The sequence below is a fragment of the Nitrososphaerota archaeon genome (assembly GCA_029785825.1).
Lineage (GTDB): Archaea > Thermoproteota > Nitrososphaeria > Nitrososphaerales > Gagatemarchaeaceae > UBA183.
The window spans coordinates 906,917-964,587 of sequence record JAFLYY010000001.1; the positions used below are offsets into that span (position 1 = coordinate 906,917).

The 57,671-nt window shown below is 60.2% G+C and carries 59 protein-coding genes (2 of these 59 running past the window's edge); 30 read left to right on the forward strand and 29 right to left on the reverse strand.

Going from position 1 to position 57,671, the window contains the following annotated elements; genetic code table 11:
- The 7 genes from JRN21_04925 to cobB all read right to left on the reverse strand — a co-directional run.
- Window positions 1-613 carry the 5' end (the start) of an oligosaccharide flippase family protein gene (locus tag JRN21_04925; GenBank protein ID MDG6988652.1) on the reverse strand. The gene continues 902 nt to the left of window position 1, outside the view, so only the first 613 of its 1,515 coding nucleotides appear in the window; its start codon is at window positions 611-613; its stop codon lies beyond the left edge, outside the window.
- A gap of 182 nt (window positions 614-795) precedes the next feature.
- Complete coding sequence (locus tag JRN21_04930; protein MDG6988653.1) at window positions 796-1,578, reverse strand: hypothetical protein; 783 nt, start codon at window positions 1,576-1,578, stop codon at window positions 796-798.
- A gap of 306 nt (window positions 1,579-1,884) precedes the next feature.
- A complete protein-coding gene (locus JRN21_04935; protein MDG6988654.1) occupies window positions 1,885-2,406 on the reverse strand; it encodes a PIN domain-containing protein in 522 nt (173 codons plus the stop codon).
- On the reverse strand, window positions 2,390-2,614 hold the full coding sequence (locus JRN21_04940) for an AbrB family transcriptional regulator (GenBank protein ID MDG6988655.1): 225 nt from the start codon (window positions 2,612-2,614) through the stop codon (window positions 2,390-2,392). Before JRN21_04940 ends, JRN21_04935 begins: the two co-directional genes overlap by 17 nt.
- A gap of 687 nt (window positions 2,615-3,301) precedes the next feature.
- Window positions 3,302-3,583 carry a TRAM domain-containing protein gene (locus JRN21_04945; GenBank protein ID MDG6988656.1) on the reverse strand — a complete coding sequence of 94 codons (282 nt, stop codon included), beginning with the start codon at window positions 3,581-3,583 and terminating at the stop codon, window positions 3,302-3,304.
- A gap of 332 nt (window positions 3,584-3,915) precedes the next feature.
- A complete protein-coding gene (locus JRN21_04950) occupies window positions 3,916-4,371 on the reverse strand; it encodes a DsrE/DsrF/DrsH-like family protein (protein MDG6988657.1) in 456 nt (151 codons plus the stop codon).
- Window positions 4,372-4,509: 138 nt separating this feature from the next.
- The gene (gene cobB, locus JRN21_04955) at window positions 4,510-5,883 is read right to left on the reverse strand and encodes a hydrogenobyrinic acid a,c-diamide synthase (glutamine-hydrolyzing) (GenBank protein MDG6988658.1); all 1,374 of its coding nucleotides are present in this window, start codon (window positions 5,881-5,883) and stop codon (window positions 4,510-4,512) included.
- A 251-nt stretch (window positions 5,884-6,134) separates the two neighbouring features.
- On the opposite strand from cobB, the gene JRN21_04960 reads away from it, so the two are divergent.
- The 10 genes from JRN21_04960 to JRN21_05005 all read left to right on the forward strand — a co-directional run bounded on the left by JRN21_04960 (window position 6,135) and on the right by JRN21_05005 (window position 14,907).
- On the forward strand, window positions 6,135-6,458 hold the full coding sequence (locus JRN21_04960; protein ID MDG6988659.1) for a DsrE family protein: 324 nt from the start codon (window positions 6,135-6,137) through the stop codon (window positions 6,456-6,458).
- 147 nt (window positions 6,459-6,605) lie between these two features.
- A complete protein-coding gene (locus JRN21_04965) occupies window positions 6,606-7,277 on the forward strand; it encodes a bifunctional precorrin-2 dehydrogenase/sirohydrochlorin ferrochelatase (GenBank protein ID MDG6988660.1) in 672 nt (223 codons plus the stop codon).
- The gene (gene cobA / locus JRN21_04970) at window positions 7,274-8,110 is read left to right on the forward strand and encodes a uroporphyrinogen-III C-methyltransferase (GenBank protein MDG6988661.1); all 837 of its coding nucleotides are present in this window, start codon (window positions 7,274-7,276) and stop codon (window positions 8,108-8,110) included. Before JRN21_04965 ends, cobA begins: the two co-directional genes overlap by 4 nt.
- 60 nt (window positions 8,111-8,170) lie before the next feature.
- Window positions 8,171-8,509, forward strand: coding sequence for a TusE/DsrC/DsvC family sulfur relay protein (locus JRN21_04975; protein MDG6988662.1), 339 nt, complete (start codon window positions 8,171-8,173; stop codon window positions 8,507-8,509).
- A gap of 131 nt (window positions 8,510-8,640) precedes the next feature.
- Window positions 8,641-9,882: a sulfite reductase, dissimilatory-type subunit alpha gene (locus JRN21_04980; GenBank protein ID MDG6988663.1), complete on the forward strand. Its 1,242-nt coding sequence runs from the start codon at window positions 8,641-8,643 to the stop codon at window positions 9,880-9,882.
- Between the two features lie 37 nt (window positions 9,883-9,919).
- Window positions 9,920-11,041 carry a dissimilatory-type sulfite reductase subunit beta gene (locus JRN21_04985; GenBank protein ID MDG6988664.1) on the forward strand — a complete coding sequence of 374 codons (1,122 nt, stop codon included), beginning with the start codon at window positions 9,920-9,922 and terminating at the stop codon, window positions 11,039-11,041.
- A 4-nt stretch (window positions 11,042-11,045) separates the two neighbouring features.
- Window positions 11,046-11,945 carry a respiratory nitrate reductase subunit gamma gene (locus tag JRN21_04990; protein ID MDG6988665.1) on the forward strand — a complete coding sequence of 300 codons (900 nt, stop codon included), beginning with the start codon at window positions 11,046-11,048 and terminating at the stop codon, window positions 11,943-11,945.
- Window positions 11,923-13,980 carry an arsenate reductase (azurin) small subunit gene (locus JRN21_04995; protein MDG6988666.1) on the forward strand — a complete coding sequence of 686 codons (2,058 nt, stop codon included), beginning with the start codon at window positions 11,923-11,925 and terminating at the stop codon, window positions 13,978-13,980. Before JRN21_04990 ends, JRN21_04995 begins: the two co-directional genes overlap by 23 nt.
- A 166-nt stretch (window positions 13,981-14,146) precedes the next feature.
- Entirely contained in the window at window positions 14,147-14,398 is a 252-nt protein-coding gene (locus JRN21_05000; protein MDG6988667.1) for a sulfurtransferase TusA family protein, read from the forward strand.
- A 14-nt stretch (window positions 14,399-14,412) separates the two neighbouring features.
- Window positions 14,413-14,907 (forward strand): DsrE/DsrF/DrsH-like family protein, encoded by a 495-nt coding sequence (locus JRN21_05005; protein ID MDG6988668.1) that lies wholly within the window; start codon window positions 14,413-14,415, stop codon window positions 14,905-14,907.
- A gap of 42 nt (window positions 14,908-14,949) precedes the next feature.
- On the opposite strand, the gene JRN21_05010 is transcribed toward JRN21_05005, so the two are convergent.
- Window positions 14,950-15,273, reverse strand: a complete 324-nt coding sequence (locus JRN21_05010) for a winged helix-turn-helix transcriptional regulator (protein MDG6988669.1) — start codon at window positions 15,271-15,273, stop codon at window positions 14,950-14,952.
- Between the two features lie 140 nt (window positions 15,274-15,413).
- Between JRN21_05010 and JRN21_05015 the strand changes: the two genes are divergently transcribed.
- Genes JRN21_05015 through sat form a run of 4 tightly spaced genes read left to right on the forward strand, consistent with a single transcriptional unit; the run spans window position 15,414 to window position 19,607 of the window.
- Window positions 15,414-16,154, forward strand: a complete 741-nt coding sequence (locus JRN21_05015) for a hypothetical protein (protein ID MDG6988670.1) — start codon at window positions 15,414-15,416, stop codon at window positions 16,152-16,154.
- Window positions 16,154-16,606 carry an adenylyl-sulfate reductase subunit beta gene (gene aprB / locus JRN21_05020; GenBank protein MDG6988671.1) on the forward strand — a complete coding sequence of 151 codons (453 nt, stop codon included), beginning with the start codon at window positions 16,154-16,156 and terminating at the stop codon, window positions 16,604-16,606. Before JRN21_05015 ends, aprB begins: the two co-directional genes overlap by 1 nt.
- Window positions 16,603-18,435 (forward strand): adenylyl-sulfate reductase subunit alpha, encoded by a 1,833-nt coding sequence (locus JRN21_05025; protein MDG6988672.1) that lies wholly within the window; start codon window positions 16,603-16,605, stop codon window positions 18,433-18,435. The genes aprB and JRN21_05025 overlap by 4 nt, the downstream gene beginning before the upstream one ends.
- Before the next feature lie 8 nt (window positions 18,436-18,443).
- Complete coding sequence (sat, locus tag JRN21_05030) at window positions 18,444-19,607, forward strand: sulfate adenylyltransferase (GenBank protein MDG6988673.1); 1,164 nt, start codon at window positions 18,444-18,446, stop codon at window positions 19,605-19,607.
- Window positions 19,608-19,902: 295 nt separating this feature from the next.
- Here sat and JRN21_05035 read toward each other — a convergent pair whose 3' ends face one another.
- The 3 genes from JRN21_05035 to JRN21_05045 all read right to left on the reverse strand — a co-directional run bounded on the left by JRN21_05035 (window position 19,903) and on the right by JRN21_05045 (window position 21,769).
- Entirely contained in the window at window positions 19,903-20,235 is a 333-nt protein-coding gene (locus JRN21_05035) for a DUF1801 domain-containing protein (protein ID MDG6988674.1), read from the reverse strand.
- Window positions 20,236-20,294: 59 nt separating this feature from the next.
- Entirely contained in the window at window positions 20,295-20,723 is a 429-nt protein-coding gene (locus JRN21_05040) for a DUF1801 domain-containing protein (protein MDG6988675.1), read from the reverse strand.
- 116 nt (window positions 20,724-20,839) lie between these two features.
- Complete coding sequence (locus JRN21_05045; GenBank protein MDG6988676.1) at window positions 20,840-21,769, reverse strand: NAD(P)/FAD-dependent oxidoreductase; 930 nt, start codon at window positions 21,767-21,769, stop codon at window positions 20,840-20,842.
- Between the two features lie 135 nt (window positions 21,770-21,904).
- Between JRN21_05045 and JRN21_05050 the strand changes: the two genes are divergently transcribed.
- From JRN21_05050 to JRN21_05090, 9 genes are all read left to right on the forward strand, one after another.
- A complete protein-coding gene (locus tag JRN21_05050; GenBank protein MDG6988677.1) occupies window positions 21,905-22,390 on the forward strand; it encodes a hypothetical protein in 486 nt (161 codons plus the stop codon).
- The gene (locus tag JRN21_05055) at window positions 22,383-22,865 is read left to right on the forward strand and encodes a DUF1616 domain-containing protein (GenBank protein ID MDG6988678.1); all 483 of its coding nucleotides are present in this window, start codon (window positions 22,383-22,385) and stop codon (window positions 22,863-22,865) included. The genes JRN21_05050 and JRN21_05055 overlap by 8 nt, the downstream gene beginning before the upstream one ends.
- A 4-nt stretch (window positions 22,866-22,869) precedes the next feature.
- The gene (locus JRN21_05060) at window positions 22,870-23,445 is read left to right on the forward strand and encodes a DUF1616 domain-containing protein (GenBank protein ID MDG6988679.1); all 576 of its coding nucleotides are present in this window, start codon (window positions 22,870-22,872) and stop codon (window positions 23,443-23,445) included.
- A gap of 67 nt (window positions 23,446-23,512) precedes the next feature.
- On the forward strand, window positions 23,513-24,235 hold the full coding sequence (locus tag JRN21_05065) for a hypothetical protein (GenBank protein MDG6988680.1): 723 nt from the start codon (window positions 23,513-23,515) through the stop codon (window positions 24,233-24,235).
- Window positions 24,236-24,490 carry a hypothetical protein gene (locus JRN21_05070; protein MDG6988681.1) on the forward strand — a complete coding sequence of 85 codons (255 nt, stop codon included), beginning with the start codon at window positions 24,236-24,238 and terminating at the stop codon, window positions 24,488-24,490.
- A 32-nt stretch (window positions 24,491-24,522) separates the two neighbouring features.
- Window positions 24,523-26,394, forward strand: a complete 1,872-nt coding sequence (locus tag JRN21_05075) for a hypothetical protein (GenBank protein ID MDG6988682.1) — start codon at window positions 24,523-24,525, stop codon at window positions 26,392-26,394.
- A complete protein-coding gene (locus JRN21_05080) occupies window positions 26,391-27,314 on the forward strand; it encodes a hypothetical protein (protein ID MDG6988683.1) in 924 nt (307 codons plus the stop codon). Before JRN21_05075 ends, JRN21_05080 begins: the two co-directional genes overlap by 4 nt.
- Before the next feature lie 86 nt (window positions 27,315-27,400).
- On the forward strand, window positions 27,401-28,255 hold the full coding sequence (locus JRN21_05085) for a MoxR family ATPase (protein MDG6988684.1): 855 nt from the start codon (window positions 27,401-27,403) through the stop codon (window positions 28,253-28,255).
- Window positions 28,256-28,287: 32 nt separating this feature from the next.
- Window positions 28,288-29,613, forward strand: coding sequence for a DUF58 domain-containing protein (locus JRN21_05090; GenBank protein ID MDG6988685.1), 1,326 nt, complete (start codon window positions 28,288-28,290; stop codon window positions 29,611-29,613).
- 138 nt (window positions 29,614-29,751) lie between these two features.
- On the opposite strand, the gene JRN21_05095 is transcribed toward JRN21_05090, so the two are convergent.
- The 5 genes from JRN21_05095 to JRN21_05115 all read right to left on the reverse strand — a co-directional run bounded on the left by JRN21_05095 (window position 29,752) and on the right by JRN21_05115 (window position 34,849).
- Window positions 29,752-32,055: a hypothetical protein gene (locus tag JRN21_05095; protein ID MDG6988686.1), complete on the reverse strand. Its 2,304-nt coding sequence runs from the start codon at window positions 32,053-32,055 to the stop codon at window positions 29,752-29,754.
- A 244-nt stretch (window positions 32,056-32,299) separates the two neighbouring features.
- Window positions 32,300-32,827: a hypothetical protein gene (locus JRN21_05100; protein ID MDG6988687.1), complete on the reverse strand. Its 528-nt coding sequence runs from the start codon at window positions 32,825-32,827 to the stop codon at window positions 32,300-32,302.
- Window positions 32,820-33,374 carry a signal peptidase I gene (locus JRN21_05105; GenBank protein MDG6988688.1) on the reverse strand — a complete coding sequence of 185 codons (555 nt, stop codon included), beginning with the start codon at window positions 33,372-33,374 and terminating at the stop codon, window positions 32,820-32,822. Before JRN21_05105 ends, JRN21_05100 begins: the two co-directional genes overlap by 8 nt.
- A 105-nt stretch (window positions 33,375-33,479) precedes the next feature.
- Window positions 33,480-34,076 carry a hypothetical protein gene (locus JRN21_05110; protein MDG6988689.1) on the reverse strand — a complete coding sequence of 199 codons (597 nt, stop codon included), beginning with the start codon at window positions 34,074-34,076 and terminating at the stop codon, window positions 33,480-33,482.
- A 149-nt stretch (window positions 34,077-34,225) separates the two neighbouring features.
- The gene (locus tag JRN21_05115) at window positions 34,226-34,849 is read right to left on the reverse strand and encodes a hypothetical protein (GenBank protein ID MDG6988690.1); all 624 of its coding nucleotides are present in this window, start codon (window positions 34,847-34,849) and stop codon (window positions 34,226-34,228) included.
- Between the two features lie 502 nt (window positions 34,850-35,351).
- Here JRN21_05115 and JRN21_05120 point away from each other — a divergent pair.
- The 5 genes from JRN21_05120 to JRN21_05140 all read left to right on the forward strand — a co-directional run bounded on the left by JRN21_05120 (window position 35,352) and on the right by JRN21_05140 (window position 39,395).
- Window positions 35,352-35,567 carry an adenylyl-sulfate kinase gene (locus JRN21_05120; GenBank protein ID MDG6988691.1) on the forward strand — a complete coding sequence of 72 codons (216 nt, stop codon included), beginning with the start codon at window positions 35,352-35,354 and terminating at the stop codon, window positions 35,565-35,567.
- Complete coding sequence (locus tag JRN21_05125; GenBank protein ID MDG6988692.1) at window positions 35,525-35,776, forward strand: adenylyl-sulfate kinase; 252 nt, start codon at window positions 35,525-35,527, stop codon at window positions 35,774-35,776. The genes JRN21_05120 and JRN21_05125 overlap by 43 nt, the downstream gene beginning before the upstream one ends.
- On the forward strand, window positions 35,773-36,963 hold the full coding sequence (locus JRN21_05130; GenBank protein ID MDG6988693.1) for an NAD-dependent epimerase/dehydratase family protein: 1,191 nt from the start codon (window positions 35,773-35,775) through the stop codon (window positions 36,961-36,963). The genes JRN21_05125 and JRN21_05130 overlap by 4 nt, the downstream gene beginning before the upstream one ends.
- 387 nt (window positions 36,964-37,350) lie before the next feature.
- Window positions 37,351-38,190 (forward strand): class I SAM-dependent methyltransferase, encoded by an 840-nt coding sequence (locus JRN21_05135; GenBank protein ID MDG6988694.1) that lies wholly within the window; start codon window positions 37,351-37,353, stop codon window positions 38,188-38,190.
- A gap of 338 nt (window positions 38,191-38,528) precedes the next feature.
- On the forward strand, window positions 38,529-39,395 hold the full coding sequence (locus JRN21_05140; protein MDG6988695.1) for an IS5 family transposase: 867 nt from the start codon (window positions 38,529-38,531) through the stop codon (window positions 39,393-39,395).
- Window positions 39,396-39,475: 80 nt separating this feature from the next.
- Here the strand turns inward: JRN21_05140 and JRN21_05145 are convergent, their stop codons facing one another.
- The 11 genes from JRN21_05145 to JRN21_05195 all read right to left on the reverse strand — a co-directional run bounded on the left by JRN21_05145 (window position 39,476) and on the right by JRN21_05195 (window position 53,142).
- Complete coding sequence (locus JRN21_05145; protein MDG6988696.1) at window positions 39,476-40,528, reverse strand: glycosyltransferase; 1,053 nt, start codon at window positions 40,526-40,528, stop codon at window positions 39,476-39,478.
- A gap of 198 nt (window positions 40,529-40,726) precedes the next feature.
- A complete protein-coding gene (wecB, locus tag JRN21_05150) occupies window positions 40,727-41,878 on the reverse strand; it encodes a UDP-N-acetylglucosamine 2-epimerase (non-hydrolyzing) (protein MDG6988697.1) in 1,152 nt (383 codons plus the stop codon).
- 179 nt (window positions 41,879-42,057) lie between these two features.
- Window positions 42,058-42,654: a hypothetical protein gene (locus JRN21_05155; GenBank protein MDG6988698.1), complete on the reverse strand. Its 597-nt coding sequence runs from the start codon at window positions 42,652-42,654 to the stop codon at window positions 42,058-42,060.
- Window positions 42,655-43,413: 759 nt separating this feature from the next.
- A complete protein-coding gene (locus JRN21_05160; protein MDG6988699.1) occupies window positions 43,414-45,195 on the reverse strand; it encodes a DUF2206 domain-containing protein in 1,782 nt (593 codons plus the stop codon).
- 217 nt (window positions 45,196-45,412) lie between these two features.
- The gene (locus tag JRN21_05165) at window positions 45,413-46,360 is read right to left on the reverse strand and encodes a glycosyltransferase (GenBank protein MDG6988700.1); all 948 of its coding nucleotides are present in this window, start codon (window positions 46,358-46,360) and stop codon (window positions 45,413-45,415) included.
- Between the two features lie 375 nt (window positions 46,361-46,735).
- Complete coding sequence (locus tag JRN21_05170) at window positions 46,736-47,725, reverse strand: aldo/keto reductase (protein ID MDG6988701.1); 990 nt, start codon at window positions 47,723-47,725, stop codon at window positions 46,736-46,738.
- 50 nt (window positions 47,726-47,775) lie between these two features.
- Window positions 47,776-49,005, reverse strand: a complete 1,230-nt coding sequence (locus JRN21_05175; GenBank protein MDG6988702.1) for a glycosyltransferase family 4 protein — start codon at window positions 49,003-49,005, stop codon at window positions 47,776-47,778.
- A gap of 70 nt (window positions 49,006-49,075) precedes the next feature.
- Complete coding sequence (locus JRN21_05180; GenBank protein MDG6988703.1) at window positions 49,076-50,065, reverse strand: NAD-dependent epimerase/dehydratase family protein; 990 nt, start codon at window positions 50,063-50,065, stop codon at window positions 49,076-49,078.
- 11 nt (window positions 50,066-50,076) lie between these two features.
- Entirely contained in the window at window positions 50,077-50,991 is a 915-nt protein-coding gene (locus JRN21_05185; GenBank protein ID MDG6988704.1) for an NAD(P)-dependent oxidoreductase, read from the reverse strand.
- Between the two features lie 8 nt (window positions 50,992-50,999).
- Window positions 51,000-52,082 carry a UDP-N-acetylglucosamine 2-epimerase (non-hydrolyzing) gene (wecB, locus tag JRN21_05190; protein MDG6988705.1) on the reverse strand — a complete coding sequence of 361 codons (1,083 nt, stop codon included), beginning with the start codon at window positions 52,080-52,082 and terminating at the stop codon, window positions 51,000-51,002.
- A gap of 70 nt (window positions 52,083-52,152) precedes the next feature.
- The gene (locus JRN21_05195; GenBank protein MDG6988706.1) at window positions 52,153-53,142 is read right to left on the reverse strand and encodes a glycosyltransferase family 2 protein; all 990 of its coding nucleotides are present in this window, start codon (window positions 53,140-53,142) and stop codon (window positions 52,153-52,155) included.
- 133 nt (window positions 53,143-53,275) lie between these two features.
- Between JRN21_05195 and JRN21_05200 the strand changes: the two genes are divergently transcribed.
- Window positions 53,276-54,172 (forward strand): IS5 family transposase, encoded by an 897-nt coding sequence (locus JRN21_05200; protein MDG6988707.1) that lies wholly within the window; start codon window positions 53,276-53,278, stop codon window positions 54,170-54,172.
- A 189-nt stretch (window positions 54,173-54,361) separates the two neighbouring features.
- On the opposite strand, the gene JRN21_05205 is transcribed toward JRN21_05200, so the two are convergent.
- Window positions 54,362-55,918 carry an oligosaccharide flippase family protein gene (locus JRN21_05205; GenBank protein ID MDG6988708.1) on the reverse strand — a complete coding sequence of 519 codons (1,557 nt, stop codon included), beginning with the start codon at window positions 55,916-55,918 and terminating at the stop codon, window positions 54,362-54,364.
- A 767-nt stretch (window positions 55,919-56,685) separates the two neighbouring features.
- On the opposite strand from JRN21_05205, the gene JRN21_05210 reads away from it, so the two are divergent.
- Entirely contained in the window at window positions 56,686-57,039 is a 354-nt protein-coding gene (locus JRN21_05210; GenBank protein ID MDG6988709.1) for a hypothetical protein, read from the forward strand.
- A gap of 277 nt (window positions 57,040-57,316) precedes the next feature.
- Here the strand turns inward: JRN21_05210 and JRN21_05215 are convergent, their stop codons facing one another.
- Window positions 57,317-57,671 carry the end of a hypothetical protein gene (locus tag JRN21_05215; GenBank protein MDG6988710.1) on the reverse strand. It continues 7,961 nt past the right edge of the window, so the window shows 355 of its 8,316 coding nt (coding positions 7,962-8,316); its start codon lies beyond the right edge, outside the window — the gene reads right to left on this strand; the stop codon is at window positions 57,317-57,319.

Consider the following 57,671-nt stretch of genomic DNA (forward strand, 5'->3'; position numbering starts at 1 on the left):
CCACGGAGCCGATTATCGCGTAGTAGAGGGCCCACGAAGCGATGGCGACCGCCAGGCTGCGGAAGGCGACGAGCCCCACGACGGCGACCCCGACCCCGGCGAACCTGGCGATCACGGTCAGCCTGGCCATGAGCGAGTACCTCCGCAGCGCCTGGAGGACCCCCAGGAGGACCGACGAGACGGAGGCCGAGAAGAGCCAGAGGGCGCCGAGGTCGAAGAGCCACGCGGACGAGGGCCCCTTCAGAAAGTAGTCGGAGAGGGAGGGGGCGAGCAGGGCGAGGCCGGCGGAGGTTGCGGCGGTGAAGAGGAGGGTCAGCAGGACGGACGCCTTGGCCGCCCCCCACCCCTCGCTCCCCTCGGCCGACGACCTGGGGGCGAGGAACTTCACGAGGGACGCCGCCAGGCCGAACCCTCCGACCACCGAGGCGAGCCCGACCGACACCGAGACCGCCGAGTAGGCCCCGTATTCGTGGGATGGGAGGAACCTGAGGAGGGAGGCGAGGAGGACGAAGCCGAAGAGGGAGGTGAGCACCCCCTGGGCCGCGAGGGAGCCGATCCCCCTGACTATGTTCTTGGTCCTGTCTCCGCCGTCAGTTCTCTCGGGTTGAGCCATGTCGCCCGGCTGGTTTCAGGAGCATCTGCAACCGGCCGCGATATAAGCTGCGGGACGCTCGCGGGGCCCCCTGCGGCGCCAGGCGCACGTCGCTTTGGGAGGGGGCGCCACCCAGGGCCAGAGGGACCCGTCGACGGTCCCGACCGCCTGCCCTGCCTCCGCGCGCATCGACCCCTCCAGGGTCAGCCGGCGACAGAAAACTCGCAGGCAGGGTCGCCGCGGGATATGCACTTCACCTCAGACACCCTCATGTCGTCCGTGTCGAACACGGTCGAGAAGAGCCCGGACAGGTGCCCTCTGACGAAGTTGCACCCCGACTTCACCTCGTCTGGCTTGACGAGCCCCTCGAAGTTGTCCCAGACCTTCACGGACGCCTTCTTCTCCTTCCTGTCGAAGGCCATGACCTCGATCCTCCCCCACCCCGCGGCGGAATAGATGTAGGAGATCTCCTGGAGGTCCTCGGCGCTGTCGACCCTGTAGTTGGAGAGGAGTTCGGTCCACGACGGCCTGCCGTGGTTGTAACCCATCTGATAGAGGACGACGTCCGCCCCCGACGAGAGGATGGACCTTATCCCCTGCTCCATCACGGTGAAGAAGTGCGTCCGGAAGAGTATCGCCCTGTCCCCCGAGCTCCACCTCAGGGGGAAACTGAGAGACTCCACCAGCATCCCTTTGTGCGCCTCCTTCACCTCGACCTCCTTCGCGAAGGGGGACTTGCCCAGGACATCCGCCAGCTCCTTCGCGGAGTGGCGCCCATCGTTCGCGAGAACATAGAAGCTGCACCGGCCGTACCTCCCTTCCCCGGCCGAGCTGATGAACCCGGACTGGATGCTCAGCTTCGCCTTCTCCAGCCTCGACGCAACATCGGCGATAGACCCGACCCTGTTCTCGAGCATGAGGGCCACCAGGAACAGCTTCTTCCCATTCTCTCCATGGTAGACCAGGACGTCCTTCCCTTTGGACACGCTGACCGGCTAACGCATCTTCGGGTATAAATATCTAGTCATGGGAATTCGAACCCCGGGAGCCCCGCGAAAGCGCGAGCCTGCCACAGAGCCGCATCGGGGCTACTTTCCGGTGGCAGGGTTGGCCGCAGCTGCACGCAGCCCAGGAACAAGAGCCCTGATGCCAGCGCGCCCCGATACCGTCGGCCTTGGGGCCGGACTGAGGGACCGTTCCCAGGTCTACGCTCTCGCTCCCCTGATGCGCCCCGTCAAGACCTCAGGAGGCAGACCGCCCTGCGTCGGGTCAGAGAGAGACCGCCGAACCCGTCAGGCCCGCCCCGGGTCCGCCTCGCCTGACCTTTCCGAGACCCCCCTCGCACCGTCCCCGGCCCGGCCCCGTCGCCACTTGGCGAGGTCGGACGCCCGGACGCCGAGCCTCGAGGCGTTCTTTACGATGTAGCCGTCGCTCGTGAGGAGGACCAGGTCCAGGCTCTTCGCGGTGGCGACGTGGAAGGAGTCGAAGTAGCTCAGCCTCCCCCTCCCTCCGAACTCCATGTACAGGGCGACCGCCTCGGCGGCGGCCTGGGCGCTCATCGGGACCGAGACGTGGGGGATGGACATCATGTCGCTCAGAAACTCCCGTATCCCCTCGAGGGGAAACTCGTCTGACCTCAAGGCGAGTATCGCGTCGTCGTACACTTCGGACGACGTCCTGAGGGAGAGCGTCCCTGCCTCGGCGTCCTTGACGACATCTTCCGCCTGCCTTTCCAGCGCGCCTCCTCGCAGGTAATAGAAGAAGAGGTCCGTGTCTACGAGAAGCGCCCTCGGGGCGCTACCTCTTCCAGACAAGGGCCTCGCTCTTCTCCTCCAGCGCCTCCCAGTCCGACTTGATCAGGTGCCTGTACTTGCCTCTGAGCTCCGCCAGGGTGGCCAGAGGCTCCAGCTCCACGACGTCCCCTCGCGTGCTGACCTTGAAGCGCCTACCCCTTATCTTGCGCCTTATCTCCGCGGGGATCAGCACCCTTCCCTTGTCGTCGAACTCCACTATCGCGCTCATGTCCCACTCTCCCACTAGTGGGAGATATTTAAGCTACGGGCATCTGGAAGCATCTCCTGTGGTCGGGCTCCGGTGCAGGTGAGCCGACAGCGCTCTAGAAAGCGGCGTGACAATGGGACGCAGGAGGTCCTGTCCAGGGCAAGACGGGCAGGCCCGGACGCCGACAGGGACAGCCGGCAAGGTCGTCATGGCGATGTCCGCCTGTACCGGAGCACTCCGCCCCCTCTGGGGCCGGTGCCTGGATGGCGTCCAGGGACTGCCGGCTCAGGCTTTCCCGATTGCCGCGTCCCTGCCGGGGGCTCTTCCACTCTCGCATCGGGCATGCCTCCCCTCCTTGGCCGAGCTGACGGACCCTGACCGGATGCTCCGCGCCCTTGGACACGAAAGACGATGTCTGATAGATCGGAACGGCTCTCGCCCCGGTCGCGGGGTCGGGGACTCCTGACCGGCGTGGAGGGCGGTCGTGTTCGGTCCCGGCTTTGGCATGGAGAAGACCCGTCATCCACACCACGCAATGTGCGCTGACACGACCGTCCCTACGAGCGCCGACGGCGGGGGCCGACCCGCGGCATCTGCGGCATTTCCATGTCAGTCGTCAAGGGTGTGGAGCAGCAAAAGGGGGAAGTGGTCGACCCTGAAGATCGACCAACAACAGCTCGGCGGCCTAGGCCGCTAGTCAGCGGACGTTCAACTGGACTCGGAGGCTGGCGCCGCTGAACCCTCTACGACCTGCCCAGACGCGAATCGTTCGGAGACCTGTGTCACCTTTATCCTGACATTCTGGCCGACCTTCGTGCCAGGGACAAAGACGATGAACCCCTCGACCTTGGCGATGCCCTCTCCTCGCCTGCTGGTGTCGGAGATGCTTACGTTGTACTCCTTCCCGACCTCGACCGGCTTCTTGAAGGACCCAGAACCTCTTCCGAACCCTCCCCTATTGCCGTATCCTCCTCGTTGACCGAAACTCAATAGAAATCACCTGTCCCACCGTTATTCCGCCCGATAGGCCGGCGTCCGTTGGCGCCCTATTAAAAGGGGCGAAACGGCCACATCACTGGGCCGGGCTGCCTTCGGTCATTCCCTGCCCTTCAGAGCCAACAGCTCGGCCGTGATCAGCCGCCTGACGTCCTCGCCCCCGCGACCGTCTCGTCTCCCGCGTCCGATGTCAGGGTTCACGCGGGCTCGAAGCTTAAGGAACCCGAGGGACTCTGGCGGTTCTGCAAGCGCGACGGACCGTCGGCCCATGCGCCGGTCTATGCTCAGCGCTCGGCGGGAAGGCGGAAGCTCGTACTCTCAGCGGCCTAGATGAAGAGGGTGAGAGCGTTGGGATCTCTGGCGAGTTCGAGGAAGCCGGACGCACCGATCACGTCGTCGCACACGTCCACGAGTGCGTTCTTTTCCATCCCGTAGAGGTTCATGGTCGGCGAGCATGCGTGGATGTGCACCCCGGCTTCACTGGCTCCCTTCAGCATGTCGTAGAGGCTCGGCATCCCCCCCTTCGCCAGGAGCCCTTTCAGCTCCTCGGCGGAGAGGCCCAGGTCGACCGACGGCTTGATGCTCTCCGCGGCTCCTTTGGTCAGGAGCTTCATTCCGCCGAAGGTGAAGTAGATGTCGACGGGCATGTCTTGCGCGGCGGCCGTCGTGGCCAAGATGAGTGCCGGGTAGAGGCTGTCGGCTGTCCCCTTGCTCACCACCATCACGAGTTTCTGTTTTCCTCGCAGTGACTTTTCAGTCTGCGTCCCACTAGTCTGTGACAATGGGCAGCGGCACGTATTCGGATATCTGCATATTTAAAGTGCGCCAGGCCTCAGACCAGACGCCGAGCGCCGTCGGTTTCGATCCGAGCCTGGAGCAGGGAGATGCGCCGCGGGACCTGTGCTGTCGGTCTCCTCGAATCAGCCTCGCGTGCCACGGAGGAAATGGTCGACCATCGCCCCGACGAAGTCGTAGGTGACAGGGTGCAGGTGCATGTAGTGCGCGTACGCGTTCCCGACGCATATCCCGTCCCGCCCCCCCACGATCCCGGTCCCCTTCTCGTAGGACAGCGCGAGCTCGTATTCCTTCCCCAGGGTGATCCGCGAGTAGTGGAACTCGTGCCCCCGGAGCGTGGTCCCCGCCGCGGCTATGGGGGTGTCTTTCAGTACTTTCGCGACCGCGTACCCGTGGGCCATGGGGCGCCCTGTGACCGTCGTGACCCCCTGGATCGCGCCGACCATGTCATACTCCTGGTTGTCGTAGGCCAGCGACTCGGTCAGGTACATCAGGCCCCCGCACTCGGCGTAGACGTGCCCTCCGGCCTCGACGAATCTCTTGACGTCGGACCTGAGCGCCTTGTTGGCCTCCAGCTCGCGGGCATATATCTCTGGGAAGCCGCCGCCGATGAAGAGCAGGTCCACATCCGGCAGGCTCTGGTCATTCTCCGGGTCCACGAAGGCCACGGAGCCCAGGGCGCCGAGCCTCTCGATGGTTTCTGGATAGTAGAATGTGAAGGACTTCCCCGTGAGCACCCCTGCCTTCACCGGCGTCGCTGTCCTGGGCGGTTCCCCCAACGAAGGGACCTGCAGCGCCCCTGACGCCTCCTTGGCGATGCCTGTCAGCTTGTCCACGTCCAGGGCTGAGACGACTTCCGGCCTTAGCACCCCGGTCAGCCGCGTCCCGTTGAATTCAGCCGCGTGAGTCAGGCCCAGATGCCTGTACGCCATGGCTTCCCGTATCCTGTCGTCCCTGAGTATGTGCCCGACCACGGTCAGACCCTCGGCCTCGACGGCCCGCGTGAGCTTCTCCACCTGCCGTTCGACCAAGTTCGTCAGGATCGCGCCTGCGACGTTCACCCCCGGGTCGAAGAGCTTGAGCCCTCTCACCAAGGCCCCCGCGGTCCGGTTGATCCGTTCCCCGTCGACTACGAGGACGACGGGCGCGCCGAGAAGCTTTGCGACCTGGGCGGTGCTCCCCAGTTCCGACGAGCCGTCCACGCTGTCGTAGAGCCCGTGGTCGCCCTCGATGAGGGCGATGTCGCTGCCAAGCGAGCATTTGCAGAACCTGCTGACCACGTCGTCTCCCATGAGAAAGTAGTCCAGGTTTCTGCTGGGAGACCCGGACACCGACCGATGGTAGCTCGGGTCGGTGAAGTCCGGCCCGACCTTGAAGACAGAGACCTTGAGCCCCTTCTTTGAGAGCGCGTAGATGAGGGCCATGACCGCGAGCGTCTTGCCCGACTTGCCCTTCCACGAGGAGATCACGACCCGTGGAGGCGCTACGTCTGCTTCCATGTAGTCACCAGCTTCCCCTCGAAGTCTGGGCCCTCCGCCTGATAAAGTGAGCCTGGGACAGGAAGGCGTCCGCAGGAGTTCCGGATGCGACGGGGCCGTCCGCAACCCCCAGTCACGACCTCGCGTCCGGACCGTCGGCGCCTGTCGTCCAGTAGGGAGCAGTCTTATCTAACCGGCGTAGCGCGGCAGGAGAAGACGTGGCTTCGACAGGGGAGGAGAAGAAGGCGAGAAGGGTGGCCTTTCTGGCCACGATGGCACCGGCAGACACGCCGCGGCTGGAGACGATGCTCGGTTATGCGACGGCCGCCGCTGCGATGGAATACGAGACGCTGATATTCTTCGCATTGGATTCTGCCCTGGTCGCGAAGAAGCAGATCTTTGAGAAGATGGACCAGAAGGTGAAGGACAGGATAAGGGAGTCCGTCAGCCTCGGCATAAAGCTCGACGTCTGTTCCGCCTCGGCCAATACGTTCGGGATAAAGAGCGAGGACCTGATAGAGGGGGTCCAGATCTCGGGGATCGCGTCGTTCTATTCGTATGCCCAAGACGCGGACATCGTGCTCAGCTGGAGCTGAAGCTCGGCAGCAGGCAGGCTCCGTCCATCAACAGCTGGAACGGCTGACGCCGGTTCGGGGAGCAGACATCGGTCCCGTCATCCTGAAATCTCGGCCTTCCTGCCCCTTCCGGATTGAGCTCGCCGGCTCCGGACGAGTGAATCGAGAATGCTGCTGGACCTGACCGTCGGCGGGAGCAACGTGGTCGTGGTCGGCGGGCAGAGCCTGTCAGAGCTGAGGGTCAGGTCGCTCGTCGCACAGGGGATAAGGGTCCACGTCGTCGCCCCCCGATTTGCGCCGGAGCTCAGGTCGTTTGACCCGCTGCTGGTCCGGTTGGTCAGAGCGGGACCGTCGGACTATCTCAGAGCCATCAGGCGGCTCAGGCCCCTGATAGTCATGTCGACTCTGCGCAGCCATAGAGTCAACCTGCGGATCGTCAGGCTCGCCCATTCCATCGGGTCCCTGGTGAACGTCGTCGACACTCCTGCGCTGTGCGACTTCACGATGCCTGCGGTGGGGAACGTCGGCGCGATAAGAGTAGCAGTGGCGACGGGAGGGCTGAGTCCCGCGATGGCGCGGCTCGTGAGGGACCGCATCCTGAGGGCCGTAAGGCCGGAAGACGCCCTCCAGGTCGAGCTGCAGGGACGAGTCAGAAAGGCGATGCTCGAGCGGGTCCCGAGCGCGGCGGAGCGGAGGGAGCTCGTGTACAGGATCGTCAGCGACAAGGGGATATCCCGCCTCCTGCGCGGAGACAAGCTCGACCTGGCGCTGGCCAGGGCCCTTCGGCTGGTCGAGGCCGCTGCTGCGACCGAAAGACCCGGGGGGAGCGGTGGACCGTGAAAGCCAAGGTCTGCGTGGTAGGAGCCGGCCCCGGCGACCCGGGGCTCCTTACGCTGAGGGCGCTGGAGGTCATCAGAAGGGCGGACGTCGTCCTCTATGACCGCCTGGTCGGCAAGGAGGTGCTCGGCCTCATACCGAAGCGCGCGAGGAAGGTGTTCGTAGGAAGGTCTCCGACAGGCAAGCCCGTGGTGCCGCAGTCGACCATAGACGAGATCCTGGTGACCGAAGCCAGACGGGGGAAGAACGTGGTGCGCCTGAAGGGGGGCGACCCGTTCATCTTCGGCCGGGGGGGCGAGGACATCGAGGCGCTGAGGAAGGAAGGGGTGGAGTTCGAGGTGGTCCCGGGCCTGACCTCCGCGGCGGCGGCGCCAGCTTACGCAGGCATACCCCTCACCGACAGAAGATACTCCTCTTCGGTGGCGATCATCACCGGACACGAGGCCGAATCGAAGGGGGTCCCCGGCGTCAGGCTCGGGAAGATAGCGTCGGGGGTGGACACGCTCGTCATCCTCATGGGCGTCTCCACCCTGTCCCGGACGGCGAAGAGCCTGATCCGGGGCGGCCTGGACCGAGACACCCCTCTCGCCGCGGTGGAGTGGGGGACGACCCCGCGCCAGGTCACCACCCTCATGACGGTCGGGGAAGCCGCAGACGGAGAAGCGAAGGGGAGGCTCAGGCCTCCGAGCGTCATCGTCGTCGGAAGGACGGCCGAGTTCGCGGGCAGGCTCGGCTGGTTCCCCCAGGGAAGGGTCCGTCTCTCCCGCAGGTTCAAGGCTGCCTGGGGCGCAGAGACGGGCAGGCCGGGGGTCAAGAAGCTCGGGCCGCGCCCGTGAGCGACCGCCACAATACTTATCTCGCGACGCTCTCTGTCTCAGGGACGGAGCGACAGGCAATTGGGAGACGTGACTTATCCGGGAGAATACGAGGTCAACGGCAAGAAGATTTCGCTGGATGAAGACGGTTTCATCCAGAACCCGGAGCTGTGGGACGAGGCGGTCGCCGACTGGGTCGCCAAGAACCTTGCGGGCGTCCAGACGATGACTGAAGACCACTGGAAGTTCGTGAAGTACCTCAGGCAGTATTGGGAGACATACGGAGTTTGCCCGCCCCTGAGGATGATCACCAAGGTCACAGGGATAACGCTGGAAAAGATGTACGAGCTGTTTCCAGACGGACCGGCCAACGGGGCGTGCAAGGTCGCAGGGGCTCCGAAGCCGACCGGGTGCGTCTGAGCAGGCCGCAGCTCACCTTTCTGAAACCGGTTCCTGTCCCTTCGTCAGACCCGGTTCTGACCATGAAATCGAATATTATAATATAAGAAGATGACTCAACCTTAAATCACCTGTAATCCCTGTGCGCGAGGTTGCCTGAGGCAGGCGAACCGGCCGCCGGGGACTCCGAGGACGAAGCCCTGAAGAAGGGGAGGGAGCTGCTTCGGCGCTACGAGACCGGCCCGTGGCCCAGCCACGTGTCTGAGATCAAGAAGACGAAGTACCCGATAGAGGCTTACGCGCGGGGCCTGGCGAACGGCCAGTCAGAGTGGCACGGCGGCGCCGCGAAAGTCAGGTACGTGTACACAGGGTTCATCGCCAGGCGGACGAAGGACGGAAAGAGCACGGAACTGCACTTCAGGGTCTATCAGCCCTCCGGCCAGTTCTACACGACGAAGGCGCTCCGGGGACTGCTGGACTTCGCCGACGAGTACGGTCTGGGGCTCATAGAGACGACCGGCCAGACGGGCGGGATGATAATCTCGATGAAGCCGGAGCTCGCCGACCCTGCAGTGGACAAGCTCAGGACGCTGAAGACGGACATAGGGAACACGGGCGACACCTTCAGGGACTTCCCTTCGTGCGTCGGCCCGGCTCTCTGCGAGTACGCGCTGTATGACTCGCTGGCCGCAAGGGACCACTACATGACGTACCCGCCCATCTACGAGAACCTTGGGAACCAGATGTTCCCTTTCAAGGTGAAGCTCAAGTTCAGCGCCTGCCCGATGGACTGCTCCAGGGCGGTCCATAGGTCGGACTTCGGGTTCGTGGGGGTCTGGGAGGGCGCCCCTGAAGTCGACCAGACCCTCCTGAAAACGAAGGCGGAAGGCAAAGAAGTGGACGTCCCTGGCATCGTCCGAGGCTGTCCTTCGAAAGCCATCCAGTGGGACGAAGCGAAGGAGGAGCTTCGGATAGACGGCGACAGGTGCCAGAAGTCCATGAACTGCATCCGGCGAGCATTCCCCGCCATAGCGCCGGGTAAGAAGAGGAAGGTCGCGCTCCTAGCCGGCGGCAACTCCAAGGGGAGGTTCGGGCCGAAGATGGCGAAGCCGGTCACCCTCCTCGACGACTACAGGGACGCGAAGGACTTCGTCCTGAAGATCATAGACGAATGGGCCGAGACGTCCCCCCACAAAGACAGGATAGGGGACATGCTGACAAAAACCGGGTTCAGCAAGGTCATGGACGGCGCCAAAGACACTCTCCCCGGGAAGTCGGTCCAGGGGCACGCCGTAGGCCAGACAAGGATCGTCAACAGCGCGGTGCTCAGCGACGACGAGAGGAAGGAGTACGCCGAGTGGGCCGAAGGGGTGGCCAGGGAGTTCGACGCCTGATGGCCGGGTGGCAGGATTGAGCAGTCCGTCAGAGAGGATGAAGAAGAGACTCCCCGTCCCCTACACCGACTTTCTGCCCGAGGAGATACGGCGGAACGTAGGGAAGTGGGCGGACAGGAGATTCCACGGGGAAGGGATAATCGAGCACATATCGAACACAGGCGAGAGCGTCTTCACGGTCAAGGTCGGCTCGCCGCCGAACGTCAGGTTCAGCACCCAGACGCTGAGGAAGCTCTCAGACATCGCGGACAAGCATGGGATCGGCGCACTGAGGTTCACCAGAGCGGGGAACGTGGAGCTGCTCGCCCACAGCCTGGAAGGCGCGCTGGAGATGAAACGGTCCGTGGAGGGGCTCGGGTACTACACCGGAGGGTGGGGGAACACGCTCTGGTCCATAGGCTCCTGCACCGCTTACCTGACGTGCACCACCGCGGTGGTCGACTCGCCGTCGCTCACCAAGGTGCTGTATGACAGGCTGACGCCATACTTCACAGGCGAGGCGTCCTTGCCTGCGAAGCTGAGGATCAACGTCGGGGGGTGCCCCACGGGGTGCGGCGGCCTGGTCGCCGACATAGTGGTGATAGGGCACTACGGAGACGCTCCGTCCTACGACCCCGAGAAGATAAAGAGATGCCTGCCTATGAACGCGGACGCGCTCGACAAGGCCGTGCCGGAGCTCGTGATGGTCTGCCCCGTCAACGCGATCAGAGCGTACAAGAAACCGGACAACACGGTGGGGATCGACATCATACGGGACAAGTGCATAGCCTGCGGCAGATGCAGGGACGTCTGCGACCACATCACGTGGGACCAGAGCAAGATAGGGGTGTCTGTGCTTGTCGGGGGGAAGAGCAGCAACACCGGAGACGGCCCTGCCCTGGCCAGGGTGCTCGTGCCCTGGGTGCCGGCGAGGCCACCGGACTTCAGGGAGGTCGTCGCTGTGGTCCAGAAGCTGATAGACGTGTGGAAGAGCGACGCAGGGCCCGGGGAGAGGCTCGCCGACTACGCCCACCGGGTCGGGCTGCAGGCGCTGCAGGAGACCATGCGCGTGCCGATAACAAGATGGAACAAACCGACGGCCTTCGGCACCGGCTTCGGGGTGAGACAGTTCTTCCCCTCCTTTGCAGGCACCCCGCCTCGGGAAAGAGGAAGCAGGTGAGGAGATGGAGGGACACGCGTACGCGCTGAAAGGCGCACGTGCCCTCCTCGGGGCGACCGCGGTGGCCGTCCCCGTCCTTCTTGCGGTGCTCTTCGCTTCTGATTCCATCGTCAACGCCCTCGTCTTCCTCGTGTTCCCTTACGTCGCGGCCTTGCTGTTCGTCGTGGGGCTGGTCTACGACGGCGCGGGCTGGCTCGCCCCAAGGCGGCTCACGGGCCTCAAGACGGTCGCCATCGTGCCGAACACCTTCAGCCGCGCTGGCACGGCGAAAGACATACTGAAGAGGGTCTTCGGGTTCTACACCCTGCCGAAGATGGAGGGGGACAGGACCCTGATCGCAGGTTCGGTGATGTTCCACTATGGTATGTGGGCGTGGATCGTCAGCCACCTCGTGCTCGTGCTCGGGATGTACACGCTCCCGTCTTCGCTCTATGACCCCGTCGGAGACTTCGTGGCGAGGCCGGCGGGGATCCTCGCGCTCCTCGGCGTCCTGGTCCTCACGGGGAGAAGGGTCGCGACCCCCAAGATGCGGTCGATAAGCTCGGTCGGCGACTACCTGCCTCTGGGCCTGCTGATCCTGATACTCTCGGCTGGACTGACTCAGGTCATGACCGGGGGGGTGGGGAACATGGACACGGTGGCGGCATGGCTGCTTTCGCTCCTGAGCTTCACCCCCGCCCCGGCCCTGATGACGGGCGTGAGCCCGCTGACGATGCTGTATGTGGTCCCGTCCTTGATCTTCGTGGCGTCGGTCCCCTTCAGCAAGATGGTGCACATAGTCTCCTACCTCTTCAACCCCACGGTCGCGAAGAGCAGCTATCGCGTGGGGGAGGTCGGTTTCCCCTTGGCGTCCGGCAAGGCGGGTCGCGGACCCGCACCCGGTGGTGGGCACAACGAGTCATAAGAACGAGTTCAAGTTCGGCGACACCTCGGCCGTCGAGCCCATCTGGGCGAAGAAGGAGCTCGTGCAGAAGCTCGGGGAGAGGACGGGGGAGGCGAAGGCGCTCGAAGACCAGGTCCAGGGGTTCAGGCTCGGCCTGAAGAGAGAGGTCGCGCGGAACAGGAACGTCAAGCTCGCCGTGGAGACGTGCGTCCACTGCGGGGCATGTCTCAACGCCTGTCCCACCTACATCTCGTCCGGGGACATCCGGAATTCGCCCGTCGGCAGAGCAGACCTGATAAGAAAGGTGGCCAAGGCAGACTCGCTGGCGGGGAGGGCGCTCGGCGACCTCGCGGGCGGGAAAAAGCTGGACGAGTCGGGCCTGAAAGACGTCGCCACGTACTACTATCAGTGCCTCGAGTGCAGAAGGTGCGGCGAGATCTGCCCGTTCGGGATAGACCAGGCGGACCTGACGAGGACCGTCAGGTCTGTGCTCCTCGACGTCGGGATAGTCGCAAGGTACCCGGCCACGGTCATCGACAACGCGGAGAAGACAGGGAACAACATGGGGCTCCCTCCCCCCGCGCTGAAGGCGACCCTGGATTTCGTCAAAGAGGAGATCGAGGCAGAGAAGGGGGTCAAGGTCGACGTCAAGGTGGACGAGCCCGCCCAGGTGCTCCTCGTCCCGCCGTCGGCAGACTTCTTCTCCAACCTGGACACGCTGAAGGGATACATCTACTTCCTGCACTCGACCGGGGTCGACTATACCTTCACGACCGAGCATACCGAGGTCGCGAACTTCGGGCTCTTCATAGACGAGAAGCACCTGAGGATAATCGGAGACCATCTGGTCGGCGTAGCCGAGAAGCTGGGGGTCAGCTACGTCGTCGCAGGCGAGTGCGGCCACGGGTGGAGGGCGTTCAAGAACTACGTCATCCCGGAGCTCGAGAAGCGCGGGATCGAGGGCCTTCACATCTTCCACCTGGTGATCGCCGCCATGAAGGCGGGCGCGGTGGTGATCGACCCCGAGAAGAACGGCGACAGGGCCTACGTCTACCAGGACCCGTGCAACTATGCGAGAGGAGGGGACCTGATCGACGAGCCCAGATACATCCTCAGGTCCGTCGTGAAGAACTACCAAGACTCCCCGCACAGCAGAGAGAGGACGTGGTGCTGCGGCGGCGGGGGCGGCCTGCTGACCGACGAGCTGATCCCCCTCAGGCTCGAATACGCCAAGCTCTGGTACAACGACGCGCTGTCGGTCTCAGGCGCCCACGTGGTGAGGCCGTGCGCCATCTGCAAGGCGCAGCTCAACCACACGCTTCCCCTCCTGAACAAGGCACAGGGCCGCAGCGTGACGTATTCCGGGATGATGGACCTGGTCTACACGTCCATCCCCGCCGGGCTCGGCCCGAAGGCCCCGCTCGGGGGCGGCGCGCAGCCCGGGGGGGCGCTCGAGTCCAGAAGGACGTTCCTGGAGCTGGCGCTGGGGGCCAGCGCGGCCCTCATGGCCGCCGGCGTCGCAGCTGCGGCGCGCCCGCTCCTGTTCCCTCCCGCGAGCCCCTCGGGGAGCGGAGCCGCAGCGGCCTCCTTTCCGAGGGTGAAGGTCGCCAACGTCTCCGACCTGAGCCTCAACGCCCCTCTCGCGTTCAGCTACCCGCTCGGCAACGAGCCCAACATCCTGGTGAAGGTCGGCCAGAGGGCCGCCGGAGGCGTCGGGCCCGACGGGGACATCGTGGCGTTCAGCGCCATATGCCAGCACCAGGGGTGCCACTGGGGGTACCAGGCGACAGGGACGTCGCCGTCCTGCAGCTCCTCGTTCAAGGCCGCGGGACCGGTCGGGTACTGCTGCTGCCATGACAGCGTCTATGACCTGGTGAACGGCGGGAAGGTGATCGGGGGCCCTGCTCCGCGCCCCGAGCCCCAGGTGCTCCTTGAAGTCGATGGGACGACAGGCGACATCTACGCCACGGGGATGGGTCCCCCGGCGATCTTCGGGCACCACACCGGCTCTTCTGACGTCTCCTACGACCTGCAGGGCGGGACGCCCGTGGCCTAGGCAGACGGGCAGAACAGACGACGGCTCCGAAGGCGCTCGAGCGCCTGGGCCGGACGCCGGCGAGCATGCAGCCTGCCAGGACGGGAGCGCCGATGACGGGGCCCGCGGGACTGTCAGGGAGACCAATCAGGCTTAAATATTCTATTATCCTAATGTCTTATGCGAGATGGCCTCGCCAACGCAGAAACCAGCGCTGTCACTCGACACGAAGGGCCTGCTCTGCCCAGCACCTGTCGTAAAGACGAGCCAGGCAGTCAAGCAGATCAAGGTGGGAGAGATACTCGAAGTGCTCGCGACGGACCCCGGGTCGAAGCCGGACCTCAGCGCCTGGGCGAGAATGACGGGGAACGACCTCGTCGACGTGTCTGAAGGGGGGGACCCGAAGGTTTACACCTTCCACATCAGGAGGGCGAGGTAGCCGGTTTGACGCTCGTGACCCCGCAGACCGCCGAAGCCGAGAAGGAGCAGAGGGCCAACCACCTGGTCTTGGTGGTCACTAACTACACCCTCGACAAGCTGTACCCGCCGTTCATCCTCGCTACCACTGCGGCAGCCTCTGGCATGGCCGTCGACATGTACTTCACGTTCTGGGGCCTCTTGGTCCTGGACAAGCGGAAGAAGAACATCAAGCTGGCACCTGTCGGGAACCCGGCGCTCCCGATGCCGAACATCATGGGGATGCTCCCGGGGATGACGAGCATGGCCACCAACATGATGAAGGGGAAGATCAAGAAGTACTGGCCGACCATCGCCGAGATGATGCAGCAAGCGAAGGACCTGGGCGTGAAGTTCCATGCGTGCTCTCCGACCATGGGCCTCATGGGGATGAAGAGCGACGACCTCAACCCCATTGTGGATGGCGTCTGCGGCGCTTCGACGTTCCTCGAGTGGGCTACTTCGCCTCGGACCGTCACCCTATTCATCTAGGCCCGCCTGCGTCTTGTTCCCGATGGCCAGCGTCGGTCGGAGCTACGCGAGGATCCTTGCCTGGTCCGTGGTGGTCTCTTTGACCACTGCGTCGACGAGGTCGTAGGCCTTCAGGACCCTCTTGTCGGTCAGCCGGTAGTAGACGCGCCTCCCGTCCCTCCTGGGCCTGACGATGCCGAGCCTCCGCAGGAGGGAAAGCTGCTGGGAGACCGTGGACTGGGTCACCCCTGTCTCGTCTACGAGGTCAGAGACCGTCTTCTCTCCCCCTCTGAGGCCGTCGAGCATGGCGAGCCGCACTGGGTGCGAGAACGTCTTGCAGAACTCCGCGTGAGCCAGATATACCTCCCAGGTCCTGCGCCCCCTCATCGGCCGATGAAAATCGGCGGTCGTTTATTAATAGTTCTCCGCGGACTAGAAGCAATAAATAATTCACATATTCGCATAAGTGCGCCGATGGTGGCGTCGCCGGAGCCGGCCGGGCGGGAGGATGGGATAGTCTGACGTTCATGGGCCTTCCCGTAGCCAACGAGCTCATCGACCTGGGGAGCATCGTGGTCTTGGCTGTCGTCGTCGCCGGGGTGCTATACAAGATAAGGGGGGGCGCGATGCACCACTTCGACCGCTGGCAGGTGCTGAAGGCCCCCATGAACGTGGTGGAGGCGGCAGCCCCCGCAGGGGCGGGGCTGAGGAGCTTCCCGACCGTCCTGTTCCGGGACGTGTTCGCCGCCAAGGTCCTGGACACGTGCAGCAGGCTGAAGCGCGCGTCGCACCTCCTCCTCTTCTGGGGCTTCGTGTCCCTCGCCATATCAACCACGCTGGCGTTCATCACGAATCCGACCAACGTGGTCCTCCCGTTGACGGACCCGGTGAAGCTGTTCGGGAACGCCGGAGGGATACTGATCGTGGCCGGGTTCGTCTTCATGTTCTACGTCAGGTACCGCGAGCAGGCCCCGATATGGCGCCTGACCCGTTCGGACGTCTTCATGACCACCCTCCTCCTGACAGTCGTGACGGGGTTCGTCACTCAGCAGGCGGTCTACGCCGCCGGCGGCTCGTTCTGGGTCTCTGACACCTTCTGGTTGCACATGATATTCGTGACGGTCCTGCTCGCGACCGCCCCCTTCACGAAGTTCTTCCACGCCATCTCGAAGCCCGTCTCGATCCTGCACGACGAGGTCGACGCCAGGCTGGGGAGGGAGCCTGCCATCCCTGTCGCGGGGGCGGGGAGCAAGGAGGAGTCGAAGTAGTGCCGACCTACGTCAACCCCAGCAAGTGCGACGGCTGCGGCAAGTGCGTGGACATCTGTCCAAGCGACATCATGCACCTTTCCCACAGCGTCTTCAACGGCAGGAAGGCGTACAACATCGAGCCGAACTACTGCTGGGAGTGCTACTCCTGCGTGAAGGAATGCCCCCAGCACGCCATCGACATGAGAGGGTACGCCGACTTCAACCCCCTCAACCACAAGCTGACCGTCCTGAGGGACAAAGAAAGGAACGTGGTGAGCTGGAAGCTGAAGTACAGGGACGGCACGAAGAACGAGTTCTCGTTCGCGATCCGCACCACCGCCTGGGGCTCGATCTCGCCTCCCCAGAGCCAGAAGGCCCCCACAAAAGAGCAGTTCGACTCCCAGCTCCTCGCCCACGAGCCTGAATACCTGAAGTCTGACAGAGGCCTGGTGACGGTGACAAAGAAATGAAGACGAAGTTCGTCGACAGCGACGTCCTCGTCGTAGGGGGCGGGATGGCCGGGTGCGGCGCGGCGTACGAGGCGAGGTACTGGGGGAGGGACCTCAAGATCGTCGTGGTCGAGAAGGGGAACATCGAGAGGAGCGGCGCGGTGGCCATGGGGCTCTCCGCCATCAACTGCTACATGGGGATGAGGTGGAACGAGAACACCCCGGAGGACTTCGTCAGGTACACGCGGAACGACCTCATGGGGCTCGTCAGGGAGGACCTGGTCTACGACATCGCGAGGCACGTCGACTCGACCGTCCACCTTTTCGAGGAGTGGGGGCTCCCGATAATATACGACGAACAGACGAAGAGGTACAAGCGGGAAGGGAGATGGCAGATATTGATACACGGGGAGTCGTACAAGCCGATCGTCGCCGAAGCAGCCACCAAGGCCGCGACTGAGGTCTACAACAGGGTCATGATCACGCATCTGCTGAGGGACGCCCAGGACGGCAACAGGGTGGCGGGGGCGGTCGGGATCGGGGTGAGGGACGGCGCCTTCTACGTGTTCCGGGCCAAGGCGGTGATCGTGGCGGCGGGGGGCGCGACCCATGTGTTCAGGCCGAGGTCCGTCGGCGAGGGCGCCGGGAGGACGTGGTACTCGCCCTGGAGCACAGGCTCAGCATATGCCCTGCTGGTCGAGGCGGGAGCCGAGATGACCCAGATGGAGAACAAGCTCGTCGTCACGCGCTTCAAGGACGGCTACGGCCCGGTCGGGGCGTGGTTCCTGGCCCTGAAGGCCAAGGCCTCCAACGCCTACGGGGAGGACTACGAGCTGAAGTACAAGGAGGAGCAGAGGAAGATCTACGGTGACTACGTCGACGCCAAGCCGTTCCCCACCTGCCTCAGGAACGACGCGATGCTCAGGGAGATAAAGGCCGGGCGCAGCCCCATCTTCATACACACCGAGAACGTCTTGGACACCAGGGAGAAGGAGGAGCTCGGCCAGGAGGACTTCCTGGACATGACCATGAGCCAGACCATCGTGTGGGCCTCGCAGAACATCGACCCCAAGAAGAGGCCCTCCGAGCTCCAACCTTCGGAACCGTACATCATGGGCTCTCACGCGACCTGCTCCGGGGCCTGGACGAGCGGGCCCGCCGACCTTTCTTCAGGGGACTACTTCTGGGGGTACAACAGGATGACCACCGTGCAGGGGCTCTTCGGCGCCGGAGACACGGTCGGCGGCTCGGCGCACAAGTTCTCGTCAGGGTCATTCACCGAGGGAAGGATGGCCGGGAAGGCAGCGGTGGCCTACATCCGGGAGAAGCTCGCGGGGACCAGCCCGGCGTTCGCCGAAGGGAAGGTCGAGGCAGCCAGGGACGAGGTCTTCAAGCCGATGGAGACGTACAGCATGGGGAAGAACATGATCACGAAGGGGACCGTGTCCCCGTCGTACTTCTATGCGGACCAGGGGGTGGTGCGGCTCGAGAAGATAATGGACGAGTACGTCGGGGGATGGGGCGCCTTTTACATGACCAACGAGGTGCTGCTGAACAGGGGGCTGGAGCTGCTGACGATGCTGAAGGAGGACCTGGGCCACGTGGGGGCCGAGAACCTGCACCAGCTCCAACGCGCGTGGGAGCTCCAGCACAGGGTGTTGACGGCCGAGGCGGTCCTCCGCCATACGCTCTACAGGAAGGAGACCAGGTGGCCCGGCTACTGCTACAGGTCCGACTATCCCAACCTCGACGACAAGAACTGGCACGTCTTCGTCAACTCGAAGTACGACTCACGGACAGGCGAGTGGTCGATGTTCACCCGTCCTTATGTACAGCTCGTGGGCGGGTGACCCCGGCGATGGCGTCAGCGCTCGGGGAACCCTATGGCGGCAGGCTGGTCGACCTCGCTGTCCCTGAAGGACGGGCCGAGGCCAGGCTGAAGGAGGCTGGCGAGCTCCCCAAGGTCGCTCCCTTCGTCGACTTCGTCTACGACGTCGAGAAGATAGCCGTCGGAGCATACTCCCCGTTGGACGGCTTCATGGACTCCTCGACCCTCAGGTCGGTGATAGCGGAGAGCCGGCTTCCAGGAGGGCTCCCGTGGACCATGCCGATCATCCTGTCGGTCCCCGGGGAGCAGGCCAGGGAGATCCGCGAGGGGAGCGAGGTGGCGCTGCTCGACTGGAACGGGAAGGCGTTCGCCACGCTCGCGGTCTCGGAGACGTACCCCCTCCCCAAGGACGAGCTGGCGAAGGGAGCGTATGGCACCACCGACCCGAACCACCCCAACGTCGCTGACATCTACAACAGCTATGGCGATACAGCGCTGGCCGGGAGGGTGAGCCTCCTGAGGCGCCTGGAGCTCCCGACGGTCTCGCACGAGATGACGCCGAAGGAGACCCGCGAGCTCTTCAAGAGCAAGGGGTGGAAGAACGTCGTAGCCTACCAGTGCAGGAACCCTCCGCACACGGCGCACGAGTACATCCAGAAGGTCTCGCTCGAGAACTCGGACGTCGACGGGCTGCTGGTCCAGCCGGTCATAGGCCGCCTGAAGAAGGGGGACTACAAGCCCCAGGTGATAATGGACGCGTACAGGCAGGTCGTCGAAGGATACTACCCCAAGGACAGGGTGGTCCTGTCTTCGCTCTCCATCACGATGCGCTATGCCGGCCCGAAGGCCGCCCTCTTCCTGGCGATAGTCCGCAAGAACTACGGGGCGACGCACTACATAGTCGGGAGGGACCAGGCAGGGGTGGGGAAGTACTACGACCCGTACGCGTGCCACAGGGTCTTCGACCAGTTCGACATCGGCGTAATCCCCATGAGGTACATGGAGACGTTCTACTGCAGGGTATGCAAGGCCATGGCGACGGCGAAGACCTGCCCCCACCCTGAAGAGGACCATCTGGCGGTCAGCCAGACGAGGATGAGGCAGCTCCTCCAGGAGGGGAAGGAGCTGCCGACGGAGATCCTCAGGCCTGAAGTGATCGCGGTCCTCAAGAAAGGGGACGTCGTGCTGACCTGAGGGAAGGCGGGAGCCAGCCTGGCGGGCGAGCTTGATGGACCGCCAGCGCTGACGGAGGGACGCCTTCGCCCAGATGACCGTCCGGGCCGGGCATGAAAGCGGCCGTGGTCATGGACGATCTGCAGAATTCCTTCCGCCCCCTTCCTCTGGGCGCGTCTCGCCCGAAAGCCGTTTCAGAAGCTAGCGAGGGTGAGAGGTCGAGGACGGAGGTCGACGTCTGACTTTCGACAGGCACCCGGCGCCGGTTCGTCCCTCGCCTTCGGACTTCAGGCCCACGCTCTCCCTTGCCGGGGTGTTACCCCCCTTGCGCCTTCGAAGAGTTCAGCTTCCCGGCTCGGAGGATGAGCGCCTTCAGCGCGGCCTCGTCCACGGGGTCGCCTTCGCGGAAGTCGATGGCGCGGACGGCGTTGCTGTCAAGGCGCGTGTTGAACATCCGCTTCGGGTCGTCTACGCTCGCCCCCTTCGGGAACGTCAGCCTCACGGCGCCCTTGAGGACGTTTCCAAAGCACACTATCCCGTCCCGGGACCAGACCGGGACCCCCATCGGGTTGGAGGGCCTCTTCCACTTCACTTCTTCGACGATGCCGGGGTCTGCCTTCCTTATCAGGGCCCGGAGCCGTGAAAGCATCCTCCCACGCCACCCGTCTGACCCCTCGACTATGGCGTCTATCTCCTGGGAAGGAGACTTCAACTCACCGCTCGCTTCAGGAGGGCGACTATCTTCGATTCCTCGGCGGCTGTCAGCTCCGTCAGCGCGTAAGAGATTGGCCACATGCGGCCTTCGTCGAGTTTCGCCCTGTCGCTGAAGCCCAGGGTCGCGTACCTGGCCTTGAACTTGGCCGCGTCCTGGAAGAAGCAGACCACCTTGCCTTCCGCGTCGGCATAGGCGGGCATCCCGTACCAGGTCTTGGGCGAGAGGCTCGGAGCGTTGGCCTTGACGATGGCGTGTATCCGCTGCGCCAGGGCGCGGTCTGACCCCTTCATCGCGGCGATCTTGGCGAGGACGGCCCTTTCCCCGTCCTCCCCCGCCGCCTTGGCCTCCCGGGCGCGCTCCCTCATGGCCGCCTTCTCCTCTTCCGTGAACCCCCTGGACTTGCTCTTCTGCTGGGGCGACATGGTCGGCCCCTCCTGGGGCCCCTGACGTTAAAGAGGTTCCCGCCGTGGTCGGGGAAGGCGGCAACCCGATCCGAGGCCGTCCCTACATGGATGCGCACCGCGGGCACAGGTCAGCCTCAGGGGTAGTAGGCGACGAAGGGGAGCGGGACCGCCTCGAGGGCCTGAAGGAAGGCAGGGTGCATGTCCCTCAGGACCGTAGCCGATGCCTTCCGGAGGAACCCCGACCTGCGCCTCCCTCCCCTCACGCACTTCTCGGCGTCCATGACCGCCTGCATTATCCCTGAGCCGGTGTAGGGGTCACAGGAGCCGTTCGCCTCCCCCGCGACGAGGAGGTTCCTCACCGGGACGTCGCGCGCGTACCCCAGGAACATCTTCGAGCCTTTCCTCTCTATCCGTCTTGCGTCCCCCAGCCCCAGGTCCCGGCCGAGATGGGCGAGCCTCTCCTTCAGGGCGCCGGCCCAGGGCCAGGCGAGGAGACCCAGGTACGCCGTCCCGTCTCCCCGGGGGAAGACCCAGCCGTAGCCTCCGGGGATGACTTGGGGGTCGTAGACCACGAGGGGGACGTCGAAGCCGTCGGTCGCCACGGTCTCCTCGTAGCACGACGCGTACTCCCTCAGGGAGGCGCCGGTCAGGTGCGAGACCAGGGCGCGGGCGGGCCCGGTGCAGTCGTAGGTGGCGCTTGCTGTATACTCCCTGTCCGCGCGGACCCCGTAGCAGGTCCCTCCTCTGACGACCGGATGCCTCGCCGCCTTCGAGATGAGCTCCGCCCCTGACTCCGCCAGCCGCCGCCGGAGCCACCCGGCCTTGTCTATCATCGCCGTCTCCACCTTGAACTCCCTCCTCCCGTACCTCGTCCTCACCTCGACCGCGCCCGCCCTGTGCGTCACGTCAGCCCCCAGCGCCTTCGCCTCTGTGAGGAGGACCAGCTCGCCGCAGGGCCTGTAGAAGGGGTTGCTGTCGAAGACGGCCACCCGACGGCCGCGGAGGAGCGAGGCGACGGTCGTCCCCGCGGGCCCGGCGCCGCAGACGATGGCGTCGTAGGCCAACCTGGGCCCGGTGTGGTCCCGGTCAGTTAAAGCAGACTGAGGACTCGATGCGGCCCCCTTGGAGGGAGATGGAGACGGAGGCCTTGCCTTCCGGTGTCGGATGCTTATTAGACCCCCGCGAGCGCCGAAGCCCGGTTGCAGACAAGCACTAGGCTCCGCCTTGCTGCGGTTGCCCTGGTCGCCATGACATTCGCGTCGGCGGCTGCCCAGGCCTCGGCTGCGAGCCCGGCGACCTTCAGCTCCGCCTCGGGGGCCATTTCCACCGCGTTCACGGCAATCGACCATGCGGCCAAAGACGGGGGGAACGTGACGAAGCTGATCGCCAGCTTCAACGTCGCCCTCGCGCTCTATGCGAAGGCGCAAGGGGTGAACTCCACGCAGCCAGGGGCCGCCACTTCGGACCTGCAGAACGCCACACAGATCGCCGACGCGATCTCAGCCGACGCTCCCCTCGTCGGCCAGCAGGGGGCGGCTGCCCGCCAGACCCAGCTCGAGCTCTCCGTCGGGTCGGCCGCCGCGGTCGTCGCGCTCGCTGCCCTGATCTACGTCTACGGTGACAGGATCTACAGAAGGGCGTGGCTGAGGCTGTATTCCGGATACCTGGTGAAGAAGATTGGATAGAGAGACGGCCATCCTGGCGCTGGCTGTGGTGACGATCCTGGCGGTCTTCGCCGCGATCTACCCCGTCATACCGTCGAACTCGGAGCGGTTCTCCGAGCTCGGGGTGCTCGGACCCACCCAGCAGATCGGCGGGTACCCGTCGACGGAGCCCGCGGGGCAGAGCTTCCTGCTCTACGTCTACGTCGGGAACCACGAAGCGGCACCGAGCTACTACCAGGTGGAGGTGAAGGCGGGGAACCTGAGCACCGCGGTGAGCAATTCTACGGCGGCAGCCGCGCCGGTGATACTCACCCGCTCTCTTGCGCTCGCCGACAACTCCTCCAGCGTCTTCCCCGTGACGGTCGCGATGCCGACGGCCGGGCTGAACCAGCGGCTGATATTCGAGCTGTGGATGTTCAACTCGACGGATGCACAGTTCTATTACACCGGCCTTTGGAACCAGATTTTCATCAATGTAACGAGCACGTCGGGGTAAGAGCATGAGCAAGAAGTCCCCCAACGTCTCTCTCCTCGACAAGCTCGGCGGCAGGCAGCTCGCGGCAGGCGCCCTCGTGGGCGAGCTGGCCGGAGAGGGGGTCACGAGAGACGAGGCGGTGAAGTCTCTGATCGAGCTGCAGGGGAGGCGGCTGCTGGCCGTCGAAGAGCCCGGGCCCTACTCGAGCCTCTGGTCCTATGCGGCGTCTCCCTATTCGCTCTGGTTCTGGGGGGCGGTGGCGGCGGTGGCGGTTTCGGTGGGGCTCATATCAGTCACCGCGGGGGTGGTCCTCTACGCCAGGTACGTCTTCGGGAGCGCGCTGGTGCTGTTCCTGCCGGGGTACGCGCTGATAGAGGCCCTCTACCCCAAGAGGGAACTGGACGAGCTGACGAGGTTCGCCCTCTCCATCGGGCTGAGCCTGGCCCTCGTCCCGCTCACGGGGCTCGTGCTGAACTACACCCCCTTCGGGATCAGGCTGCTGCCGGTGACCATCTCCATCGCGGGGCTGACCGTCGCCTTCCTCTGCGTGGCGCTTTACAGGCGGCACCAGTACTACAGGCTGGCGAAAGGCGTAGTCTAGAAGCGGCCCTCGATCTAGGAGGGCTGATGAAGCATTTAAGCCCCCTTCGCTTCTCGCCCGCGTCGCATTGGAGCGCAACACCCTCGTCGGGCTCGACTTCCTCCTGATGGGAGCGGTGATATCGGCCCTGGGGTTCTTCCTCGCCGACAGCGTCCCCATCGCATCCTTCGGGTTCGCGCTCGCCGTCATCGGCGCGCTCGTCCTGCTCGTCGTCCCGGAGCCGGTCCCCCAGGACGCGCTGAAGGCCCTCCTGAAGGACGCGGTGAGGAACGTGGAGGTCATCCTCGAAGAGTCGGGGCTGAGGAACAGGGCGCACTTCATGCAGATGGCGGACGGGGAGGTGAGGGCCTTCGTCCCGATGTCGGGCGCCGGGGGCGAGGCGGTCAGGGTAGAAGAGCTCGACCGGGCGCCCAGGAGGTTCGTGATGAGCCAGGGCGGGTCGCAGGGGCTGCTGGTGATCCCTCCAGGGAACGAGATAGCCAGGCTCGCGAAGGTGGAGAAGGGGTCGGACATGGAGGAGTCGCTCCGTTCGGCCCTGGTCGAGTACTCCGACCTCGCCCGGGGGGTGCTCGCGGTGGTGGAGGAAGAGGGGAAGCTGGTCAAGGTCCAGATCTCGAAGCCTCAGCTGAGCTCCGAGTCGCCGTACTTCAACGACGTGCTGGGGACCCCTGTGAGCTGCGTCGCCGCCTGCGTGGCCGCCGTCGCGGCTGGGGCCCCGGTCAGGATAGAAGAGGAGAGGTACGACCCGGCTTTCATCCGCCTGACGCTGCGCGCCACCGGTGAAGGGTAGATGGACTCCAGGCAGCGGTTCGTGATGCTGTACGCGGCCCTGGCCATGGTCCCGTTCACGGTCTTCACCTTCCTGAACACCAACGACCTTGGGATCTACGTCAGCTCCTACACCATAGAGTACTTCGCCCTCCGGCTGATAATGAACCCGAAGCTCAGGCTGAAGGTCGACGCCCTCGGCCTGCTTCTCCTGGCGATGTTCGTCTACTTCGTCGCGCTTCGGGTGGCAGGGATACTAGGGGTGGCGCTCCCCTGAAGCGGTCCAACCAGCTGGTCCTGGAGTCGGCTGTGATCGCCTCGGTCCTCGTCATGCTCACGCTGGGCGGGTCGGTGGCGACCACTTACGTCCCCCCTTCGTTCGTCCCCCTCCTGAACCCGGCCAAGGTGAACGTGAGCCACGATTCGAGCGCCCTCGCGGCGTACTACAACGCCACCCTGACCCAGATAGGCTCAGGGAACTTCGGGAACGCCTCGTTCCTGCTCGAGACATTCCCATTCGTGAACATCGCCCCGGCGGTGAACGCCACGGCCCAGCTCGCGAACTCGGACCTGGCCACGGTGAACGCCTCGGCGGCCAATGCGACGGCGGCGTTCAGTCAGGCGGAGACGCTGGTGAAGTCGAAGCAGTACATCAACGCCACGGTTTTCACCCTCGAAGGGTGCGCGCTTGCTCGGCAGGCCAGCGAGAGCCTGGCGGACTTCCAGGGGCCGCAGACCTCCAAGTTCAAGTCAGAGTCCATCCCTGTGTCTCAGTACAGCAAGGGGTCGGCAGCGGCCAGTGGCCGCATAGACGGCCTGCTGGCGGAGTGCGACCGCCTGGGCGGGGCCCTCGGGTTGAGCGGGTCCACGTCGGGGACGGCACCCATACTGCTGATCGGGTCGCCACAGACCGCGATCGAGACGGGGGGGACCGTGGAGCTGGTCGGGAACCTCACGCTGCAGGGCTCGGGGATCTCGGGCCAGGAGGTGCTCTTCTACTTGGACGGGTCGTACTTCGGGTCGATCGCGACAGGGCCCGGGGGAGACCTCGCTGGGAGCCTCCGGATACCCTTCGTCTACAACAGCACAGTCGTGGTGCAGGCCTTCGTGGCGGCCAACTCGTCTGCCGGGATAGGAGGAGCATCTTCAAACGTCCTCACGTTCGAGATACTGTTCAACCAGACGTCGATAGTCGTCGGCGACCCGCCGGCGGTCCTCCCGACGTTCGGGTTCGACGTGACGGGGAACCTGACGACGGTGTCGGGGGTCGCTCTCCCGTACGCGCCCGTCAGGGTGACGTTCCTGGGCGAGTCACAGATGTTGTACACGGACGCGGAAGGGTCTTTTGCGACGAGGCTCACCGTCCCTGCCAACGCGACGAACGGGGTCTACTACGTCTACGCGAGCTTCGCCCCCCAGGGAGTGTTCGGCCCTTCGGTCAACTTCACCTCGGTCCAGGTGGTGCACCTCCCGATGACCCTGAAGGTCAGCGTCCCCTCGCTTGTCTTGGCGGGGTTCTCGGCCACGCTGACGGGGACGGCGGCGGCCAACGGGAGCGCGGTCGCGGGCGCGAGCGTCGTCCTGAGGTCCCCCTGGGGGACTTTCAGTACAACGACCAATTCGGCCGGCGGCTTCGACTTCACCTTGCCCGTCTCTCCTCTTGAGTTCGCCTTCAGCAGGAGCGTCTCGGTGGACGCGAGCGCCGCTCAGCCGTACATCGCGCCCGGAGCCGTCGCAGAGTCCATCGGTCTGTTCAACCTCCTCCTCGTTGTACTGCCGGTGGCGGCGGTCGGGATAGTCGGGTACGAAGCGGACAGGCTCGGGGTGCTCGAGGGGCTGAAGAGACGCAGGGGAAGGCAGGAAGAGGCCTGGCCGGAGGAAGCCGGAGCAGAAGAGACGAGCGTGGAGGCCCTTGGCGTCGCCGGGGGCCCTGAGCTGGTCCAGGCCTACCGAAAGGCGCTCGCGATGGCGTCGAGGAGGCATTCGATCAGGTTCCGGCGGAGCCAGACCATCAGGGAGATCGTGTCGTCGGTGAAGGCCAAGGACGCAGGGGAAGGGTCTCGCATCTTCGGCGAGGTGATGCTCGCAGTTGAAGACTTCATCTATTCCGAGACATTCGACCAGGCGCGGCTCGGCGAGGTCAAAGGGCTGCTCTCGCGGCTGGAGGAGGTCTGGAGATGAAGGTCGGGAATGGGAACGCGGCGAGGGCGCTGCTGGCCGCGGTGCTGCTCGGGCTGGTGTGTTTCGTGCTGCTGGTGCAGTACGCCCCAGACAGCGTCGCTTTCAGCCCGAACAACTACGGGTGGAACGGGCTGCAAGGGGTCGCGTCCGCCTACAAAGTGCGGTTCACCACCAGCCTTTCCACGGTCCCGCAGAAGTCGGTCCTCGTCGTCGCCCAGCCCAGCATCGACTTCAGCGCCTCTGAGGCGGGGAAGGTCAAGGGATTCCTGCTTGGAGGCGGGACGGTCCTAGTCGCAGACAACTCAGGGGTGGCGAACTCCTTGCTCGCTGAGATAGGCTCGGCGATCTCGATCGAAGAGCAGCACACCATAAGCGACCAGACCTACAACTGGAAGTCGAGCAGCGTCCCCACCGCCCTGGTGCTCCCCGGCGTCAAGCCCAGGTTCGGGTTCCTCGCGAACGTCACCGGGATCGCGCTGGACACGCCGTCGCCCCTGCTCGTATCGGGAGGGGCGACCGGGCTGGCGATCACGAGCCAGTTCAGCGGCTACTCTACCCCGAAGGGGACGGTCAGGGGGCCGTTCGTGGTCATGGCCGAGCAGAAGTTCGGAAGCGGCACCCTGATCGTGATCGGGGACTCGCAGGTCCTGCTCAACTCCGAGTGGACGGTCGCGGACAACAAAGTCCTGATCGGAAACCTGTTTGCAAACGCCCCGGTTTACATCGACGCGTCCCACTGGGGGGTCAGCTCGACGGCGCAGGTGAAGGCGGAGCTCGCCCAGTTCTACGGGTCGGTCTCCGGGTCTCCCTCCAGGTACATCGCGACCCTGTTCATGGTGGGCCTCGCTCTCGCGCTCGTGCCCGCGAAGGGTACGGGCCCTACACCTATTAACGAACGGCGAAGGGGCGTAAGCGATTGACCGAGACCAAGCGGTCCAACCTGGAGAGCTGGTTCGTTTCAGAGATCTCGAAGCGGGTCGTGGGCCGGGAAGACGTGGTCAGGCTGATGCTTGTGTCGCTGGTAAGCCAGGGGCACATCCTCCTCCAGGGCAACCCGGGCCTTGGGAAGACCACGCTCGCGAAGGCGTTCTCGGAGACCATAGGGGGGGACTTCCACAGGGTCCAGATGACCCCCGACACCCTCCCGGCGGACATACTCGGGACCTACGTGTTCGACCAGAGGAACTCCAGCTTCGAGCTTAGGAAGGGGCCGATCTTCGGGAACGTGATACTGGTGGACGAGCTGAACAGGGCGACCCCGAAGGCGCAGGCCGCCCTCCTCGAGGCGATGCAGGAGAGGCAGGTCAGCCTCGAGGGCCAGACGATGCAGCTGAACGAACCATTCATGGTGCTCGCGACCCAGGTCCCGTTCGGCGCGCCGGGGACCTATCCGCTCAGCGAGGTGCAGGCGGACAGGTTCGCATTCTCGCTCAACCTGGGCTATCCGCCGTTTGAAGAGGAGCTGAAGGTCCTTGGCTCGATAGACAAGATCGAGGCCGGGCACTGCGACGTGGTCATGACCGCGAAGGAGGTGATGAGGACCGTCGAGGCGGGGAAGAAGGTCTTCGTCTCCGACCCCGTGCAGAGGTACATCGTCTCCATCATAGGGCACCTCCGGGAGTCGCCGATGTTCAGGGTCAAGCCCAGCGCCAGGGCGTCCATCGCGCTCCTGAAGGGGGCGAGGGCCCTCGCGCTCCTGGATGGGAGGGACCACGTGCTGCCTGACGACGTGAAGGCCCTCGCGATCTACGTGCTCCAGCACAGGGCGTTCCTTTCTGCGGAGGCGCTGTCGGAGGAGGTCAGCCCGGAGTCGCTCCTGAAGGAGGCGCTGGAGAAGGTCCCTGTGCCGAAGGAACCGTAGGAAGAGGACAGGCAGACTGGTCGGGCGAAGGGTTGAGAGTCACTCGGGCCGGCCAGGGGGCTGCGCTCCTTGTCCTGGCGCTCGTCGTCGGCGCGGCGCTGTTCAGGGACTTCATCATCGAGTCCGTCCTGCTGGTGGCTCTGCTGGCGCTCGCAGCCGAGGCTGCCTGGGTGATGCTGGCGACCCGGAGGCCTGAGACGAAGTTCGTGCTGAGGAGGAGGGACGCCGAGGCAGGCGAGCACAGGGCCGTGCTCTACCCCGGCGACGGTTCGTCGGAGACCGTTGTCCTGACCAAGAAGGTCGGGGGGAGCGCGGAGCTTGAGAGCAGGGTCAGCTTCCTCGAGATCGACCCAGGGGTGGTCAGGGGGGCGGGGAGGTCCATGCTCGAGTTCAGGTTCAGGACCGAGTTCGCGGGGGAGTATTCCGGGGACCGGGTGGGGGTAGTGGCGAGCGGGCCGCTCGGGCTCTTTTCGGCGTCGACGTCGGTCCCGTTCCCCCGCAGGTACGTCGTGTACCCGCGGGTGCTGCAGGTGGCTGCGGCCACGGTCAGGCTGCTCGGGAGGGCGGAGCTGGGGGAGACGCCGGTCGAGATGCCCGGGGTGGGGAGCGAACACTACGAGATGAGGGCGTACCAGGCAGGGGACGACTACCGGAACGTGAACTGGAAGGCGACCGCGAGGGAGGGGGAGCTGATCGTGACGGAGCGCATGAGGGAGGTGGGGTCGTCGTTCCTCCTGGTGCTGGACGCCAGGGCGCCAGGGTTCAGGGAGACCGACGCCCTCGCGTCCACGTTCCTTTCGGTAGCCAACAGCCTCGGAGCGGCAGGGATGAACTTCGGGGTCATCGTCCACGACGGGCACAGGGTGGTCGCGGAGTCGCCGCAGCAGGACCCGAGGACGAGCCTCGCCATGGCGCTCAAGGCGGCGGTGGGCATCACGAAGCTCGACGCCAGCCCGGAGTTCCTGGAGCTGGTCCCCGTCGGGGCGACGAGCAGGTTCGCCGCCGGGGCGGGCTCGGGCGAGGGGTGGACAGCCCAGATGGCAGGGGTGCGGCGGGCCGAGCTCAGGTCGGTGCTGCAGACCCAGGACCCGTGGTCGACGGCAGCCAGGTATGTGCGGGACTCGCAGGCGAGGAGCGTCGTCTACGTGTCAGGGCTCTTCGGCGAGGTCCAGCCCCTGATAGAATTGGCCTGGGAGGCGCGGCACTACAGGGACGCGGTGTTCGCCGTCGCCAACCCGTGCGACCGCGGGGAGGAAGGTTCGCCGTATCGGAGGCTGGCGAAGGCGCTGAGCACCACCGGGGTGGGATACCACCGGGGCGAACCGGTGGAGCTGGCGCGCAGGGTCCTGGCCTACTAGGTCCAGGGTCTGCCCCTGGCCTTCACGCCTTCAGGCTCGGAAGCCAGGCAGGCGTAGTAGTGATTCACGCCGAGGGACGGGGCCATGACCTGTAAGGCGCGGGACTTCCGCTCCACCCCGTGCGCATACGGGCTGGGCCTAGTACACGTCGAATGTGATGGTGTACTGCGCGTAGACGGCGCTCGTGCTCGACAGGACCTTCAGCGAGACGACCACCACCGAGGGCGTGTTCGAGGCCGTGGGGACCGCGGTGGCCGTGCCGACGACCGCGATGTCGAGGGTGGACGAGGAGCCCAGCGTTACCGGAGTCCCGCCGCTCTGGCTGACGGCGCCGTTCAAGACGATGACCTGGTCGCTCGCCGGCGCAGTGGTGAATGAGACCGTGAGGTTTGAGAGCCTGCCCAGGTTCGTCGAGCTCGCTACGCCGAGGCTGATGTTCCAGCTGACGGCGACCCCGTCGGCTATCGCGAGGACGTAGTTGTAGTTGCTTGGGCTCCGGAAGTTTGTTAGCTGGCCGGTCCCCCAGTAGATGGTGACGGCCGTCCCTCCGATCGGGTCGGTGTAGACGGTCAGGACCATGCCGTTCGACGGGATAGTAGCGCCTGAACCGGAGAACAGGGCGACTGTCTCGACCGCCTTAACGGACTTCGCCAACGAGATGGGACCGCTGCCCAGCACCGTCCCCACGATCCCGCCGGCGGAGTTGACCACGTATACCGAGGCGGTTACTGTGCCGGCGGCGCTCGTAGACTCCCAGATGTCTTGGGTCCAGCTCCCGCCGTAGAGGGTGCCGCCGGCGGGGTAGGCAGGCGTCCAAAGGAAGGCTGAGGCTCCGGGGTTCAGCGTGATGGAGCCGCTCGTGGCAGGAGCGGCCAGGCTGGTGTCGGCGCTCGGGGGGGACGTCCCAGCGGAGATGGCGTCTGCCACGATCACCCAGTTCTCCGACGAGCCGAGGGTCACGGACACGGTCGCGCTAGACTGCAGCGAGGTGACCGCCTGATATTCGGCCCCGGCCTTGACTGTCCCGGTCACCGGGGAGACGGTGGCGACCGTGGTGAATCCCGTCCCTGCCGTGAACGTGGGGCTGTTCTGCGAGACCACGACCCCCACCAGGAAGTCGTTGGGGAAGGCGGTGGTGACGGTGGTGGACGCCGACGTCCCGGTCCCGGAGGTCGTGCTGGGGGACGCGAGGTTCGGGTCGAAGGGGAAGGCGGTGTCGGCCCCGCTTATCCCCATGGCTATCACGACTGCGTCCGCCGGCGAATTGAGGCCCACCGTGATGGTGTCGGAGCTCAGTGCCGAACTAGTGACTGCGTACCAGGTCTCGATCCTTACGCTTGTCCCAAGGTTCTGTGAGCCCCTCAGGGTGTATGTCAGCGCTGACGAGTCCGTAACCGAGAGGACGGTTTGGCTCTTAGAGTTGAGGATTCCGACGATGACGTATATCACGTCCGACGTCCCGGTGGTCGTGAGGACGGCCGAGAGGGTCTTGCTGTTGGACACCACGGCCGGGAACGCGCAGCCTATCCCCGCCCAGTCGACCTTGACGCTCCCGGTGGCTGGGAAGGTGGTAGGCGAAGCCACCCCGGCGGTGGCGTACTCTCCGGAGCCGCCGTCGTTCGCCGAGGATGTGTCGGACAAGGTGAATCCGGTTCCTGCGGTGAGCGTTTCGCTCTTGGTTCCGGCAGAGTTAGCCGCGTAGGCGGCGACCAGGAAGGAGGACGCTGTGAAAGCGGTGGAAGATACGGCCAGCGAAGTTCCCCTGCCCGTCCCCGTGCCGCAGGTCAACCCGGTGGTGGTGAACCCGCTGGTCTCGTAGATGTCGAGCTTGGAGACCACCTGCGTGGTCCATGAGACAGTGGGCGTCATAGCCCCGGCGGAGCTCGTGGTGCAGTACCACATCGCGGTCTCCACGGTGTTGGTGACCGGGCTCCCTGATGCCGGGGTGAAGCTCGCGCACCTCTTCCCACCCTGCCCGTCGTTGATGGAGGGCGAGGACACGGCGCCAAGCCACTCGATGGATACGACGACTATGTCCCCTGATGCTACGCTGCTGGCGAACGCCTTCGAGCACGTGGTCCCTGAGGCGCAGGCGTTGTACGTGTTCTGTATCAGCGTCCCTGAGGCCGACACCGAAGTGCCGCTGGCGGAGCCGTCGAGGGCGGGCGAAGCCGTCGGCGCGTTGGCGCTCTCGTAGAACTCGAGGCCTGCAGTAGCCGTCACCGTGGCCGAGTTCGAGAGGGTCGTGGTAGATGCGCCCGCAGTCCCCGGCTGAAGCGAGACGGAGGGGCTCTGCACGGTCGCTGCTTGGTCCGAGTACTCGTAGCCGTATATGCTGGCTAACGCTGGAAGGGCAGCGGTTACGACCAGGAGAAGGAGGAAAAGGGCGGAAAGTCGCCGGACCCTCGACGGAGCCCTGTCATCCGAGGCAGTTACGCCCACTGAGCAGCCACCCTGGAGGAGATGGTGCGCTTCCTTCCGAGGCTTTCCCGCACAACGAAGCTCGAGCCCCAGGCCCCTTGGGCAAAGTGCCTCGACTCCGCAGAAGCAGAGAGCAGTGGAGGCGGGGCGACAGCTGCGTCAGGGCGGGGCCCGACCTCTGGATGGCGGCTCTCTGACACGAGAGTCGAGCCGGAGCTCTGCCGCGCGGAGTCACACATAGTCCCGGCGACGACCTGCCCGTCGGTCACGGACCGGCCTCTCCCTTTGCGTTCGCGGCTTGGGCTCCCTTTGCCTTCCTCCCGAACACGACGAGCAGGAACACGACCAAGCCGATGCTCAGGGCGAACAGCGCGTATACACCCTCGATCGGGATTACGGGGACGAAGGGGAGGCTCACGGGAAGGCCGTTGACGAAGGCGCTTGTGAAGTAGAGGACCCCGAGCCCTGACGGTATGGTCCCGCATGTTGCGAGGATCGCGCTCTCGAAGGGCCTCCTGCGCACGAAGAGGAGGTAGAGGTTGGTCGCGAACAGGGTGAGCACGGAGAGCATCGCGTAGGCGAAGCTGTAGTAGAACTGCAGCTCCGTCGAGAGCGAGGTCAAGAGCGAGGGGCCGGAGACCAGCTCCGCGAAGCCGATCAAAGCCGCGGCGTCGAGGACGTAGGGGTACGGCGCAGGGAAGTGCCTGTCAAGCAGGACAGTGAGGATGCTCGCGCCCAGGAATATGTCGATTCCTATGAGGATGAGGAACTCGGGAGCGAAACCGCTAGTCATGCTTCTCCTCCTTGCCGGCCTCCTCTGCAGCCTGGGCATTCCTCCCGTACCATACGAAGAAGAGGAGCAGCGCCACGAAAGCGTAGGGGAGCATCACGTATGCCCCTTCGAACCCCCAGAGCGCCGGAGACAGGTAGCCCAGGGCCGGGACGACGAGCATGACCTGCGAGAGGTAGTAGGGAGCGGTGAGGTTCCAGGGGTCCGGCGCAGGGTTGGTCGCGTTGTTGTCCCCCTTGGTGCGATAGCAGACCTGCCCCCCGCAGGTTCCAGCCCAGACTATCCTGTGGACCACTGTCGCGGGGTTCCCCTCCGGGTCGTGGAACACGACTATGTCCCCCACGCGCAAGCTTGAGAACGGGGCCCTGTAGGTCAGCACCAAGCCGCCGTAGTTGATCGTAGGAGACATGCTGCTCGGGTTGTCGCTGATCACGTACAGGGTCTGGACGCCGAAGGCGTAGCTCACCCCCACGTAGAGCGAAAGGACCAGCAAGGCGGTAAACGCGACAGACTCCGCGTACTTGAGCCCCACCCGAGCCTTCGGGTTCAAAGCTCACCGTGCAACCCCTCGTCGTTTCGTACGGACGCAGCGGCGTCCGGCCGGCGCGCGGGCGGAGAGGCCGTTACGTCGGCGGAGGGCAAGATCGGCATCTTCTCACGCCCATTGCACCGCTATCTGGAACGTCACCGACGAGCTTGCGGAGGCGCCAGACGCCGCGTATGCGGCTATCTCGATGTACTGGGTGGCACCGCTCGCTATCGACTGTGGAAACGTCCCTGACACGCTTCCGCCAGAGAGTGTAGACGATGTTATCGCGAAGCTCCCCACGCAATTGGCCGGAGTCACCAGAGCCCCTGCGGCCGTGAACTCGGTCTGAGTCGTGCAGTAGTAGATCGTAATCGAACCGAGGTCAGCCGTCGTCCCTGCTATGTTGAGGACCTGGACGCTCTTGATGCTGTGAGCGGCAGAGGGGGACGTGTTCTTTACCTCAGTGAAGTTGGAGTAATACGTCGCTGGCACGGGTGAGGCCCCGGTCGACGCAGGGAAGAGACTCAGGGTAGCGGTCATGACGTCGAATGTGGAAGAGACCGAGCCGCTCGCGCACGGATATGCAGTGCAGGAACCGCTGATGTCGCCCCCGACGACAAGTTGGACGTCGGGAGTTCGTACCGTCGCACTGCCGTTGGTGTAGAAGAAGACAGACACCGTGGCGCTGGCTGTCGCCACCACCGCTGCAAGGAAGAGCACCAAGAGGGCTCTTCCCCATCTCTCATGGTAAAGGTGCCTCAGGGTCCGTTTTACGAATCTAAACATAAAGAAGTGGCCAGACTGAGCCCTACCCTGAGGGTTCCATGCAGCCTGGCCGCTGGGGAAGTGGGCTCCAAGAGGTGACATCCCCCTTACGCCCACGATACTTGTAGGTCGAAGGTCACGGTATTCGCAGCTGTCGCGCCGGACGCAGCGTGGGCAACCACTTCGATGTAGTTGCTGGTGCTAGCAGTTAGCGAATACGGGAAAGTAACTGCTCCGGTCCCGGTGGGAGGTGTGGTTGACGTTATCGCATAAAGCTCGCAATTCGATGATGTTGGAGCGTTTGTTTGGGTAGGACAGTAGTAGACATCGATCACGCCTAGTGAAGAACTTGCGTCCACTATGTTTGAGATGCTGAAAGAGACGATGTTATGTGCGGATGATCCCGCGTTGGTGACGTTCAGGAGGTCGGTGTAGTATATGCTAGGCTGCGGACTTTCAGTTGCCGATGGGAAGAAGGTGATTCCGATGGTCGCGAAGTCGTTCGTTGGCGAGAGGGTGACCGTAGGGTGGTAGGACGAGGCGCTCGAGGCGTCAAACCCAACCGCGAACTTGACGTCGGGTGTGGCGACTGTTGCTGTCGCGCTTCCGTAGTAGATGACGAAGACTGATGCGCTGGCTGTGGCTACTAGTCCGGTTATGATGAGGACGGGAAGGATCTTCCCGAGCTTCGAACCGTACAGTGCTTTGATTGCCTTCTTGAAGGAGGCCATGAATTCGTCAATCGCCCATTCTGGTTCGCTGATAAACTTTTATGGAGGGATAGTCAAGATTTTTCCTCGATTATTTGGTGGGTTCAGCAAACGCGTAGGCTCTGGCTTATTGTCTCATGTGATATTCAGTTCATGGACGAAGCTTTGCGAGCCTCGCGCAGCAGTAAACTCAGGCCAATGACTCAACTTACTTTGACAATGGGTTTACAAGTTTCGCGAGCAAGCGTCAGGCCAGGTTTCGGTCGCGACCTCCTCGACCAGATCCAGTACGAGGCCCTGCTGCACCGAGTCCTGGCGCGCGTCAAGAACCGTCCCCAGGGCTTTGGTCGGAGCGCGGAACCCGTCGCCTCGACCCTGCAGCCAAAGAAGGGCGGGACCCCCCGACCCCCTGCTGGATCCCTCCTCTGTCCGCGTCTCTGTTGACGGTTGGGTTCCCCGACCACTCCTCTTCCATGCTGGCCGGAGCGTCGACGGCGCACAGCCTGAAGGGTTCGTGCTCTGGATGACAGGGCTACCCGGCTCGGGCAAGTCGACCATAGCGCAACTCCGGAGCAGGCGGCTCAGAGAGGATCATGGGCGGAACGTGGAGGTCCTCGACGGGGATGAAGTCAGGAAGGGCTTGTCATGTGACCTCGGCCTTTCCAAAGAGGACAGAGAGGAGCACAAACGAAGGGCATCCACGTTGCCAAAGTCCTTTCCAGGAACAGGGCGATCGTGATCTCGGCCCTCATCGCGTCCTACAGGGCCTCGAGGGCGGCCGCCAAGGAGATAATAGAGCCAGAGAGGTTTCTCGGGGCATACATCAAGGCGCCCCTTGAGGTCTGCGAGGCGAGGAACCCGAAGGGACTGTATGCGAAGGTCTTCTTGCCCAGAGGAACACACACTCAAACCCTTTTCTACCGTCGTTCTGAGCTTCAGCACCCTTGAGGATACTCATTGCTGGGATGGACGGGTATCTTGGATGGTCGCTCGCATTGCATCTAGCCAAGCGAGGACACGAGGTGGCTGGCTTCGACAACTTATCCCGCAGGTCGCTGGTCGCCGAGATCGGTTCGCAGAGCATGACCCCAATACTGGGTATGGAGAACAGGCTGGAGGCGGCCAAGGAGGTTCACGATTTCGACATCGGGTTTGGGCACGGGAGCACGCTCGACTATGGGTACCTCAGAGATGTCTTGAAGGAGTTCAAGCCGGAGGCAATCGTTGATCTCGCGGAGATGCCTTCTGCACCCTACAGCATGATAGACAGGGAGCATGCAGTCTTCACTCAGACGAACAACGTCATCGGGACCCTCAATCTGCTCTTCGAGATGAAAGAGAACACAAGGGGTGCCCACCTAGTCAAGCTTGGGACGATGGGGGAGTACGGCACCCCAAACGTAGCTATCCCTGAGGGGTTCTTCGAAGTCGAGTACCGTGGAAGAAAGGACATACTGACCTTCCCGCGTCAGGCTGGATCGTGGTATCACTGGAGCAAAGTCCATGACACCGGGAACATCGCGTTCGCATGTAAAATCTGGGGGCTACGTTCGACAGACATAATGCAAGGGGTCGTCTACGGGACGCGTACCCCCGAAATGACCGATGACAGGCTTCTAACAAGATTCGATTTCGATGAAGCATTTGGAACCGCGATTAACAGGTTCTGCGCCCAAGCCGCAATCGAATACCCAATCAGCCCCTACGGGACCGGCCAGATGCGACGGGGGTTCATTGCCCTGGTAGATTCTATCCAGTGCATGACTATAGCCATCGAGCACCCACCCGAGGAGGAGGAATACAGAGTATTCAACCAACTGGATGAGGTCTATGGGATCGGCGAGTTGGCCAACAAGGTGGCCACGGTGGCAAGAAACAAGTTCGGCCTGAAGGGCGAAATATCGTACGTTAAGGACCCGAGAATGGAGGCCCAAGAGCACTTTTATGAAGTGGACCACGAACAACTGAAGAACTTGGGGTTCAAGCCCACCAGGACTTTGTTGGCTGAGCTTGAGATTATACTTGGAGACTGTATGAAGTACAAGAGTCGGATAGTTGAGAAGAAGGAGCACATCAATCCTACAATCACTTGGAATAAGGGAAAAGAACAAGGCAATCTGCTAGGCCATATATGACTCTCGTCAAACTACATTCAGAGAATGGACCTTTTGAGGAAGCAACGTCCGCTTCACCTCGCTCGTAAAAGAAAAGGAGTGCCACGGTGGGCACGTTCTCTTGCAGGGCCCGGACTGACACCAAGGTTAGTAGGTTGGAGAGATATAGGCGAGAGGGAGACACCCAGCGCTCAGGGGTTCATTCCCTGTCCGCATTGGGGAGTACGAATCCGCAGTTGAACTGTCCGCTTCCCCTCTCACGCTTCGCTTGGGAATCAGACTCGTCGCAGGCACGACCAAGTCCAACCTTACACGAGGTGCTCCGCGCTATCTTAGCAGCTACTACAGTCACTACTGGTAAGCACGCACATTGGAACATTTAACTCATGGTACGTTGACAAATCACGAATGCAAGAAGAGAGCACCAGGTACACAGGAGTACCCAATTGGTCTGACTTCCGGGCATTGAGAAGGAGTCAAACGCTCAGAATCTTAGAGGAATATTCGAACGAATTCTTACGAGCCAATGCGAGCGTTACCAACTTGTACAAATGGTCTCTTGATCCGTTACATCACTGGAGCCGTCTCTGGGAGTATCCCTACTGTTGGCGGATTCTTCGCGCTTACTCTGCCGGTCGAACCGTTCGCATCCTAGATGCGGGGTGTGGTTGGACATTCTTCCCGTATTTTCTCAGCGCCAAACTGCCACGCAGCACCGTCGTCGGATGTGATTCTGACAGCAACCTCAGCCAGTTGTTCAATTACTCCAACGCTAGAATGAGATGCACCGTCGACTTTGATGTCGAGAGTCTTGAAGAACTTGCATACCCCGATGCTAGTTTTGACGTCGTGTACTGCATTTCGGTCCTCGAACACCTTAGAGAGCGCAACAAAGCGCTAGGGGAACTAAAGAGGGTGCTGAGAAAGGGCGGGTTGCTTCTGCTTACTTATGACATTTCACCGGATGGCTTGAGTGACATACCAATTGCCGAAGCAAGACAGCTTCTAGAGCGGCTGCAGAAAGAATTTTCCCCTGTCGGTAACTATTCCTTGCGACTCATTTCAACGCAAAAAGGAATCTTGGGCAGATTCCCCATGCGGACCCCTTCTGAACTCTTTGCAACTTGCGTCCGCTTCGTTAATCGCGATATCAGATGGGATCACTTGGTCAGTTCATTCGGCCTCACCTTTCACCGGCGTGGTTTCCAAGGAAAGACTATCTTCGCAGGCGCGTTTCTCCGCGACTAGCTCTAGCTTTTGGCAGTTGGATAAGACGCCCGATCGTGAGCAAGCCTGGGCCCTCGAGTTCAATAAACGAAAAGTTGATGTAGAGAACTCTCAAATTGGTCTGGCCAGCTGTTCTAGGGCGTTGATGCTCGGGTTAGGTGGACAAGAGCCCTGGCTATGCCGGCAAGGAAAGCCACGATCGTAGCACGCAATACCTAGAACTCGGACTCTAGCTCTTCTATCAGTCGAATTTGCCTTTACAAGCTTATGCAAGGCCGTGCTGTGTTGCACGATTTGACTTCATGAACGAGTAATCATGGTTCAAGTGTGCTTGTACGTATCAGACGCTCTCCGAACTCATGTCGACGACAGACAGGGACTGGCACAGGTACAACGAGGCTCTGGTGAGGAGGGGGGAGCTGAACCTCGACTCCTCCGTCGTGGAGGAGTGGAAGACCGAGCTGAAGAAGGCTAACGACGGCAAGGTGGGGGAGCCCTACCGCTACCCCGAGTCGTACATCAGGTTCCTGGCGTTCGTCCGGCTGCTCTTCCACCAGCCCTACAGGCAGACCGAGGGGTTCGTCCACTCCCTCTCCAGGTTCGTGGACGGCCTCCACGCTCCTGACTACTCCACCATAGACAGGAGGGCGAACCGCCTTCGGGTCGACCTGGACGAGTCGCTCGTCAGGTCGAACGACCCCGTCAGCATCGCGGTGGACGCATCAGGGGTCAAGGTCCACAACGGAGGGGACTGGATCCGACGCGTCTGGAAGGTGAAGAAGGGGCACCTGAAGATACACTTCGCAGTCGACGTGAAGACAGGGCAGGTGGTATCCATGGACGTGTCGTCGGAGAAGGTCGGTGACGGGAGACGGCTGAAGAGGCTGGCGAGGAGGGTCCTGGCGGACGAGGCGTACGACTCGAAGGCCAACTTCAACTTCCTCGCTGGGGAAGGGATCGAGCCCGTCATCAGGCTGGCCAAGAACTCGGTCCCGAAGTGCAACGGCTCCTACGCCAGGAAGAAGGCAGTCATAGAGCAGCAGGCCTTCAGACCGAAGGCCTGGTCGAGGATACACAGGTTCGGGCATAGGTGGATGGTCGAGGGGGCCTTCTCGTGCATCAAACGCATCTTCGGGGAGTACGTCACGGCCAGGGAGTTCGTCAACATGGCCAGGGAGATGGCCATGAAGGCGTACATCTACAACGGGTTCATCGCGGCGAGGTAGAGCGAGGGGCCAGAAGCCCAGCCACGACCATGCCCGGTCATGGATTCGTGCAACGCAGCACAAGTCCGGCGTAAGGTTTACTACTCTAGTACGGACTCGTACACAGCCCTGAGCGATTCTGCCACGGCTTCCCATCTGCATCGGGTAAGAATGCTGGCCTTCAATGCGAGATTCCTGGGAGCCGACCTCGCTTCCTTAAGGCCATTCATTATAGACTCGACAGACCCAGGATTGACATAGATAGCTTTGTCAGAGAAATACTCGGTAGTGCTTCCTCGATTCGTCAGCACGAGTTTGCAGCCTGCGACTGCGGCCTCAAGCGCAGCAAGGCCCGGCGTCTCGAGCCAGCTGGGTAGAGCAAACACTGATGCGGCTGCATAACAAGACAAAAGGAGGGGAGAGTCGTGCTCGATGTCAGTAAGAAAGAGAACTTTACCACCTTGAGCTTCGCGGAGGCACCGGTCGTAGTACGCGTGTTCTATTGGTTTTCCAACAACAACCAGAGGGATTCCCAGCCTCTTGCACGCATTAATCAGTCGAAGTGTATTCTTTCTAGCACAGATATTCGCAACGGTAAGAACAAATTCTTCGAGATTGTACTGATTTCTGAATACATCTGGTCTGGCGTCGGCAAACCTAGCATCCACACCCGCCGGAATCACCTCAAATTGCGCGGAAGTGGGGAATTCCGCGCGCAAGACTTCTTCTTCCAGTCGTGAATTGGTCGTAATGACGCGGGAATACGACATCAGCATGGCTGCCGGGTCAAATGGCAAAGGTTCCGCAATTCTGAAGTAAAGGCGACTCCGACGTCCTAGACGCAGGGCCCTCTGAATCAACCGACTTAACCTGGCATTAGGATATTCATTGAGGAGTTCGTCTGTCGGCCAATATACGGGCTGAAGGATTATAGGAATCCCTAATCTGCGTGTGAACCGTGCGATTTCAAGGTTCGAGAGCCTGAACTGGTAGAGATGAACCAAGTCAAAGTCCCGGATTTTGTCGGCAACAGGGTTGAATAGTTCGACTTCAACGCCTATTCTTGAAAGATAATCCTTCTTCTTCAGAACCGCAACTTCTCCCCCACCTGCCACCTGGAAGTCTGATGTGCCAGTTACGAACAAGACCCTCATACGCAGGATGTTGCTGCAGAACGGCGTTATGAAAAGGGTTCCTACGCCGCGAGCACAGCCCCGGTTACTCCCGTGAATCGCTTAGAGAAACCATAACAGGGAGAATTACCAATTCCAGACGGAGTCTCATTTGGGCAAGCCTCGTCTCTGGCCAGACGCCAACCCATGGTGGAACGGCAAGTCTCACTGCTGACATGGTCACGCTTTACTCACTCGTCCGTCGTGCATGTGCCGTCCTCCGAATAGTTCGTTGTCTAGAATTGACACAATTCTCTTCGCAGCACCAGGGGCATAAGGGTTGCGCCACGAACGGTCGTTCAGCATTTGATTCCTGCATCCGTCAAGGAATGGAGTTCGATCTAGACCCGTGACAACATTAGCCCCCACTTTGACGGTCTCAGGACGTTCCGTATTATCACGGATTGTCACACAAGGGACGCGTAGGATGCACGCTTCTTCCTGGATTCCACCGCTATCAGTGATAACGAACGAAGCGTTGTCAAGAAGGTTCAGAAAATCCAAGTATCCTAGGGCAGGGAGCACAACCACGGATTGGGGAACCGATAAGTTGAATTGTTTGATTCTCCTCTCGGTTCTGGGATGAACACTGAAGATAACTGGTAGTTTGATATGGTCGACTAATTCAGCAAGAAGAGAAGACAAGAGCCTTAGTCTTTGCGGGTTGTCCACGTTTTCTTCCCGATGCGCGGTAAGGACGATGAACTCTTTTGGTGAGAGATGTAAATGCGTCAAGATTGTGCTCTTCGCTTGAGCCGTTTCTCTGTTTTGGATGACTGCATCAGCTATAGTATTCCCAACCACGTAGATGCGTCCACGTACCCTATCTCTGATTAGATTTTGACGGGCCCCTGTGGTTGGGGCAAACAAGTATTCGGAGATGTGGTCAAGCATTACACGATTGTGTTCTTCAGGCATCCGCCAGTCGTTACTTCGTAACCCGGCCTCGATGTGACCAACCATTATGCCAAGTTTCCGCGCCGCGAGACCTCCCGCCAGATTCGTGTTAGCGTCGCCTCCCACCAACGTACACGTAGGTCTTTCTTTCAGGAGAGCGTTCTCGACACCAGTGAGCATTATTGACGTCTGTTCTCCATGGAAATACGACTCGTCGACACCTTCAACGTGATACTCAGGGCGTGGCAATTCGAGGTCTGAGAATAGATCTTCGCTCATGTTGCGCGAATAGTGTTGACCTGTGTGGACGACGAAAAACTTCATTCCGCGATTATCAAGTTCCTTGATGATTGGGCTCATCTTGATTATTCCAGGACGGGTCCCTAGTACCACGCAGATGGAATCACCTAGTTCGTCCCGAGTCAAGACTTTCATTACTTTCATTGATCGTAGTCGCTTGTCCTCGCAGTTCCCCTGAAAAAAAGATAATCCGACCCATTTCGCCACGGACCCGTTCCTATTGTAGAACTACCGTGTCGTGGGTCTAGCGGGTTACGATACCGACTCCCGATGCTGCCTTCGTTGAGCATGACGTGAATAAGATGTCACTGCCCCTATTGATTCGTGGGAGTCACATAATTGAAGGCTCGGCCAATCATATATTGGGACCCCAGAACGGGATAGGGCACTAATTTACCCATACCCTCCGAGTTAAACTCGTTTACTGCTGCTAGGACCCCCCTTCGGGGGTCGCCTCTGAAGACCCAAATGCCATCGAAGTAGAACGGAGTGCCGTCTCTGAGAATCGGCCGAAGCCAGCTCAACACTTCTTTCGCGGAGCTGTAGTAGTCTACATCCACTGTGACGACCGAGGGAGGACGGCTCCTCAGGGTCTCACTCAGAGCAGGTGTGAGAGAGTCAGTAAAGAAACCGGGGACAAAATGGACGTTGTCTTGTTCGGGGCCAATCCCAAGCCGCCTGAGCAGTCGTTTAATTTCAGGGACAGAATGCCGAAACGCTCCTGGGCCGAAGTACGCGAAGTCGCCCTTCCAGTCCATCTTCGGGGGAAGACCTTGGAAGCTGTCAAAGAGGTAGATGTGGCAGTCGCGGGTATTTACTATCGAGTCATAGCAGAGAGACTGAAGCGCCTTAATATATCTGAAAAGCGTTCCTCCCCACCCGACTCCGAACTCGTAATAGATGGGCGTCAAGTCACCCAGTATGGCCTGATCTCTCAATGCCTCATAGAACCACGACCTCAGAGGGTCGATGTCCAGCCTCTTACCGACGCATTCGGCTAGCCGGACACCTACAATGGGACTTGAAGTACTCACGAGAGATGATAAGAGCCCAGAATAGAAACTGATTCTTTGGCGAGAGCCACTGTCATAAGGTTCGGACATGGGCGCCTTAGTAGTATCCCATGCCTGCCCAAGGTATAACCTTTGACCTTCCTGGCGCCCTCAGAAGATTCGCCCTACTCTGTCCGCAAAGCGCCAGGAAGGCCAGTTCCAATAGCTCTAGTTAGACCTCGACCTTTGCACTCCTCCGGCATAGCCCATATCCACCAAGAGGTGGATAGCGCGCTGCTTCTCCTCAAGGAGTTGCTCCCTCGGCCCGCGGACATCCTTCTTGACCTGCTTGAGATCCCTAGTCTCCAGCATTTCGGATGGAAAGACACGTGGTGACGTTGTCGGAGCCTTGATTTGACCCTACATCCTTGGCGGTCCAGAGAACCCCGGAGTCAGAGAAACAAGATGTCGACTTGTTGCGTGGAATTCACGGCATTAGAGAGCCACCAAGACTCTCACAGTGGTGGGGAAGGAGAGACAACCACCGAGCTCCCAAAGCTACTTGGCTCTCTTCGTCTTCCATTGATATGAACAGCTGAATTGTTCACTCATTCAACCTGAATGAAGATGTATTGAAAAACTGCCTGATTGTCAGAAAAGTTGCGGAGAACATACCTTTTACGAAGACCAAAGGAAGATTTTCGTGCCAGAATTGTCATAAACAAGCGACGAGTTGGCCAAATGGTCGGATATTCGTTCGTAAGAGTAGATGACCATGTAGTTCTGATATGACTTGGTAACCAACACACTTCCGCTCTGTATGTTGAAGGATCCCAAGAGAATTTCGGAACCAACTGGGATATCTAGGAAGTTGATCGGAATCTGGAGCGAACTATTTCCCTCATAGTCTGCCAAGAGGAGCCTTCGATAGACATCAGCGAACATGTGTCCGCCATTCGGCGTGTGTCCGACCATCCAAGTAGCGCCAGATACTTCAAGCAGGTTGAAAGCGGCGTAGTCCACGTTGCTTGTAAGGGAAATGGCCGTACCTCCTGAAGTAAGCTGCCCACTCGCCAAGTAAGCCACACCGCTGTTGAATAAGAAGAAGACCGACAGAAAAACTGCGACAATCTTTAGGGCGGCCGTGTGACTCAAACTGAACTTGGTGAACTTCGCGACGCAAACTCTGGCGATGGTAATCAACCCCACTATTGTGAGTGGAGCATACAACAACTGTGAGACGTGATAAATACGCTCAATGTTCAACGCCGCACCAAAATCAGGAACTATGAATGTCAGACCAAAAAGAATCAAAGCCGACACAGAAAGAGCAGTGTATTCAGCCTGGAAACCAGCGGTTCTATGGGAACGCGCAACCCAAACCAGACCAATAACAGCGAAGACCACGGCGCTTCCGGTGAGATAACGCGAAACAGTCTGGAGCGGAAATGAAGGAGATGAAATCACACCAACTCCTTGAACTGTAAGTGGGTTCAAGAATGAATTAACGAACGCCTGCTCTGCGTGGCGAATCAACCCGACGAAGTCCGAAAATGAAATTGAGGCAGCTACAGCGATGTTCCACGAGAGAACCAAGAGCGTGAGCAAGAGAAGAAACCGCCAATTCGCTAATCTAGCCCGTACCGTTTGGCCATTCTTCCAAGTTTCGCCGCTCGAGTTCGGGGTCGACGCTCGGTCCTGATTGGGTCGACGCACAATCATGGAAGGAAGCCTTGATCGCGCAATAAGCAACACAACCCAAGCGATAATGGTCAGGAGCAAAGTCAGGTACGCGATGCTGTAGTCTGAAATGACCACACCAATTGTTAACAAACTGACAACCAAAGGTGCGCGTCCTAGCCGCTTCTCTACGATGAAGAGTACAAGCATGACCAGCAGCAACTCCGCGATTTCCTGCGAGGCAACGGCGAGTATTTCAGTATAGAAAACGTACGTTACAACAATATAATAAGATCCTAGAAACGCAACTGGCTCACTGGTCTGGCTGCGGAAGACCCGATAAAGGACAAGCGGAACTAGGGAGAAAAGGAAAGGGTAGGTCAACTTGAAGGTCCAGATTAGGGGCACGTGACTGACGAGAGAATACGCAGGTGCAAGTAAAACGACGCTCAGAGCCCCGTTGTCAATCAATGCAGTTGCAGCATGCCAACTCGAGTGTGACAACACGAGATTCGCGACATAGTATTCTCCTTGGATGTCAAACCCCACGAGGCCATTCGAAAAAAGGGATGTGTGCCAGACCAAGGCAACAGCGGCCGTCCACAATGCCATTGGGTAAACTCGAGCATCTGGAGGTCGAAATACCATCATCATTGGAAGCGCAAGTACTGAAAGAAGAAAGATAATTTCGAGCCAATTTTCCGAATAAGCATTCATCAGGGAAATACCTGCGACAGAGGTCGCGACCAAGCCAATGCCGAACACCGCACCTGCGGCCAATCCACTTGACCTCGAGCGGGTCATCTACATCGCTTGTATCCATACCAGGGAATATTCAACGCTTTGTGACTGCGCCTGCTACGACCACAAGTCTGGTTCCCATTCTCCCGATTACAATCGACTTCAGTCAACCTTTCCGTCACCCCTCTTGAGCTGTTCAAATGACTTTGGTCCCCCAACTGACTTCATTACCTTGAGTCACCATAACAGAATCGTTTCATAGGCCGCGCAACAGCACTTGAACCTGCTCAGCGGAAGTTCGCCGAGAGTACTCAGTAGTGAGGAGATTGAGGGCATTCCTTGCGAGAGAAATTCGTTTGCTTTCAGATTTTGCTAAACTAATCACCGAATCCAGGAAAGTCTCGTCTACTGACTCGCATATGACCGCGTGGACACCGTTAACCAAGCCGATTCCTTCCACTCCCTTTACAGTGGATACAATTGGGATTCCATGGGAGATATAATCAAAGACTTTAGTCCGGATGCCAGTACCGCTTGTAGTCGGAACAATTGCAACATCACCAAGAGCGAGAAAGGCTTCCAGATTTGGCACGTGCCCATAAGATCTTATGTTCCCTCGTTCATAAGGTGGAAGATCTGTACCAGCAAGGAGGACGCGGATCGTGTTGTCTCTCTTCTGCAATTCAGGCGCTATGTACTCTTCAATAGTCTTGAACGCTTCGAGATTAGAGGGATGCCGATAGATGCCGTGAAACACAACGTTAGTCACCAGGTTATCCTTGGTCCCGATTAGTTTTTGCTTTGGCTCGTACCATGGTTTTACCAGGACGGTCCGTTCGGGTGGTACGCGGTAGAGCGTACAGAACCTCTGCTGGTCTAGTGGGCTCAAAACAGCAATCCTATTGCTCCTGCGGCAGCTAATCAATTCGATGACTCTGACGAGACCGATAAATATCTCCCTTAGGAACTGACGCACAATTGGTAGCCTCGCCAGCCTGAAGTCTAGACTGACCCTCTTCCAAGCGATGTTGGCGTGATCCGCGACCACATCATGTGCGTCATAGATGATAGGGACACCTAATGACACAAGAGAAGCCGAGCCAATCCCATATGGTTCGCTGACTATCACCAAGTCAATCGAGTTCCTGACTATCGACCTCCGCAGAGCCATCAGGTAGAGCGGATTCAAGTCTGTAAGAAACATGAGACATTTCCCCCCAAGAAATAACTGGCGGAATGATGACTCCCATGGTCCATATCGATTTCCAGGCTCCACACGGCTTGGTTTTCTCCGCGCGTTCAAGAAGAACAGGTGATTGTTTTCGCTTAGCAGCCCTATCAACTTTGATCTCGTTGCAGTCGTACCTCCATCAATGTTACCAATGTTGGGACTCGTGGTAACGAGTAGTATGTTTCTTTCTTTAGAGGGCAACTTATTGGGTCCGGACAAGCCTTGTTGTTATTCGGTTTTCAGGGGCCTTTGAGACCATTGTGGTTTTCCTCTTCGTCAGAGTCTGATTGGTATCTGCAATCTGTCAGCACCACCACGAATCTGCCAAATTTGAGTTGAGATTGCACGTCAATTATCTTCTGAGTTCGCAGAAGGGTGGCTAAAGTAGGCGACTCGTAACGCTTCCTTGGTCCACGAGATAGGTCTTACCGCATAGTGGTCGAGTACATATCTTGATAGTCCCACTCGTGGGGTTGCTTTATCAATCAGTTCCAGATCGGAACGCGACAAGAAGAGTTCAGCAGCAACCGCATTCTCCTCGGCTTCTGCGGGTTTTAGTGAAGCCGGGATCGGAACGCATTGTCTGTGTGAAGCAATCCACGCGAGAGCGATTTGGGAAATCGACGCGCCCTTCTTATCTGCAATCTCCTTCAGGACATCAAGCAACCGTTCTAACCTACCTATGAACCCGATGTTCGAAAGGAAGTTGAATGCCCTTGCCCGGTCGTTAGGAGGAGACTTGCTGTTGTACCTCCCCGTGAGGAGGCCCCCCGCGAGGGGACTGAACGCTATGACACCAATCTTGTTCCTTAAACAATAAGGAATTGTGTATTTCTCAGAGAACCGAGAGACCACATTGTACTCGACTTCATTCACCGAGAGCTCCGTATTCCTGAGGGCTCGGATTACCTTGTTCAGCTGAATCGGGTGATAGTTGCTCGTCCCAATGTACCTCACCTTGCCCAGTTCTACGAGTTTCTCGAGCGCACCGAAGGTTTCCCGCGTTCGTATGAGCGGATTGGGGTAATGCACGAGGTACAAGTCAATATATCTCAAGCCCATCCTCTCCAGGGTTCTGTCAGCAGCCTTCAACACATTCTCGTACCTTAGGTTCCAGGGTGCCACCTTGGAGACCACGACATAGTCGTCGCGCCTGTATTTTTGTAAACACGCTCCCAGCAACCTCTCCGACTGGCCGTCGCCGTAGGTTTCAGCTGTATCAAACATGTTGACCCCGTTTCTCATAGCTGCATCGACCGTCTCGAAGACGTCTTGCCTTCTGAACGTCGTGCCGTAACCCCAAGGGGGGGTTCCAAACTGGCCCGTCCCTTGTCCCACGCGGGACACTCGAAGTCCGTTGCTGCCCAACATGACATATCTCATCTGTCTTAAACCGAACCTGGCCAGAGTGATGGTGTCAGCGGGTCTGGCTCCGTTACACCCTGTGCAGTTTGGCGAACTAGTATCTTGCGAACCTTGAACTTCCTGTTCAACGCCTCGATCAGTGTAATGAGACTTCTTCCAACGGCTTCCATTGTGTAATTCTGCTGGACGACGCCTCTTCCTCTTGTGCCAAGTCTAATCGCTTCGGCCTTATGTGAGTACAAGAACAGAACTGCCTTGGCCACGGCTTTGTAGTCCCCAGGCTCCACAACGAACCCAGAACGGGTAGCCGCCACGTAGATTCCAGCCACTCCACGCGAACAGCAAATAATCGGTCTACCCGCAGCCTGGTACTCGTAAATCTTCGACGAGAAACCCTTCTCGATGTTCCCTGTGCCAGCCAGGGGTACAATAAGCACATCTGAACTCATCATCATGGAAGCTGCTTCCTTTCGTGGAACGACATTGTCGGAGACAAGGACGTTCGTGAGCCCCATGCTTTTAACGACAGACTTCAGATGAGCCGACATCTCACCCGCGCCTTGAAACACGAACCTAATCTCAGGGTGAACGGCGAGGTCGGCAGCCGCATGAAGTACTTGGTCGAAGTCGTAGGCTTTGGAGAAGGCCCCAACGTAGAGAACCTGAAAGGTTTCCGAGTCCCTCTCCTTATTCCATCCGTCGAACAACCTCATGTCCACTCCTCCGGGAATGACCTCAATCTTGGATCGGGCAATCGAATACTTTTCAGTTAGAGTCTCGACGTACCCAGAGCTGATGGGGGTGATACAGTCAACCAGTGAGTAGGCTGTCCTCGCAACCAAATCACCCACTAAATGGCCCGTGCCTGACTTCAGCATTCCAAGATCATATAGGGACTCAGGCCAGAGGTCGTCCACGTTCAGAACCAGGACGCCCCCCACGAGTCGAGCATAGACTGATCCTGGGAAAGCTACAAGAGTCTGAGGATTCGAGGCAAAGACCGCGTCTGCCTTCCTCACAAAGGGATATGCGAAGAAAGAAGTGAACATGAAGCACATGAACATAATGAGCCTCCTCCCGAAACCCTTCGACGGTAGAGGAGGCAAGAAGGTGCGAATAACTCTGAGACCTCGCTGGTTCTCGACTGCCAGTGGCTTCCACCTATACTCTGATGGCACTTTCCCATCCGGGTAGTGCGGCACGCCAGCGACCACTGTGACCGAGACGCCGTTTGCTACTAATCCCTTCGCCACATTAAACGCCCTTGTCGCGCTCCCTGCAAGGTCAGGAGGATAGATTTGTGATAGAATGAGTACACGTAGCCTAGAACTTGGCGCTTGCACCTATGTTCTCCCAGTTTTCCAGAAACCACTGATGAACCTTGCTAAGAGAGTCTCTCACGGTAGCCTTGGGACTGTATCCTAGAAGCCGTTTGGCTTTAGAGATTGAAGCTCGCCTTCGAGTTGACTTGTCCCAGTCTCTCTTTTCTCTGTAGAGGATTCCTGTTTTGTTCTTCGTGATTTCATTAACCCATTTAGCCAAGTCAATCACTTTCGTCTCTTCACCTGATGCAAGATTAAACGCCTCGCCCACGGCTTCTGGAACTACACCTAGCCGGAGAGTACCGTCAGTGATATCATCTACGAATGTGAAATCACGCGTTTCGTCTCCGGTGCCCATGATTGGAAGTGGTCTGTTGTTCATGGACCAGAACATGAAGTTGGGAATTACGTTTCGATAGAGACCAGGTACCTCGCCGGGTCCATAGACGTTAAAGTACCGGGCAATCGCGATGGGCGTCTTGTAATAGTTACTGAAGTAGTTACAGTAGAGTTCTCCGACGAGCTTATTGATTTGATATGGGGTGTCCAGGTGAATCGACATGAAGTCTTCCTTAAGAGGCAATGGTGCTGTGCTGCCGTATACCGAGCATCCTGACGACGCATAAACAATCCTCTTTACTCCCACTTCTCTGGAATGCTGGAGAACCCGCAAGGTACCTGTCCCGTTGACGGCGAGGTCGGCTTCGGGATGATCAACGCTGTTTTGATTGGCGAAGTGGGCAGCCAAGTGGAACACATAAAATGGTTTGAATGAATAAGCCTGTTTCATAATGGCCTCATCAAGAATACTCCCTTTGATGAAGACAACACGGTTATCCTTTGGGATGTTCCATTCGTATGCTGCGGACAGATCGTCGAGAACAATAACGCGAGCCGCACCCGCTCGAAGCAGTGCCTTGGTCAGATTGCTGCCGATGCAGCCAGCCCCTCCAGTCACTAAGATAGTCGCGTCCGCGTAGCCACCGAGCACTTCTTTTGAATTCAACACTCGCGCCCTCCGTCATAGGTATCTTTGAACCATTCTGCGGTTCTCGCGATTCCATCCTGGACCGTCATCGTTGCCTTGAAGCCAAGGTCACGGCTGGCCTTCGACGAATCTGGAGTCTTGACCTTCGTGGTGAAACCCTCCTCTTTCCTGTACGTGACCTTCGAATCAGTCTTCCCCAGTGCCTTCAGGATCATATCAGACACTTGTTTTATCTCATAAGTCGTCTCTCCTCCGAGGTTGTAAACCTCGCCTGGCTTGAATGTGTCCGTTAAGTTCGACAAGGCAGAACAGATGTCGTTCACATATTCTAGAGTTCTCTTATGGCCCAAATATACCGTGTAAGGCAGGTCGTGTATTCCACTGTAGATGAATTTCGGGACGAAACCTCGATATGGGGTATAGTGTTCGCCTGGCCCGTAAACGTTGAACGGTCGAATCCTGACTGTCTCCGTTCCGAACATGCTCGCTGAGTTGAGGACCTGCATCTCTCCGACCCACTTCGTCATTGCATAATCGTTCATCTGCTTTATCGGAACTTTGTCCATGACATCCTCCGACATCCTGCCACTGTAGTCCCCGTACACTTCGGCACTACTAAAGAATACCATGCGAAAGTGCTTCTTCTCTTGCATCCTAATCAGATTCTTGGTTCCCACGGCATTTGTGTTCCAGAGGTTCTCGTAGTAGTCTTCTCCGTTCCACCTTCCATATTCTGCCGCAAGGTGGTATACTAGGGCGTAATCATTATGGTCAAACAACTTCTCAACCTGTCTGAACTCGCTGACGTCGCACCGAATGAACTGGGAGTCGTCACAATTAAGAAGGTCCGAGACCCAGGTCTCATGTCCGTGTTTTCGCAACTCGCTCACTAGGTGAGTTCCGATGAACCCCCGTCCGCCAGTAACCAAGATCCGATTCAAGGCCCCTTGACCTCGGTTTTCGTGAGTATATTGACTATGCGCTCACCAGCGTGACCGTCACCGAAGGGGTTGCTCCACTTTCTCGGTTTGCTCCTCATCAGTTTTACAGACTCCAACAAGTTCTTGGGGTCCGCTTTGGTAAGCATGTTTGAGCCCACCAGGAGGGTTTCTGGGCGTTCGGTATTGTCTCGGATTGTAACACACGGAACCTTTAGCACACATGTTTCTTCCTGAACACCACCCGAATCGGTGAGAACAAGGTCTGCGTTCTTCATCAGCCTCACAAACTGGAAGTACCCTAGAGGCGGGATAACTTGGAGGCGCTTGTCCAGCTCAAGTCCGAATTGTGAGATACGCTTCTTGGTTCGAGGGTGCATGGGGTATACGATTGGGTATCCTAAATTGTCGCCAGTAGTAGTGATGGCTTGGAGAATTTGTTTCAGTCTACCCTTGTCATCAACGTTTTCCTGCCTGTGCAGCGTGAGAAGGAAGTAACCCTCCGTCGGAACCTCGACCCCAAGCTCTGACTTGCTTGCGGCTGGTAAGTCATGCTCAATCGCGTCAACCACCGTGTTCCCAGTTACGTGAATTGAGTCCTTCTTGATGCCTTCCTGAAGGAGATTTCGCCTCGAGAAGCGGGTGGGAGCGAACAAGAGATTTGATAGGTGATCAGCCACAATGCGATTTGTCTCCTCGGGCATTCGTGTGTCCCCACTTCTGAGGCCCGCTTCCACATGACCCAAGATGACCCCAGACTTTGACGAGGCCAAACTGCCTCCCAGTACTGTATTCGTGTCACCCTCAACTAGGACCGAATCAGGTTTCTGGGCTTGAAGAAACTTCTCAACGCCGATGAGTATTCTCGCGGTCTCTTCGGCATGGGTGCCCGACCCAGAATTGAGATTGTGCTCTGGTTCTGGCAGCCCTAACTGCTCGAAGAGCGCTTGGTCCATGTTGTAAGAATAGTGCTGACCTGTATGCAGAAGAAGAAAGTCGATTCTTCGCCTCTTGAGTGCCCTGATTATCGGAGACATTTTGATGATTTCGGGGCGAGTACCAAGAATGACTGCTGGTTTCAAGACGTTCTGTCCCTCCCGTCTCGTGTCATTTCCCTGGCACTTCAACTCACTTATGGCTTGAGCGGTTGCCTCAACCGGAGTGTCTCAGCCTGACTTCCAAGTTGTTAATCGAATAGAGCAGCATCGCTGCAATTATAAGAAGGACTCCGAGTATGAGGCTGCCGGTGCTGAGGAGCGCGAAGGGAAGGCTGAAGTAGCGGGAGCCGTCATAGAGTTGAACTAGAAAGAACACCATGAGAGACCCAAACGTAATGAGGGCCAGACCCGGGACGCCCAGATACAGAAGAGGGCTTCTCTCCAGTATGGACCTGACGATTGTTCCTGCGACATAGGTGCCGTGCCTCGTCGAACCGTAAGTTGACGTGTCATCTCCGTAAATCACTGCAACAGGGACCTCGACTACTTTCAGACCTTTCCTAAGAGCGTCGATAATCATCTGTGATTCGACGCCGATTCCGTGCTCAGTCACGGCGAGTTCATTCAAAGCCTTCTTGGAATAAGCTCTGAATCCACTCTGGCTGTCTCTTAATGCCCCATTGGAAGCTCTGTTGGTCATGTCATTGAGAACCTTGTTCCCAAACTTGCGGTGGTTGGGCATACCACTCCCCTTCTCTCTAGCCCCGTTGACGACGTCGGCCTTTCCCTGGATGATAGGCTCAATCAAGAGAGGGATTTCACCAGGGTCATGTTGTCCGTCGCCATCCATGGTAACCACTGCCGTGGCGCCCAAGTCTTTCGCCACACAAAGCAAATCCGCGAGCGCAACACCCTTTCCCAGATTAGAGTCGTGGCGAATCACCATCGCCCCGAGTCTCTCCGCTATCTTGCTTGTCATGTCAGACGAGCCATCGTCGCAAACGATTACCCGGCGTACATGTTCCTGTGCTCTGATTATGACAGAGGCAATATGCTCTTCCTCGTTGAAACAGGGGATGCAGGCCACAAGAAACGGCGTTCCGACTCTTTCTGCATCTTGGCGATCGCCGCTTGCGACCGTGGGCGAAGCTCTAAGAATCTGCTTGGGTTCCTCAAGTCGAAGCCATGCATCGCCTTCTGACATACTGAGATGATTATTGCATCCCCCCTGAGTATTTAGGGGTTTGCTGAGCTGTGGGTTGTTGAATAACTGATTCGTCCGTCAGCCTTGCTTGCCCTGCCTTGACACATGATGAAGCGCCGGTCTACCGTGCAGGATGGCGTCCAAGAAGAAGAGGGACTGGAGGGCGTACAACGAGGAGCTGGTCAGGAGTGGAGAGCTCCTCTTCGACCCAGATTTTTTATCTGGATGGAGAGGAGAGCTCGAAAGCTCCAACGAGGGGAAGGAGGGGGCGAGGTACCGTTATCCAAGCTCGTTAATGAGTATGCTCGCGGCCATCCACGTGTACCTCCTCCCGTACAGGCAGCTCGAAGGGTTCGTGAGGGTCTTCGCAGAGCACGTAGACGTGATCAGAGGGGTCGTCCCTGACTACACGACGATCTGGTGGAGGGTCGCCAGGGTGAAGGTCGACATCGACCCCACGGTGGACAGGGCCAAAGACGTCACCATCGCCGTGGACTCCACGGGCATCAAGGTCTCCAACAGAGGGGAGTGGATACGCCACAAGTGGGCAGTGAAGAGGGGGTTCGTCAAGTTCCACCTCGCGGTGGACGTGAAGACTGGGAAGATGCTCTCAGTGGAAGTGACAGAGGAGAACGTCCCCGACGGGAAGATGCTGGAACCACTCGTACAGGAGGCGGCGTCAAGAGCCGATGTCAGGCACATGATCGGTGACGGGGCCTACGGCTCCAGGGCCAACTTCAGGTACCTCGACGACCACGGCGTAGAGCCGGTCATCAGGGTCAGGAAGAACTCCTCGCTCAGGGCGATGGGGTGCATGCCCAGGAAGCTCGTGGTCCAGGAGCAGCTCGGGGGCTACGACCGATGGAAGAAGAGGCACAGCTACGGGGACAGGTGGAGGGTGGAGTCTGCGATATCGTCCTTCAAGAGCGCATTCGGGGAGCACGTGACGTCAGTGAAGTGGAAGTACATGATCAACGAGCTCCTCCTGAAGGCGTCTGTGTACAACATGTTCCTGTCGGCGAGGGCGTAGGACGAGGCGAGGGAGGGACGGTCGAGGTGTCCGAAGGGGAAAAGGCGCGCCCATCAAACTGGGTTATTCAACAACCCACTGAGCTGGGAAACAGACTTGGGAAAAGCAGGCAACTGTCGTCTCTTTACCAGTTGAAGGGCAGTTTCATGGGAGAATGTAGGGGACAAGAACGGTGAATTGATGCCTGGATTAACGCCGCGCTCGGGCCAACGCCTTTTCGTACCTAACAAGCGGTGATAGCAGCTTCCACAGGATGGGCACTTCCCTTATAGACTCGGAGAGCCTGTCCAAGTCAGCATCGTCAACCGCTCCCAAGATGGGCGCAACCGTGAGGTATATCCCGCCAAAGAGTACCATCTTCACTCCTAGCATTATGATTTTGTGACCAATGACCGGAAGGACTAGGCAAGCAAGGAGGGCCATCAACGAAGCGCTGAGCATGCCCAAGAGTGGACGCCAACTCACAGTCCCAAGCTTGTATCGATGCACTATGTACAACCCAACGCCTGCAATTGTGCAGTTCGAAGCAAATAAGGCGATGATAAGACCAACGACCCCAAGTCCATTTGAAACAGAGAGCAGCGGTGCCATGACTAGCAAGACGACCGCTCCAGGCCCCGTCGCCAAGAAGGTCAGTCTTGGCCGCCCTACCCCCAAGAGGAAACTCGAGGATATCGCTTGGCCGAAAGCCACCGGAGAATATGCAAGAGCCAACAAGAAGAGATAGTTAGATCCGGGAACGAAAGAGGGACCGTAGAAGGTGTAGAGGAGATCAGTTGAAGCAGCCATGAGGAAGAAAATGACGGGCCCTACGAGGTAGGACACGTACTTAAGAGACATGGCGAATGCCTGCCCGGTATCGGCCTTTAGCCCGTGAAGGCTAGCGAAGGCGGGATAGAGCGCCCCCGCAGTGGCGCTCGAAAGGAGCGAGAGTGGTACCGTGAGGTTGATTGCGACTGAGTAATATCCGACCAGCTCGTTGTGTCCAACGGTTACCGCGGCTAGGAGGAGGGAGACGTAGAAGGTTGCTAACCCTGTAAGCAGGCCACCGATGAAAGGGGCGAACCCGAACGTTATCATTTCTTTGGTGTCTTTAACGAGATATCCTAACCTCTCCCGAGCTACCTTGACCTTAGTAAAGAAGAGGAGGATTGCAGAGAAAGCCCCACCAAAGGCGAAAGAGAGGGAGTGCCCCAGTACCGCTCCAGTTACGCCAAGTCCCAGCAATATCAGAGCTGGTGACAACAGAAGCTTTAGCACGGACTGCAGGATGTTGGCGAAGGACGCCTGCCCCATGGCGTACCACCCAGTGGCTACCGCAATCACGTTTAGAATCACCGACTGACCCAATAGGTAGACCGACATGAGGGCAATGTAAGGGGCGAGTTCTGGCCTCTGGAAGAGGACAGTGGCAATCCAGTTAGATGCGAAGTAGTTGATTACGGCCAGAACGCTTCCCACCAGAAGAGAGAAGATCATCGCGCTCTGAGCGAACCGCCGAGCCATCTCCACCTCACCCAGTGCGAGGTGATGGGCGACATACCGAGTAACGGCTGTCCGAGTCCCGAAGTGGGTGAAAATCTGGAGGAGGGACGGCATAACGAGCGAGAGGCTGAACAATCCGAAGTCGCTCGGTCCGAGGAGCCTGGCGACGATGATGCTTGCTGCCGCAGCTATGACTGCAGCGAGGACGTTCCCAGAGAAGAGTACAACACTCCCGCGTGCTGATTGCTTGGCTATGTGCACTTGATGGCCCTCGGCTATACGAGCTCTTTGGGTGCCGTCTTAACGATTCTCGAGGACCTTGTGATGACCATTCAAATCAAGACTTCGGCTTCGGAGTTATTAGTTGGAGTCGCACTTTCGTCCTCGATGCCCAAATCCCTTGGGATGTCTCTGTGACGTTTGTTTCCGTCAACTGCATGATGGTCGCCACTTGTAGTCACCACAGGCAGGTCCGCAACACAGATGGGGTTGAGAACCTGATTTACCCCCACATTCTCCCATGTACTTAGTTCCGGGAAGCTCGGCCCAGCGTGCAATATCACTTTCATGCCTCGCCCAGCCAGAAAAAGCGATGGCTATGCGAAGATGACGCTCTGAAGCGCTATTCACGGTTCCAACGCCCAGGTCTACGGCGCCTGTTCTCGCAACTGCTTGGCGGAGACCACCCCGCTCGCTATCGGTGCCTGGTGTTACCTGATTACCGAGCCCGACTTCGGGGGAGAGCCCCACCTTCAGAGACGATGCCTTATTGGCTGCCCCGAGATAGCTGTTTCGACGACACATTTGTCGACGTGACCAGTGCCTTCCGCCTGGCCTGAGAAGGTCAAGGATATGGGGGGGTTCCCACAGTCGAGGTGGAGACACTGGCTGCTATGAAGGGGGTGGTGTCGCCCCCGGAGCCACTCAAGGAGTGGATACAGCTGGTCCGCAAGGCCCACCAACAGCTACATAGGAGAATCTGCTGGTGCAACGCTTATAGAGCATGCGCGGAGAACCGAAACTGAGCTTTGGACCTCATCCAGATCGCGCTAGCTACGACGAACACGACCACCGGGCTGTCGGGGGTCCTGCCGTCGCAGCTCCTCCCATACGGCTCCATAATCGGGCTGGTGCTCCTGTTCATAGACGGCGTCCTGTTCGGGGTAGCGGTCAAGAAGGCCCTGGTCAGCGTGGTCCTAGTCGTCGTCGCTCTCATGCTGGCCGCCTTCGTCGGGGTGACCGTGCCCTTCGTGAGCTCGGGCACCATCTTCACCCACATCGTGAACATACTGACCTTCCAGGCGGCCCACATAGGGCCGGCCTTCTACGGGCTCCCGATCTTCTTCATCATCGGGTTCGCCATCGGCGTGTGGCGGGGCTAGGCTAGGCCAGGCCAGGGGCCCCTCGGCCCGCTCGCCGCCCTTTCATCGGCGCAACCGTCGTCCCCCTGCTGGCGCTCCATAAGAGAAAGCAGACCCTAAGGGGCTTCGAACTCGGCGACCTTCGCGCCGACCGTCGGTGCGTCCATGACCCCGCAGGCGTGAGAGTTCCGCGTAGTATGCGGACCCGCCGAGGAGGCGCGCTACCTGGAGCTGGTCGAGCGGGAGCGGCCCAGGACGCTCCACCGAGGCGAGGGCGACCCGTCCCTGAGCGCCGCCTTCACGAGGGCTTCCTCCTCCTCGCCAGGGCGAACAGCGCCGAAGCCACCGCCACCGCCGCCGCGAGCACCAGGACCCCGAGGGTGACGGCGGAAAGCCCCGGGGCGCTCCCCGAGCCGGAAGCGGAGGCCGTCGCAGACCCCGAGGTCGTGGACCGCGCGACGGTGGTGGACTGCTGCGAGGTCGAGCCCTGGGTGGTCGTGGTGGCGACCACGGTCAGCGGGGACCCGACGGCGAGGGGGGTCCCCGTGAGGGCAGAGACAGGGACCACGCCGCACAGACCGTCTGACGACGCGACCACGTCGGCTGCAGGCGACCAGGCGGAGCCTGTCCAGTACACCATCAGGGCGCCGGCG

Excerpts from the sequence above, each read along its gene's own strand:
- JRN21_05140 (MDG6988695.1), top strand. The coding sequence starts at position 38,529 with ATGTCGACGACAGACAGGGACTGGCACAGGTACAACGAGGCTCTGGTG.
- JRN21_05165 (MDG6988700.1), bottom strand. The coding sequence starts at position 46,360 with ATGTTTCTTACAGACTTGAATCCGCTCTACCTGATGGCTCTGCGGAGG.
- JRN21_05200 (MDG6988707.1), top strand. The coding sequence starts at position 53,276 with ATGGCGTCCAAGAAGAAGAGGGACTGGAGGGCGTACAACGAGGAGCTG.
- JRN21_05070 (MDG6988681.1), top strand. The coding sequence starts at position 24,236 with ATGGACTCCAGGCAGCGGTTCGTGATGCTGTACGCGGCCCTGGCCATG.
- JRN21_05080 (MDG6988683.1), top strand. The coding sequence starts at position 26,391 with ATGAAGGTCGGGAATGGGAACGCGGCGAGGGCGCTGCTGGCCGCGGTG.
- JRN21_05085 (MDG6988684.1), top strand. The coding sequence starts at position 27,401 with ATGCTTGTGTCGCTGGTAAGCCAGGGGCACATCCTCCTCCAGGGCAAC.
- JRN21_04985 (MDG6988664.1), top strand. The coding sequence starts at position 9,920 with ATGAAGAAGAGACTCCCCGTCCCCTACACCGACTTTCTGCCCGAGGAG.
- JRN21_05100 (MDG6988687.1), bottom strand. The coding sequence starts at position 32,827 with ATGACTAGCGGTTTCGCTCCCGAGTTCCTCATCCTCATAGGAATCGAC.
- JRN21_05035 (MDG6988674.1), bottom strand. The coding sequence starts at position 20,235 with ATGCTTTCACGGCTCCGGGCCCTGATAAGGAAGGCAGACCCCGGCATC.
- JRN21_05010 (MDG6988669.1), bottom strand. The coding sequence starts at position 15,273 with ATGAGGGGGCGCAGGACCTGGGAGGTATATCTGGCTCACGCGGAGTTC.
- JRN21_05060 (MDG6988679.1), top strand. The coding sequence starts at position 22,870 with ATGAGCAAGAAGTCCCCCAACGTCTCTCTCCTCGACAAGCTCGGCGGC.
- JRN21_04940 (MDG6988655.1), bottom strand. The coding sequence starts at position 2,614 with ATGAGCGCGATAGTGGAGTTCGACGACAAGGGAAGGGTGCTGATCCCC.
- JRN21_05115 (MDG6988690.1), bottom strand. The coding sequence starts at position 34,849 with ATGGCCTCCTTCAAGAAGGCAATCAAAGCACTGTACGGTTCGAAGCTC.
- wecB (MDG6988697.1), bottom strand. The coding sequence starts at position 41,878 with ATGAAAGTCTTGACTCGGGACGAACTAGGTGATTCCATCTGCGTGGTA.
- JRN21_05040 (MDG6988675.1), bottom strand. The coding sequence starts at position 20,723 with ATGTCGCCCCAGCAGAAGAGCAAGTCCAGGGGGTTCACGGAAGAGGAG.
- JRN21_05120 (MDG6988691.1), top strand. The coding sequence starts at position 35,352 with ATGACAGGGCTACCCGGCTCGGGCAAGTCGACCATAGCGCAACTCCGG.
- JRN21_05025 (MDG6988672.1), top strand. The coding sequence starts at position 16,603 with ATGAAGACGAAGTTCGTCGACAGCGACGTCCTCGTCGTAGGGGGCGGG.
- JRN21_04960 (MDG6988659.1), top strand. The coding sequence starts at position 6,135 with ATGGCACCGGCAGACACGCCGCGGCTGGAGACGATGCTCGGTTATGCG.
- JRN21_04990 (MDG6988665.1), top strand. The coding sequence starts at position 11,046 with ATGGAGGGACACGCGTACGCGCTGAAAGGCGCACGTGCCCTCCTCGGG.
- JRN21_05135 (MDG6988694.1), top strand. The coding sequence starts at position 37,351 with ATGCAAGAAGAGAGCACCAGGTACACAGGAGTACCCAATTGGTCTGAC.
- JRN21_05195 (MDG6988706.1), bottom strand. The coding sequence starts at position 53,142 with ATGTCAGAAGGCGATGCATGGCTTCGACTTGAGGAACCCAAGCAGATT.
- sat (MDG6988673.1), top strand. The coding sequence starts at position 18,444 with ATGGCGTCAGCGCTCGGGGAACCCTATGGCGGCAGGCTGGTCGACCTC.
- JRN21_05145 (MDG6988696.1), bottom strand. The coding sequence starts at position 40,528 with ATGAGGGTCTTGTTCGTAACTGGCACATCAGACTTCCAGGTGGCAGGT.
- JRN21_05015 (MDG6988670.1), top strand. The coding sequence starts at position 15,414 with ATGGGCCTTCCCGTAGCCAACGAGCTCATCGACCTGGGGAGCATCGTG.
- cobB (MDG6988658.1), bottom strand. The coding sequence starts at position 5,883 with ATGGAAGCAGACGTAGCGCCTCCACGGGTCGTGATCTCCTCGTGGAAG.
- JRN21_04965 (MDG6988660.1), top strand. The coding sequence starts at position 6,606 with ATGCTGCTGGACCTGACCGTCGGCGGGAGCAACGTGGTCGTGGTCGGC.
- JRN21_05000 (MDG6988667.1), top strand. The coding sequence starts at position 14,147 with ATGGCCTCGCCAACGCAGAAACCAGCGCTGTCACTCGACACGAAGGGC.